The sequence below is a fragment of the Microbispora sitophila genome, from assembly GCF_014892245.1.
Lineage (GTDB): Bacteria > Actinomycetota > Actinomycetes > Streptosporangiales > Streptosporangiaceae > Microbispora > Microbispora siamensis.
The window spans coordinates 40,591-97,959 of record NZ_JADBGC010000008.1 but is presented as its reverse complement, the minus strand read 5'-3'; the positions used below and the strand labels follow the sequence as shown (position 1 = coordinate 97,959).

At 72.4% G+C, this 57,369-nt stretch carries 46 protein-coding genes and 2 pseudogenes; 21 read left to right on the top strand and 27 right to left on the bottom strand.

From position 1 onward, the window contains the following. Window positions 1-108: 108 nt before the first annotated feature. Both IL992_RS16340 and IL992_RS16335 read right to left on the bottom strand, forming a co-directional pair. Window positions 109-756 carry a response regulator transcription factor gene (locus IL992_RS16340; RefSeq protein ID WP_193204208.1) on the bottom strand — a complete coding sequence of 216 codons (648 nt, stop codon included), beginning with the start codon at window positions 754-756 and terminating at the stop codon, window positions 109-111. Continuing rightward, window positions 741-2,000, bottom strand: a complete 1,260-nt coding sequence (locus IL992_RS16335) for a sensor histidine kinase (RefSeq protein ID WP_193204437.1) — start codon at window positions 1,998-2,000, stop codon at window positions 741-743. The genes IL992_RS16340 and IL992_RS16335 overlap by 16 nt, the downstream gene beginning before the upstream one ends. Window positions 2,001-2,225: 225 nt before the next feature. Between IL992_RS16335 and IL992_RS16330 the strand changes: the two genes are divergently transcribed. Genes IL992_RS16330 through IL992_RS16320 form a run of 3 tightly spaced genes read left to right on the top strand, consistent with a single transcriptional unit; the run spans window position 2,226 to window position 3,697 of the window. Next, complete coding sequence (locus tag IL992_RS16330) at window positions 2,226-2,636, top strand: hypothetical protein (RefSeq protein ID WP_193204207.1); 411 nt, start codon at window positions 2,226-2,228, stop codon at window positions 2,634-2,636. Window positions 2,637-2,694: 58 nt separating this feature from the next. Next, the gene (locus IL992_RS16325; RefSeq protein ID WP_193204206.1) at window positions 2,695-3,084 is read left to right on the top strand and encodes a hypothetical protein; all 390 of its coding nucleotides are present in this window, start codon (window positions 2,695-2,697) and stop codon (window positions 3,082-3,084) included. 1 nt (window position 3,085) lies between these two features. Further along, window positions 3,086-3,697: a TetR/AcrR family transcriptional regulator gene (locus tag IL992_RS16320; RefSeq protein ID WP_193204205.1), complete on the top strand. Its 612-nt coding sequence runs from the start codon at window positions 3,086-3,088 to the stop codon at window positions 3,695-3,697. A gap of 34 nt (window positions 3,698-3,731) precedes the next feature. On the opposite strand, the gene IL992_RS16315 is transcribed toward IL992_RS16320, so the two are convergent. Both IL992_RS16315 and IL992_RS16310 read right to left on the bottom strand, forming a co-directional pair. Beyond that, entirely contained in the window at window positions 3,732-5,069 is a 1,338-nt protein-coding gene (locus tag IL992_RS16315) for a sensor histidine kinase (protein ID WP_226873120.1), read from the bottom strand. A gap of 1 nt (window position 5,070) precedes the next feature. Next, complete coding sequence (locus IL992_RS16310; protein WP_319018592.1) at window positions 5,071-5,784, bottom strand: response regulator transcription factor; 714 nt, start codon at window positions 5,782-5,784, stop codon at window positions 5,071-5,073. Window positions 5,785-5,896: 112 nt separating this feature from the next. On the opposite strand from IL992_RS16310, the gene IL992_RS16305 reads away from it, so the two are divergent. Next, complete coding sequence (locus tag IL992_RS16305; protein ID WP_193204204.1) at window positions 5,897-6,499, top strand: hypothetical protein; 603 nt, start codon at window positions 5,897-5,899, stop codon at window positions 6,497-6,499. Between the two features lie 129 nt (window positions 6,500-6,628). Here the strand turns inward: IL992_RS16305 and IL992_RS49255 are convergent. The 5 genes and pseudogenes from IL992_RS49255 to IL992_RS16280 form a co-directional block, all read right to left on the bottom strand. Further along, a pseudogene (locus IL992_RS49255) lies at window positions 6,629-6,769 on the bottom strand (IS701 family transposase); the annotation flags it as partial. A gap of 37 nt (window positions 6,770-6,806) precedes the next feature. Further along, a complete protein-coding gene (gene nrfD / locus IL992_RS16295; protein WP_226873118.1) occupies window positions 6,807-7,742 on the bottom strand; it encodes an NrfD/PsrC family molybdoenzyme membrane anchor subunit in 936 nt (311 codons plus the stop codon). A gap of 22 nt (window positions 7,743-7,764) precedes the next feature. Then, window positions 7,765-8,514, bottom strand: a complete 750-nt coding sequence (locus IL992_RS16290; RefSeq protein WP_193204203.1) for a 4Fe-4S dicluster domain-containing protein — start codon at window positions 8,512-8,514, stop codon at window positions 7,765-7,767. After that, window positions 8,507-11,674 (bottom strand): formate dehydrogenase, encoded by a 3,168-nt coding sequence (gene fdh, locus IL992_RS16285; protein ID WP_193204202.1) that lies wholly within the window; start codon window positions 11,672-11,674, stop codon window positions 8,507-8,509. The genes IL992_RS16290 and fdh overlap by 8 nt, the downstream gene beginning before the upstream one ends. A gap of 29 nt (window positions 11,675-11,703) precedes the next feature. After that, on the bottom strand, window positions 11,704-14,628 hold the full coding sequence (locus tag IL992_RS16280) for an AfsR/SARP family transcriptional regulator (RefSeq protein ID WP_193204201.1): 2,925 nt from the start codon (window positions 14,626-14,628) through the stop codon (window positions 11,704-11,706). Between the two features lie 105 nt (window positions 14,629-14,733). On the opposite strand from IL992_RS16280, the gene IL992_RS16275 reads away from it, so the two are divergent. From IL992_RS16275 to IL992_RS16240, 8 genes are all read left to right on the top strand, one after another. After that, window positions 14,734-15,636, top strand: coding sequence for a M23 family metallopeptidase (locus tag IL992_RS16275; protein ID WP_193204200.1), 903 nt, complete (start codon window positions 14,734-14,736; stop codon window positions 15,634-15,636). Between the two features lie 5 nt (window positions 15,637-15,641). Continuing rightward, a complete protein-coding gene (locus IL992_RS16270; RefSeq protein WP_193204199.1) occupies window positions 15,642-17,120 on the top strand; it encodes an N-acetylmuramoyl-L-alanine amidase in 1,479 nt (492 codons plus the stop codon). 202 nt (window positions 17,121-17,322) lie between these two features. After that, window positions 17,323-17,613, top strand: coding sequence for a hypothetical protein (locus IL992_RS16265; protein WP_193204198.1), 291 nt, complete (start codon window positions 17,323-17,325; stop codon window positions 17,611-17,613). Between the two features lie 176 nt (window positions 17,614-17,789). Then, a complete protein-coding gene (locus tag IL992_RS16260) occupies window positions 17,790-18,428 on the top strand; it encodes a DedA family protein (protein WP_193204197.1) in 639 nt (212 codons plus the stop codon). A 64-nt stretch (window positions 18,429-18,492) separates the two neighbouring features. Continuing rightward, window positions 18,493-19,635, top strand: a complete 1,143-nt coding sequence (locus tag IL992_RS16255; protein WP_193204196.1) for a sensor histidine kinase — start codon at window positions 18,493-18,495, stop codon at window positions 19,633-19,635. Between the two features lie 215 nt (window positions 19,636-19,850). Then, window positions 19,851-20,489 carry a hypothetical protein gene (locus tag IL992_RS16250; protein WP_193204195.1) on the top strand — a complete coding sequence of 213 codons (639 nt, stop codon included), beginning with the start codon at window positions 19,851-19,853 and terminating at the stop codon, window positions 20,487-20,489. A 51-nt stretch (window positions 20,490-20,540) separates the two neighbouring features. Then, the gene (locus tag IL992_RS16245) at window positions 20,541-21,212 is read left to right on the top strand and encodes a response regulator transcription factor (protein ID WP_193204194.1); all 672 of its coding nucleotides are present in this window, start codon (window positions 20,541-20,543) and stop codon (window positions 21,210-21,212) included. Next, window positions 21,209-22,558 carry a sensor histidine kinase gene (locus tag IL992_RS16240; protein WP_193204193.1) on the top strand — a complete coding sequence of 450 codons (1,350 nt, stop codon included), beginning with the start codon at window positions 21,209-21,211 and terminating at the stop codon, window positions 22,556-22,558. The genes IL992_RS16245 and IL992_RS16240 overlap by 4 nt, the downstream gene beginning before the upstream one ends. Before the next feature lie 55 nt (window positions 22,559-22,613). On the opposite strand, the gene IL992_RS16235 is transcribed toward IL992_RS16240, so the two are convergent. Together IL992_RS16235 and IL992_RS16230 are read right to left on the bottom strand one after the other, a co-directional pair. Continuing rightward, the gene (locus tag IL992_RS16235) at window positions 22,614-23,354 is read right to left on the bottom strand and encodes a dienelactone hydrolase family protein (protein WP_193204192.1); all 741 of its coding nucleotides are present in this window, start codon (window positions 23,352-23,354) and stop codon (window positions 22,614-22,616) included. Window positions 23,355-23,566: 212 nt separating this feature from the next. Beyond that, window positions 23,567-24,265 (bottom strand): DUF998 domain-containing protein, encoded by a 699-nt coding sequence (locus tag IL992_RS16230; protein ID WP_193204191.1) that lies wholly within the window; start codon window positions 24,263-24,265, stop codon window positions 23,567-23,569. Window positions 24,266-24,585: 320 nt separating this feature from the next. Here IL992_RS16230 and IL992_RS16225 point away from each other — a divergent pair, with 320 nt between their 5' ends. The 5 genes and pseudogenes from IL992_RS16225 (at window position 24,586) to IL992_RS16210 (ending at window position 29,528) form a co-directional block, all read left to right on the top strand. Beyond that, the gene (locus IL992_RS16225) at window positions 24,586-24,936 is read left to right on the top strand and encodes a YciI family protein (RefSeq protein ID WP_193204190.1); all 351 of its coding nucleotides are present in this window, start codon (window positions 24,586-24,588) and stop codon (window positions 24,934-24,936) included. 93 nt (window positions 24,937-25,029) lie between these two features. Further along, window positions 25,030-26,298: pseudogene (locus IL992_RS48940) on the top strand (RNA polymerase sigma factor); the annotation flags it as partial. A gap of 66 nt (window positions 26,299-26,364) precedes the next feature. Beyond that, a complete protein-coding gene (locus IL992_RS48935) occupies window positions 26,365-27,207 on the top strand; it encodes a tyrosine-type recombinase/integrase (protein ID WP_404804761.1) in 843 nt (280 codons plus the stop codon). After that, window positions 27,208-28,821: a sensor histidine kinase gene (locus IL992_RS16215; protein ID WP_193204188.1), complete on the top strand. Its 1,614-nt coding sequence runs from the start codon at window positions 27,208-27,210 to the stop codon at window positions 28,819-28,821. A 41-nt stretch (window positions 28,822-28,862) separates the two neighbouring features. Next, window positions 28,863-29,528 carry a response regulator transcription factor gene (locus IL992_RS16210; RefSeq protein WP_319018591.1) on the top strand — a complete coding sequence of 222 codons (666 nt, stop codon included), beginning with the start codon at window positions 28,863-28,865 and terminating at the stop codon, window positions 29,526-29,528. Here IL992_RS16210 and IL992_RS16205 read toward each other — a convergent pair. The 4 genes from IL992_RS16205 to leuA all read right to left on the bottom strand — a co-directional run bounded on the left by IL992_RS16205 (window position 29,488) and on the right by leuA (window position 36,245). After that, window positions 29,488-30,129 (bottom strand): phosphatase PAP2 family protein, encoded by a 642-nt coding sequence (locus tag IL992_RS16205; RefSeq protein WP_319018590.1) that lies wholly within the window; start codon window positions 30,127-30,129, stop codon window positions 29,488-29,490. The genes IL992_RS16210 and IL992_RS16205 overlap by 41 nt on opposite strands. 108 nt (window positions 30,130-30,237) lie before the next feature. Beyond that, entirely contained in the window at window positions 30,238-31,551 is a 1,314-nt protein-coding gene (locus IL992_RS16200) for an APC family permease (RefSeq protein ID WP_193204187.1), read from the bottom strand. A gap of 70 nt (window positions 31,552-31,621) precedes the next feature. Beyond that, window positions 31,622-34,420 (bottom strand): helix-turn-helix transcriptional regulator, encoded by a 2,799-nt coding sequence (locus IL992_RS16195; RefSeq protein WP_193204186.1) that lies wholly within the window; start codon window positions 34,418-34,420, stop codon window positions 31,622-31,624. Window positions 34,421-34,511: 91 nt separating this feature from the next. Then, on the bottom strand, window positions 34,512-36,245 hold the full coding sequence (leuA, locus tag IL992_RS16190; protein ID WP_193204185.1) for a 2-isopropylmalate synthase: 1,734 nt from the start codon (window positions 36,243-36,245) through the stop codon (window positions 34,512-34,514). Window positions 36,246-36,608: 363 nt separating this feature from the next. On the opposite strand from leuA, the gene IL992_RS16185 reads away from it, so the two are divergent. The 3 genes from IL992_RS16185 to IL992_RS16175 are packed head-to-tail and all read left to right on the top strand — an operon-like array spanning window position 36,609 to window position 39,331. Continuing rightward, window positions 36,609-37,490: a UbiA family prenyltransferase gene (locus tag IL992_RS16185; RefSeq protein WP_193204184.1), complete on the top strand. Its 882-nt coding sequence runs from the start codon at window positions 36,609-36,611 to the stop codon at window positions 37,488-37,490. A gap of 42 nt (window positions 37,491-37,532) precedes the next feature. Then, on the top strand, window positions 37,533-38,621 hold the full coding sequence (locus IL992_RS16180; protein ID WP_193204183.1) for a sensor histidine kinase: 1,089 nt from the start codon (window positions 37,533-37,535) through the stop codon (window positions 38,619-38,621). Then, a complete protein-coding gene (locus IL992_RS16175; RefSeq protein ID WP_193204182.1) occupies window positions 38,618-39,331 on the top strand; it encodes a response regulator transcription factor in 714 nt (237 codons plus the stop codon). The genes IL992_RS16180 and IL992_RS16175 overlap by 4 nt, the downstream gene beginning before the upstream one ends. 3 nt (window positions 39,332-39,334) lie before the next feature. Here the strand turns inward: IL992_RS16175 and IL992_RS16170 are convergent, their stop codons facing one another. From IL992_RS16170 to IL992_RS16115, 12 genes are all read right to left on the bottom strand, one after another. Next, on the bottom strand, window positions 39,335-40,297 hold the full coding sequence (locus IL992_RS16170) for an aldo/keto reductase (RefSeq protein WP_193204181.1): 963 nt from the start codon (window positions 40,295-40,297) through the stop codon (window positions 39,335-39,337). 182 nt (window positions 40,298-40,479) lie between these two features. Further along, window positions 40,480-41,241, bottom strand: coding sequence for a cupin domain-containing protein (locus tag IL992_RS16165; protein ID WP_193204180.1), 762 nt, complete (start codon window positions 41,239-41,241; stop codon window positions 40,480-40,482). 14 nt (window positions 41,242-41,255) lie between these two features. After that, entirely contained in the window at window positions 41,256-42,533 is a 1,278-nt protein-coding gene (locus tag IL992_RS16160) for an MFS transporter (RefSeq protein WP_193204179.1), read from the bottom strand. Further along, window positions 42,530-43,756, bottom strand: coding sequence for an ATP-grasp domain-containing protein (locus IL992_RS16155; protein WP_193204178.1), 1,227 nt, complete (start codon window positions 43,754-43,756; stop codon window positions 42,530-42,532). The genes IL992_RS16160 and IL992_RS16155 overlap by 4 nt, the downstream gene beginning before the upstream one ends. 313 nt (window positions 43,757-44,069) lie before the next feature. Next, on the bottom strand, window positions 44,070-45,563 hold the full coding sequence (locus IL992_RS16150) for an MFS transporter (RefSeq protein WP_193204177.1): 1,494 nt from the start codon (window positions 45,561-45,563) through the stop codon (window positions 44,070-44,072). Between the two features lie 27 nt (window positions 45,564-45,590). Beyond that, window positions 45,591-47,072, bottom strand: coding sequence for an FAD-dependent oxidoreductase (locus tag IL992_RS16145; protein WP_193204176.1), 1,482 nt, complete (start codon window positions 47,070-47,072; stop codon window positions 45,591-45,593). After that, entirely contained in the window at window positions 47,069-49,195 is a 2,127-nt protein-coding gene (locus IL992_RS16140) for a molybdopterin oxidoreductase family protein (RefSeq protein WP_193204175.1), read from the bottom strand. The genes IL992_RS16145 and IL992_RS16140 overlap by 4 nt, the downstream gene beginning before the upstream one ends. A gap of 43 nt (window positions 49,196-49,238) precedes the next feature. Next, window positions 49,239-50,321 carry a 3-deoxy-7-phosphoheptulonate synthase gene (gene aroF / locus IL992_RS16135; protein ID WP_193204174.1) on the bottom strand — a complete coding sequence of 361 codons (1,083 nt, stop codon included), beginning with the start codon at window positions 50,319-50,321 and terminating at the stop codon, window positions 49,239-49,241. 165 nt (window positions 50,322-50,486) lie between these two features. Beyond that, window positions 50,487-52,178, bottom strand: coding sequence for a class I adenylate-forming enzyme family protein (locus IL992_RS16130; protein ID WP_193204173.1), 1,692 nt, complete (start codon window positions 52,176-52,178; stop codon window positions 50,487-50,489). Between the two features lie 5 nt (window positions 52,179-52,183). After that, window positions 52,184-53,170 (bottom strand): prephenate dehydrogenase/arogenate dehydrogenase family protein, encoded by a 987-nt coding sequence (locus IL992_RS16125; RefSeq protein WP_193204172.1) that lies wholly within the window; start codon window positions 53,168-53,170, stop codon window positions 52,184-52,186. Between the two features lie 2 nt (window positions 53,171-53,172). After that, on the bottom strand, window positions 53,173-55,248 hold the full coding sequence (gene pabB / locus IL992_RS16120; protein ID WP_193204171.1) for an aminodeoxychorismate synthase component I: 2,076 nt from the start codon (window positions 55,246-55,248) through the stop codon (window positions 53,173-53,175). Between the two features lie 55 nt (window positions 55,249-55,303). Next, window positions 55,304-55,612, bottom strand: a complete 309-nt coding sequence (locus IL992_RS16115; protein ID WP_193204170.1) for a chorismate mutase family protein — start codon at window positions 55,610-55,612, stop codon at window positions 55,304-55,306. A gap of 351 nt (window positions 55,613-55,963) precedes the next feature. Here IL992_RS16115 and IL992_RS16110 point away from each other — a divergent pair, with 351 nt between their 5' ends. Further along, window positions 55,964-57,244, top strand: a complete 1,281-nt coding sequence (locus IL992_RS16110) for an ATP-grasp domain-containing protein (protein WP_319018589.1) — start codon at window positions 55,964-55,966, stop codon at window positions 57,242-57,244. Window positions 57,245-57,369: the final 125 nt, after the last annotated feature.

Sequence of the window (57,369 nt, the reverse complement as noted above, 5' to 3'; positions counted from 1 at the left end):
GGACGTGACCAAACGCCCTTGCCGGCGGTGGTCGGCAAGCCGGGGCGTTCGGCGGGCATCGTCGTCACGCCTCCGCAACGCCCGCCCCGGCCGGTCTAGGGAGGCACGTCAGGGCTTGTTCAGGTAGGTGAGGACGGCGAGGACCCGGCGGTTGTTGTTGCCGTCGTCGGTGATGCCCAGCTTGCCGAAGATGGAGGTCGTGTACTTGCTGATGGCGCTCTCACTGAGGAAGAGCCGCTGTCCGATGGCCTGATTGGACAACCCTTCCGCCATGAGGCCGAGCACGTCGTGTTCGCGTTCCGTGAGCCGTTCGAGTCGCCGGTTCGAGGTCCCGCTGGACAGCAGTTTGGCGATGACGGCCGGGTCCATGGCGGTCCCGCCACCGGCCACCCGCTCCAGGGCGTCGATGAACTGGTCGGCGTCGAACACGCTCTCCTTGAGGAAATAGCCGATGCCGCCGGCGCCGTCGGCCAGGAGTTCGCGGGCGTACAGCTGTTCGACGTGCTGGGAAAGGATCAGGATCGGCAGTCCGGGCAGCCGGCGGCGGGCGTCGAGAGCCGCCCGCAGGCCCTCGTCCGACTGGGTCGGCGGCATGCGGACGTCGACGACCGCGACGTCCGGCCGCTGTGTCAGCAGCACGTCGAGCGTCTCGGGCCCGGTGGTCGCCGTCGCCACCACCTGGTGTCCGTACGCCTCCAGGAGGCGGACCATCCCGTCGCGCAGGAGGTAGAGGTCTTCGGCTACAACGATTCGCATGGCACAACCATTCTCACGCGGGTCGAGCCGCCCGCCGGGCTGGTGATCTCCAGGGTGCCGTCGAAGACCGCGAGGCGGCGGCGTAGCCCGTCGAGTCCGCCGCCTGCCCGCACCCCGGCCCCGCCCACGCCGTCGTCCTCGACGTCGACGACGATGCCGGTGCCGTCGCCGGCGATGGAGATCCGGGCGCGGCTCGCACGGGCGTGCTTGGCCGCGTTGGTGAGCAGTTCGGCGATTCCGAAATACAGGGCGGACTCGATCGGCGGGTCCAGGCGCAGCCCGAGGTCGGCGCTGACAGCGGCTTCGAGGGGGCTGTCCAGGGCGAGAGCGCGAACGGCGTCGACCAGCCCGCGCTCGGTCAGCACCGGCGGGCTGATGCCCCTGACCAGGTCGCGGAGCTCGGTCAGGGACGTGGCGGCCCCGGCTCGCGCCTCCCGCAGCAGCGCCTTTGCCCGGTCGGGGTCGGCTTCCATCAGCCTCTCGACGGTCGCCAAGGACATCCCGAGCGCGACCAGCCGCGCCTGCGCTCCGTCGTGCAGGTCCCGTTCGATGCGGCGGATCTCGGCGGCCTGCGCGACCGTCGTGTCCGCGCGCTGGGCCGTCAGCTCGTCGACCCGGTCCGCCAGCGCCATCGCGGGCGACGGCCGCAGGAAGCGGACGGCCACCGGCCCGACCGGCCGCCAGGCGTACGGGGCGGTGCCGATCGCCACGGCCACGCCGAACACCCCGAGGAGACGCGTGGAGAGCGCCGGGTGGCTGAACCCGGCGACCGCCGCCACGACTCCGGCCGGCGGGACGGCCGCGATCACCCCCATGGTGAACGGTGCGATCACCGCGAACCGCAGGTCGCGCCAGGTGGCGGGATCGCTCCACCAGAGCCGCATCCTCTGGTCCCGGCGAGCGTCCCGGCTGGTGCGCTCGTAGGAGTATCCGTTCCACCAGTACCCGGTCGACATGCGCACCACCGGCGCGGCCTGCCGATAACCGGCGGGAATGACGGTGCCCGTCCACTTCGCCACGATGGAGCGGGTCATTCGGCACACCGGGCGGGCCAGGGCGAGCGTGCCGATGCACGCCCACAGGAGCGGCGCTATCCCCGGCCAGGGGTTGCCGTCCCACCACCAGACCCACAGCCCCACGGCGGCGGCCCACACGACCGGGACCGGCATGCTGACGACCAGCACGACGCACGCTCGCACGAACCCCACGGCGGCACTCGCCACCCACGACACCAGTCGTCGCATCATTCTTCCTTCGCGCTTCATGACCCCGGTTCCCCGAGATGTCTCGCAATGCGCCGATCCGGCCGGTACGGCTGGTGTAACCACTGTGCACCGCGCCGGGCCCCGTCCCCACCGGATCGGCCCCGGAGTAGGTCTGGCCCCACCCCCCCCGTACGTCCAGACGGATATCGCACCGCCCATCCGCTCCGTAGCGTCGAGACCACGACGAGAAGGAGGAAGAAGGACATGACCACCATCGACGACGCCCGCACCCACGAGGCCTTCGACATGGCGAAGAAATGCGTCACCCTCTACGGCGTGATCTGCGCCATCACACTCGCGACGGTTGCCGCGCTGTCGATCATCGATCACACGGTGACCACGTTCATGTGGGTCCGGGCGGTCATACTGCTCGCCATCGCCCCGGCGCTCCACCGGCAGATCGTCGGTGCTTCACAGGGAGCGCGGCGCTGCTACGAGCGCATGCGCACCGTCACCGTCGTCATGCCGATCGCGATCATCGGCGTCGACCTGATCCCCGGCATCTGCCCGACGTGGTACGCCGTGATGCAGGCCATAGGCGCCCTGCCCCTGGTCGCGGTCGCTTTCCTCCTCAACGGGTCCGGATCACGCGCCGCCTTCCCCGCATCACGCTGACCTGCCCGGTCCTCCAGGAGGGTTGCACATTCTTATCCGGGCGGATAATTTTATCCGCATGGATAAGAAGTCGGTCTGGACTCCCGTGCGGGCGCTCTTCATCGCCGTCCTCGTCATCTCGATCGCCGCACTCGGCGTGGCCGCCGTCGTCGGCGGCACCTGGGTGGTGTGGGTGCGCGGGGCCGCGGTGGCCGCGGCATCCGCCTGGCTCGTCGCCCTGACCGGGCAGGCCGCGCGCGGCAGGCGATCCGCCTACGTGCGCATCCGCTTCGTCAGCATCGCCGCCCCCATCGGCATCGTGCTCATCCTGCTCGCGCCCGACAGCGGATACCCGGTGTGGATGAAGGCGGAGCAGGGCGTGGTCGGCGTCCTGGTCGCCGCCGTCGCGCTGATCGTCAACCGTCGTGCCGTGCGTGCGGCGTACCCCAAGGGTGGCAAGCTGAGGTGACATGAGAAGCCCTGGGACCCGCCGGACGGCCACCGAGGCACGCAAGGCTCAGATCGCCTCGGCCGCGATCGCCGTGCTCGCCGAGCGCGGCTACGCGGAGACCACCTTCGAGGCCATCTGCGAACACGCCGGGCTCAGCAGCAAGAGATTGATCACCTACCACTTCTCCGGCAAGGACCAGCTCTTCGAGGCCGTCGTCCACCAGGTCGTCGCCGACGCCGCGGCCTTCATGCGTCCGGCGCTGCAGGCCGCGACCGGAGCCCGCGCCCAACTGGAGGCGTTCATCAGGTCGAACATCGCCTTCGTCGCCCGTCACCCCGCACACGTGCGCGCGGTGCAGCAGATCGCCTTCAACAAGGCTCCCGTCGGCGGCCGGGAGCGGGACGCCGCGATAGCCAGGCTGGTGGACCTGTTCGCGGACGGGCAGCGTACGGGGGTTTTCCGGACGTTCGACTGCACCGTGATGGCGGCGGCTCTGCGCGCGTCCATCGACACGATGGCCGAGCGGGTCGTCGACGGCCTCGATCCCGGCGTCTGCGCGGACGAGCTGTTCGAGCTGTTCGACCGCGCGACCCGCGCCGAGCCGTCACCGGCGCGGGGTGACCGGCACTAGCCAGTGCTGTGCCCGGCATCGGGTCGGGTAGTCGTCAGGCGCGTTCGCGACGTTGCGCGCGCACCGCAAGATCACCCAGCGGGTACGCAGCAGACCGCCCGGACAACGGGAAGACCGCACGTAGCCTCGCGCCCGGGCTGTGCGGGACCACCTGGAGGGTCCCTCCGTGAGCCCGCGCGATATCCCGGGCGATCGGCAGCCCCAACCCTGAGCCTCCCGTGTCCCGGGTGCGGGCGTGGTCCAGGCGGGTGAATCGGTCGAAGACGATGGTGTGGTGTTCCGGGGGGATACCGGGGCCGTCGTCCACGACGTCGAGGACGGCGTGGTCGCCCGGAGACGTGAGGGTGACGTGGACTGACGTGGAGGCGTGGCGGACCGCGTTGTCGACGAGGTTCGCGACAAGGCGGCGGAGTTGGTCGGCGGAGCCGTCGAGGAGCAGGTCGGGGGTGAGGTCGAGGTACACGTGGACGTCCGGACGAGGGCGTTTGCGGACGGCCTCCTCGGCGACGACCTGGGCCAGGTCCAGTTCCTCGGCCCGCGACAGGGGTTCGCCGGCGTCGAGCCGGGCCAGCAGGAGGAGGTCGGCGGAAAGGGACTGGAGGCGTGCGACATCGTCCAGTGCCGCAGTCGCCAGCGGCTTCTCGTCGGGAAGGGCCAGCTCCAGCCGGGTTCGCAGGATCGCCAGTGGGCTGCGGAGTTCGTGTGCGGCGTCGGCGACGAACTGTCGCTGCGCGTCGACGGAGGTCTGCAGCCGGTCGAGGGTGGCGTTGACGGTGCGGGCCAGTGCGGCGATCTCGTCTCGGGTGTCCGGCTCCGGCACGCGTTCGTGCAGGCCGTGCGCGGTGATGTCGGCGACCTTCGCCCTGATCGCGGAGACCGGGCGTAGCACTCGGCCGACCGCCAGCCAGGTGAACAGTGCGACCACCGCGAGGAGCGCCGGAACCCCCGGGATCAGCAGGTTCCTCAGCGTGGTCATCGCCGCCAGGGCGGGTGCCTTGGAAGCTTTTCCGGTGACGGTGACCGGGCCGTCCTCGGTCTCGAACGTCCGCCTGACCACGAACACGGCCTCGTCGGGTAACGGAGGGCCGTCGTCTTCGCCGGTGGCAGTCGAGCCCGGCATCGGTCCCTTCCCGCCCGGCGGCACCGCTCCCTTTCCGAGCAGCGGCACCATTCCCTTTCCGTCCCCCGCGTCACCCCGCCCCGACTCCGCCTTCAGATGTCGCATCTGTTCCTTGGCGTCGTTCGCCGCCAACTCCTTGGTGGAGGCCGTCAGGCTCGAGTCCAGCGCGGTGAACAGCGTGATCGAGGCCAGGCAGAGCGCCGCCGCCACCGCGGCGGTGGCCGTCAGCGTCGTGCGTAGACGGACTCCCATGTCAGCCCTCCAGCCGGTAGCCCACGCCCCGCACGGTCTTCAGCGTCGTCCGTCCGAACGGTTTGTCGATCTTGCGGCGCAGCGCGCTGATGTAGACCTCGACGACGTTAGAATCGCCGTCGTACGCGAAGTCCCACGCCTGGGCGAGCAGCTCGGCCTTGGTCACCACCTCGCCCGCGTGCCGCGTCAGGCAGTGCAGGATCGCGAACTCCTTGGGCGTCAACGCGATCTGTACGTCCCCGCGACTGCACTTCAGCCCCGCCGGATCGACCCGGAGATCCCCGGCGGTCAGCACCGTCGGCCGCTCCCGCACCTTGCGCCGGGCCAGTGCCCTGAGTCGCGCCAGCAGTACGACGTACGAAAACGGCTTGGTCAGATAATCGTCCGCGCCGGTGTCCAGCGCCTCCGCCTCGTCGTACTCTCCGTCCTTCGCGGTCAGCATGAGGATCGGCGTCCAGTTTCCGGCCTCCCGCAGCTTCGCGCAGACCCCATAGCCGTGCAGCAACGGCAGCATCACATCCAGCACGATCACGTCGTATGAATGCTCGGTCGCCATCCACAGGCCCTCGCGCCCGTCGTAGGCGAGATCGACCGCGAAGCCCTCTTTGGTCAGGCCGTCTTTGAGCAGCTCGGTCAGCCTGCGTTCGTCTTCCACCAGAAGTAAGCGCACGTCGACAGGGTGAAGGTACGCACCTAAGGCAAACATGAAGATCATCGCTTACCTCTTCAGGATCGCTTCAGGTGTAGGGGCCCAAACTGCTGAGCGTTCCGTCAACCGATCACGCGCAGCCCCCCCACGGGCAGCCGATCTAGGGAGTGACCAGAGAATGAAGAAGAGGAGCATGATCCTCGCGGGGGTCGTCATGACGGTGGGCCTCGGCATCGGCGGCGCCACGGCCGCGTCCGCGACCTCCACCGGCGCCCCGAAGCCGGGGGTCGCCTGCGCCGTGAAGGGTGGGCCAGCGGCCACGGGGAAGGGAAAGACCACCGTCAGGGTCGATCAGGACGGCAAGGTCTTCGTGGACGGCAAGGAGGTCCCGAAGAGCAAGCTGCGCACCCTCTGCAAGCAGCCCCCGCTGCCCGGTAAGGGCGTCACCTGCATCATGAAAGCCAAGGCCGGCAGGGCCGACAAGGGCGGCGAGTTCACTGGGGACAAGTTCAGGGGCGGCAAGGTCTTCCTGGACGGCAAGGAGGCCCCGAAGAGCAAGCTGCGCACCCTCTGCAAGCAGCCTCCGCTGCCCGGCAAGGGGGTCGTCTGCATCGTGCACGTCAAGGGCGACGAACGCGGCGAGTTCGGCACGCGCGACGAGAAGATCTACGTCGACGGCAAGCCGGCGCACGCCAAGTGCCCCGTGCCCAAGAAGCTCGGTGAGGGCATGGATGACGTGCACGCCGGGGACGACGCCCCGGTGACCGTCACGCCGAACTGACACACGACTCGCCGCAGGCGCTGACCACCCCATGCGAACGTCCCGCCGGCCAACTCGCCGGCGGGACGTCTCCGCCGGTCAGCCGCGTGCGAGCATTCGGCTTGGACCAGGCGGGCAGATCGTTTCCGGTCACAGCACGAGTAGGATTTTGGTGACCAGGGTGACATGGCGGTGCCAGCCGGTGTAGGAACGGCCTTCGAAGTGGGTCAGGCCCAGACCTGTCTTCAGTTCGCGGCAGTCGTGCTCGATCCGCCAGCGGATCCCACAGAGATCATCTCAGACAAGATCTCCAACTAACAAAGTCCTACTAGCGGCCGGGGACGGAGGCGGGGGCGCCGGCGTCGAGGCGGGCGCGCTGCGGCACGACGGTGTACTTCGGGTCCTTGGCCGAGGCCCGGCCCGCCTCCAGCACGCCGAAACGGGTGCACAGGGCTCCGGCCGTGATCGCGAGCCCGGACAGCGCGGTGAGGGCCCGGCTGCGTCCGGCGACCGTGGCGAGCAGGCCGCCGCCGAGGGTGAGCACGCGGGAGGCCCGCATGAGCCTGCCCGCCCTGCCCTTCCGGTACGGCTCGCCGACGAGACCGAGGCGCCGCTCCATCAGCCCGCCGGCGACCACCTCGGCCATGGCGCCCGCCGCCGCCGCGGCGCGGGCGGGCCCGGCCTGCGCCCGGGGCGTGGTCAGCATGACCGCCGCGCCCGCCGAGGCGAGGGCGCTCCCGGAGAACAGGAACGGCAGCTCGCGCATGCCCTCGTGCCAGGCGGGGACGGCGGTGTCGGCCAGCAGGACGGCCGTGTAGGTGGCCATCGCCACGCCGCTCAGGCCGCTCGCGACCGACGCGGCGTCGCCCGCGAGGGGTAGCAGGCCGGTCACCGCGGAGCCCGCCGCGACGCCGGTCAGCCCGCTGTGGGCGGCCAGCGTCCAGGAGCCGACGCTCATCGGCGAGGTGAGCTTGAACACCCGCAGCATGTTGAGGAAGCGCATGGGACGGCCGAGCTCGGCCACGAGGAAGGCCGCACCGGCGCTCGCCCCGGCGAAGGCCGTCATCCGGGCGGCCAGTTCCAGCCGGTCCCGCCCGGTGAGGCGGGCGGCCGCCGCCATGGCGCCCGCCGCGCCGGACAGCCCGCCCAGATAGAGGTACGTCGGCATGTGGGGTTCGTGCCAGATGGGCTGCTTGATGACCGGCTGGCCGTAGTAGGACCGGAACTCGGCGTCCGGCACCATCTCGTCCCGGCGCCTCGGCATCAGATCCTCCTCACAGAAACGATCACGGCCTTTTCCCCAAGAAGCAGGCCGCCACGCCGGCGGCGAGGGCGAGCGCCGCGCCGCCCGCCCAGCGCCACATCGCGGGCAGGTCGCGGGTGGTCACCACGGGATCCGGTGGCAGGCCGTACGTCTCCGGCTCGTCCAGCAGGAGGAAGAACGCGCCCGTGCCGCCCACCCCGTTGTCCGGGTTCGCGCCGTACAGCCGGGCCTCGGTCGTGCCCTCGGCGTGCAGCCGCTCGACCCGTTCGGCGGCCCGCTGCCGCAGTTCGTCCAGCGGCCCGAACTGGATGGACTTCGTCGGGCACGCCTTGGCGCAGGCGGGCTCCATGCCGCCGCGCAGCCGGTCGTAACAGAGCGTGCACTTCCACGCCCGGCCGTCGTCCTCCCTGCGGTCGATCACGCCGTACGGGCAGGCGGGGACGCAGTAGCCGCAGCCGTTGCAGACGTCGGACTGCACGACGACGGTGTCGAACTCGGTGCGGAACAGCGCTCCGGTGGGGCAGACGTCGAGGCAGGCGGCGTGGGTGCAGTGCTTGCAGACGTCCGACGACATCAGCCACCGGCCGTCCTGCTCGATGAACGCGACGTGCCGCCAGGTGCTCGCGCCCAGCGCGCCGGTGTTGTCGTAGGAGGTGGCCCGGAACACGAACCCGTCGTCGGGCACCTGGTTCCACTCCTTGCAGGCCACCTCGCACGCCTTGCAGCCGATGCAAACGGTCGTGTCGGTGAAGAACCCCATCCGCTCAGCCATGGCGATACCTCTCGATCAGGTCGAGCAGCGCCTTGCCGCGCGGGCGCCGCCCCGGCAGGACGTCGCAGGTGCCGGCCTTGCTCTCCTGGATGTAGACGTTCGGGTCGAGCACGATCGACGGCAGGTCGTTGACGACGTCCCCCGTGATCACTCCGCCGCTGCTGTATCCCCAGTGGTACGGCATGATCACCTGGTGGACGGTCCGGCCGTTCAGCCGCAGGGGCCGTACGCGGCCGGTCACGAGCACGCGCAGCTCGATCGCGGTCCGCGCGGTGACGATCGTCGCCCAGTCGCCGTTCTCCAGCCCGAGCTCCTCCGCCATGTCCGGGGACACCTCGCAGAACGCCTCCGGCTGGAGCTCCGCGAGGTAGGGCAGGGGCCTGCTCATGGCGCCCGTCGTGTGGTGCTCGGTGAGCCTGCTCGTCGTGTAGACGTACGGGAACCGGGGCGACAACGCCGGGTTGTACGGGTTCTCCGGGCGGTCGATGGTCCGGCGGGCCGGGTTGGCCTGCTGACCGTACAGCGCGTTGCGCACCGGCGACTCGTGCGGCTCGTAGTGGGTGGGCAGCGGCCCGTCGGACAGTCCGGACGGGACGTACAGCCAGCCCCTGCCGTCCGACTGCATGATGAACGGATCGGTTCCGGCCAGCGCGTCCTGGGCCTTGGCGCCCTCGGGCGGCACGTAGTCGGGAGCCTTGTCCTCCTCGAAATCCGGCACATCAGGCCCGGTCCATTTGGTTCCATCCCAGTAGACGTACTTCTTCCGCTCGCTCCAGGGGCGGCCCTGTGGGTCGGCAGAGGCGCGGTTGTAGAGGATGCGCCGGTTCGCCGGCCAGGCCCAGCCCCATTCGAGCGCGACAGGACCCTGCTCGGTGTGCGGCGTGCGCCGGGCCGCCATGTTGACCCCGTCGGCGTACACCCCGCAGTAGATCCAGCAGCCACAGCTCGTCGAGCCGTCGGGCTTGAGCTCGCGCAGCGAGGCCAGCAGACGGCCGCCCGGGCCGGTGCCGTTGATCTCCCGCAGCACGGCCTCCGCGTCGGGATCGCGCTGCTCGCCGATCTCCGGGTAGTCCCAGGTCAGCTCCTTCACCGGCCGGTCGATCTCGTCGTCGCCGAGGCGCCGCCTGATCCGCTTGCCGAGGTGGTAGAAGAACCACAGGTCGCTGCGGCAGTCGCCCGGCGGGTCGAGGGCCTTCTCCCGCCACTGCAGCAGCCGCTGGGTGTTGGTGAAGGTGCCCTCCTTCTCCACGTGGCTCGCGGCCGGCATGAAGAAGACTTCGGTGCCGATGTCCTCGGTCCGCAGCTCGCCCGTCTCGATCTCGGGCGCGTCCTTCCAGAACGTCGCGGTCTCGACCGGTATGAGGTCGCGGACCACCAGCCAGTCGAGGTTCGCCAGGCCCAGCCGCTGCGCCTTGCCGTTGGCCGAGCCGACCGCCGGGTTCTCGCCCACGACGAAGTAGCCCTTGACCGTCCCGTCGATCTGGCCCATCACGGTCGCGTAGTGGCCGTGGTCGCCGGTCAGGCGCGGCAGGTAGTCGAAGCAGTAGTCGTTGGCCTCCGTCGCCGCGTCGCCCCACCACGCCTTGAGGAGGCTGACGACGTACGCCCGCCGGTTGCCCCACCAGCCGGTGTCGGCGCCCTCCCGCTCCAGATAGTGGTCGAGGCCGTCGTGCCGGTGGGCGTGCGGCATCGCGATGTATCCCGGCAGCAGGTTGAACAGCGTCGGGATGTCCGTGGAGCCCTGGATGCTCGCGTGCCCGCGCAGCGCCATGATGCCGCCGCCCGGGCGGCCCATGTTGCCCAGCAGGAGCTGCAGGATCGCGGCGGCCCTGATGTACTGCACGCCGACCGAGTGCTGCGTCCAGCCGACCGAGTAGACCCACGCCGTGGTCCGCTCCCGGCCCGAGTTGGCCGTGATCGCCTCGGCCAGCTCGTGGAACCGCTCCGGCGGGATGCCGCACAGCTCCTCGACCATCTCGGGCGTGTAGCGCGAGTAGTGCCGCTTGAGTATCTGGTAGACGCACCGCGGGTCGGACAGCGTCGGGTCGGCCGGCGGCGTCGCGCTGGCGCCCGCGCCGCGCGCGCCGTAGGAGTCGGACCCCGCCGCCTCGGCGTGGCGCTTGCCGCCCTCGGTCAGCTCCTCCTCCTCGGGCACGTCGCCCTCGTACGCCCAGCTCGACGGGTCATACCTGCCGGTCTCCTCGTCGTAGCCGGAGAACAGGCCGTCGAGATCCTCGGTGTCGCGGAAGTCCTTGTTCACCAGGGTCGCGGCGTTCGTGTACGCGAGGACGTACTCGCGGAAGTCGAGCCCGTTCGACAGCACGTAGTTGATCAGCGCGCCGAGCAGCACGATGTCGGTGCCGGCGCGGATCGCCAGATACCTGTCCACGGTCGCACTCGTGCGGCTGAAGCGCGGGTCGATGTGGAAGACCTTCGCGCCGCGCGCACGCGCCTCCATCACCCACTGGTACCCCACCGGATGGCACTCGGCCATGTTGGAGCCCTGGATGACGATGCAGTCAGCGTTGGCCAGATCCTGCTGATACTGGGTCGCACCGCCACGCCCGAAGCTGGTCCCCAGACCGGGGACGGTGGAGGAGTGTCATATGCGCGCCTGGTTCTCGACCTGGATCGCGCCGAGGGCGGTGTAGAGCTTCTTCATCAGGTAGTTCTCTTCGTTGTCGAGCGTCGCCCCGCCCAGGCCGGCGATGCCCAGAGTCCTCCTGACCTCCTGCCCCTCGTGCGTCTGCTGCCAGGTCTCGCGCCGGGTCCGCACGACCCGGTCGGCGATCATGTCCATCGCGGTCGCGAGGTCGAGCGGCTCCCACTCGGTGCCGTACGGCCTGCGGTAGAGGACCTTCGTCTGGCGGCCGGGGTGGGTGACGAGCTGCTTGCTGGCCGAGCCTTTCGGGCACAGCCGCCCACGGGAGATCGGCGAGTCGGGGTCGCCCTCGATCTGGGTGACCTTGCCGTCCTTGACGTAGACGAGCTGGCCACAGCCGACGGCGCAGTAAGGGCAGACGGAACGCGCGACCGTCTCGGCCCCCTCGACCCGGGGCCGCAAGGCGTCCGTACATGCCGAGCGCGCCGCCTGCCCTCTGCCGTCCTCTCCCTTGAGCTGCCGGATCACCGGCCAGCGGGAGAGCCATCCACCACCCACGACGCCTCTGATGCCCCGGTCGCCGCGTCCTAATCATGAGAATTCGCCGTGTCTTCCCCCACCTGCCGGGAGGTGACCGCGTGGAGGTAGCCGCGGGCGAGCGCGCGACGGCCGGCCGAGCGGTGCAGCTCGCCGAGCAGCCGCCGGGTGGCCGCCTCCCCGCTCCGGTCGCCGAGCTGCCGGAAGATCGCCAGTGAGCTCTCCAGCCGGGCCGAGCCGTGCCGCCAGTCGCCCCTGGCCGCCTGGAGCCCGCCCAGGCCCTGCATGGCGTACGCCGCGCAGTGCCGGTCGCCGAAGCCCTCGAATATCGTCAGCGCGCGGCCCTGGGCGCGCATCGCCCGCCCGGTCTCCCCCGCGAGGTCGTGCAGGCGGCCGATCTGGAGCGACACGCAGCCCTCCCGGTGGGCGTCGCCGAGCTCCCGCGCCATGCGCAGCGCGCCGCCGAGCCAGTCGGCGGCGCCGTTCAGGTCGCCCGCGCTCAGGCAGGTGCGCCCGAGTGCCTGCCGCGCGTACGCCTCGCCCGACCGGTCGTCCAGCGACACGAACATCCCGAGGGCCCTGCGGAAGTGCCGGGACGCGGCGGCCTGGTCGCCCCGGAACTGGCCCACCGCGCCCAGCCCGCAGACCGACACCGCCTCGCCCCTGACATCCCCGAGCGTACGGAAGATCACCCGGGAGCGGCGGAACATGCCGGCGGCCTGGACGTACCTGTCCCGATAGAGGGCCACCTGGCCGAGCCCCCGCAGCATCGCGGCCTCGCCCGCCCGGTCTCCGGCGGCGCGGGCCGCCTCCAAGGCGACGCGGTGGGTCTCCTCCCAGGCGTCGAGGTGACAGCGCAGGTCGAAATACGGCACGAGCGCCGCCGCCAGGCCCCAGGCGGCGCCGGCCAGCCCCGCGTCCGCGGCCAGCCGTACGGCCTCGACCAGGGTCTCGTGCTCGGCGCCGAACCAGGACACCGGGTCGGCGGCGACCCGGCGCAGGGCGTCCTCGGGCAGCCGCCAGCGCCGGGCGGCGGGCGAGGTCAGGCGGAAGACCGTGGTGGGCAGCCGGGCCGTGGCGTGTTCCGCGGCGGCGGTCCAGCCCGCGACCACGCGCGCCAGCGCCGGCATGTCCACCTCGCCCGCCTTGTCCCTGGCGTCGACGCGCAGCAGGTCGGGCAGCCGGTAGCGGGGCTGGCCGAGAGGGTCGGTCCCCACCGGGCGCAGCAGGTTCGCGTCGACCAGCGCGTCGGTCACGTCGTCGCTGCGGTGCCGGTCGAGCACGGCGTCGACCACCCAACCGGGTAGCGGCCGGGTGCCGAGCAGGCCGAGCGCGCGGAACGTGCGCGCGGCGTCGTCCGGCAGCAGGCGGTAGCTGCGGTCAAAGGACTCCCGCACCTCCAGGTCGCCGGCGCGCAGCTCGGCGAGCCTGGCCGTCTCGTCGTCGAGCCGCCGCCGCAGCACGGCCGGGGACCAGCCGGGGCGGGCGGCCAGCCGGGCCCCCGCCACCCGGACCGCGAGCGGCAGCCGGCCGCAGGCCCGCACGATGGCGGCGGCCTCCTCCGGCTCCCGTTCCAGCCGCTCCGCGCCGACGATCGCCGTCAGCAGTCCCAGCGCCTCGGCCTGCGGCAGGACGTCGAGGTCGATCCGCGCGGCGCCGGGAAGCTCGGTGATGCGGCGTCTGCCGGTCACGACGACGGCGCTGCGGCCGCCCGGCAGCAGCGGCCGCACCTGCGCGGCGCCCGCCGCGTCGTCGAGCACGACCAGCATCGGCCGTTCGGCGAGCAGCGTGCGGTAGAGCGCGGCCCGCTCGTGGACCGTGGGCGGCAGCGGCTCCGCCGCGCCGAGCGCGCGCAGCGCCTCGGCCAGCAGCTCCCCCGGCTCGACCGGCGCCCCGGCGGCGCCGTACGGGGTGTCGCCGGGCTGCGCGGTGTCATCGGGTTCCGCCGTGTCCTTGGGTTGCGCCGTGCGATTGGGCTGGGCCGTGTCAGTGTCACTGGGCTGCGCGGTGCCGCCCAGCGACAGGAAGAGCTGGCCGTGGGGGTACGCCTCGCGGACGGCGTGCGCGCAGCGCACCGCGAGCGCGGTCTTGCCGACGCCCGGCGGCCCGGTGACGACGGCGACCCCGCCGGGGGCGAGCGCCCGGGTCAGCGCCGCCACCTCGGCGGCCCGTCCGGTGAAGTCGACCAGGTCGGGCGGCAGCTGACGCGGCACGACCCGCGGGGGCGGCTCCCCGGCGAGCACGGCCTCGTGCGCCTGACGCAGCTCGGGGCCGGGCTCGATGCCGAGTTCGGTCACGAGGTGCTCGCGGATCGTGGCGAAGGCCTGCAGCGCCTCGCCCTGCCGCCCCGACCGGTGCAGGGCCAGCATGAGCCTGCGCCACAGGTCCTCGCGGAAGGGATGGTCGGCGAGCAGGGCCCGCAGCTCCCCGACCGCCTCGCCGTACTCTCCGGCCGCCATGAGCAGCTCGACCAGGTCCTCGGCGGCGCGTAACCGCGCCTGGGCGAGCCGTTCGAGCCGGCGGTCCCACAGCGGGCTGCCGGGCAGGTCGGACAGCGGGACGCCCTGCCACAGCGCAAGCGCCCGTGCCAGCAGGTCGGCCGCCTCGTCCGGCCTGCCCCGCGCCCGGCACTCTCGCGCGGCGGCCACCCGCTCCTCGAACAGCAGCAGGTCGAGCTCGTGCGGAGGCAAATCGATCGCATACCCCGTTCGGAGGGCCCGGATGCGGGCCGGGGCCTGCCCGAGCTCCGCGCGCAGGGCGCTCGCGTACGTGCGGAGGTTGGCCGCTATCGAGCGCGGCCGGTGGTCCGGCCACAGCACCTCGGCGAGCTCGTCGCCGCCGACCGTGTGGTTGGCGTGGAGGAGGAGGGTGGCCAGGAGCATGCGGGGTTTCGGGCCGCCGAGCCGTGGCGCCGTGCCCGGCAGGCGGACCTCCAGCGGACCGAGCACGCTGAACGTGGGCTTATCGACTGTCATGACCGCGTTGCTCCCCCTGTCGAAGGACCGGTTCGCCATGACTCGCCCACCCTTTGTACCGAGTCTTGATGTTTTTTGTGCAGTAGATTCCGACTCTTTTTGGTCATGAGACTCAAATCGCTTGTCACGGCGGGCCTCGCGGTGGTCCTCGGCCTCGCGTTCGGCGCCGCCACCGCCCCGGCGGCCTCCGCGGCGGGTCCGCGCCCGGACTTCCAGATGCCGTTCCCCTGCGGCCAGGTGTGGACCGGCAACTCAAGCGCCAGCAGCGCCCACCAGTCGTACGAGATCGACTTCAACCGCGGCAGCACGGCCGACGCGGACCTCGGCGACACGGTCGTGGCGGCGGCGGCCGGCACGGTCGTCATCGCCGCCAACCAGGGGTCGACCAACGGCTTCGGCAACCTCGTCAAGATCGACCACGGGGGCGGCTGGTTCACCTACTACGCCCACCTCCGGGTCATGTCGGTGAGCCAGGGCGCGCAGGTCAGCCAGGGCCAGAAGATCGGTGAGGTCGGCAACACCAGCAAGCCGGGCAACAACATCTCCCCGCACCTGCACTACGAGGTGCGCACCAGCGACACGTCCTACCCCGCCAACATTCAGAAGGCCGTGTTCGACGGGGTCACCTTCGGCTACCCCGTGCAGACCGTGACCTCGCACAACTGCGGCGGCGGCGGTTCGTCCAACCCGTACACCCCCCAGGAGGTCTGCGGCAGCGGCTACTCGGTGATCGACTCGGCCGCCCTCGGCACGGCGGGCACCGTCTACCTGCTCTACAACTCCGGCAACGGCAACAACTGCGTGGTCACGATGAAGAAGACGTCGCTGGGCACGGCCACCGCGACCAGCGCTTACCTGGAGGTCCAGGGCAAGACCCGGGTGACCGACTCCGGCAACTACGGCTACTACGCCGGACCGGTGCGCGCCTCTGCCGCCGACACCTGCGTCAAGTGGGGTGGCAAGGCGGGCTCGTCCACCTACGACAGCCCCTTCGAGCACTGCGGCTGACCCCCATGACCGAACCCCTGATCGTCGGCGTGCCTCGACGCACGGCCCTGACCGCCGTCGGCGTCGTGACGCTCCTGCTGTGCCTGGCCGGGCTCGTCCCGGCCGGGCGGGCCTCGGCCGCCGAGGGCCCGCTCGCCACCGCCTTCACGCGGGCGGCGGCGGCCCACGGCGTCCCCCGCGACCTGCTCGTCGCGCTCGCCTACGCCGAGACCCACCTCGACGGCCACGACGGCAAGCCGAGCGCGAGCGGCGGGTATGGCGTGGCGCACCTGGTCAGCAACCCCACGGTGCACACCCTGGAGGAGGCGGCGCGGCTCACCGGGGCGCCGGTCGCCTCGCTCAAGGCCGACGACGCGGCCAACGTGGCGGGCGCGGCCGCCGTCCTGCGCGCCAGGGCCGACGCCCTGGGCCTGGACGCCGCCGCCCGCGCCGACGCCGGTCGCTGGTACACCGCCGTCGCGCGGTACGGCGGGGCGAGCGCGCCCGAGGTCGCCCGGCTGTACGCGGACGCCGTCTACGACCTGCTGTCGGCAGGGTTCACCGCGGGGACGCCGGCGGGCGAGACGATCACCGTGGCCGCCCGCCCGGTGAGTCCGGACCGGGGAGCCCTCGCGAACGCCCGCGACCTCGACCAGCCGGAGAACCGCACGCTCGCCGCGGCGGCCGTCGACTACCCCGGCGCGACGTGGGTGGCGGCCAGCACCGCCAACTACGCGGTGTCCGACCGGCCGGCGAGTGACGCGATCGACCGCATCGTCATCCACGTCACCCAGGGCTCGTACGCCGGGACGATCTCCTGGTTCCAGAACCCCGCCGCCCAGGTCTCCGCGCACTACGTCGTACGGTCGTCCGACGGCGCGATCACCCAGATGGTGCGGGAGAAGGACCGGGCCTGGCACGCGGGCAACTCCGACTACAACCACCACTCCATCGGCATCGAGCACGAGGGATACGTGGACGACGCGTCCTGGTTCACCGACGCGATGTACCGCTCCTCGGCCGCCCTCGTCCGCTCCATCGCCGCGCGGTACGGCATTCCCAAGGACCGGTCCCACATCGTGGGGCACTATCAGGTCCCCGGGTCCGACCACACCGATCCCGGGCCGTACTGGGACTGGAACAGGTACATGCAGTACGTCACGGGCGGCAGCGGCACCGGCAACCCGTACACGCCGGAGCAGGTGTGCGGCACCGGCTACTCGGTGATCGACTCGGCCGCCCTCGGCACGGCGGGCACCGTCTACCTGCTCTACAACTCCGGCAACGGCGACAACTGCGTCGTGACGCTGAAGAAGACGTCGCTGGGCACGGCCACCGCGACCAGCGCCTACCTGGAGGTGCAGGGCAAGACCCGGGTGACCGACTCCGGCAACTACGGCTACTACGCCGGGCCGGTACAGGCGGCCGCGGCGGACAAATGCGTGAAGTGGGGCGGCAAGGCGGGCTCGTCCAGTTACGACAGCCCGTTCGAGCACTGCGGCTGACCCCTTCCGGCTGTGCTCCGAAGCATGATCCGGGGCTCCCGCGCGCCGCACCGCGCGGGGGCCCTCGCACTGTCTCTGGGAGATTGGTGAGAGCTTGGGTCCCGCGAAGTGTAGAGCGCGCAGGGAGGGCAATAAGGGCCTGATCCGGCACTCCTCGTGGGCGACTCATGCCCGCGGAACCACCCTCACGCAGAGGACATCGATGAGCGACCAGCCGCCCGAGTGGGCGAGAAATCTTGAGAAGGCGGCGATCGAGGCGGCCAGGGCCGTCGAACGCGCCGGCCGGGCACTCGGCAAGGCGGTGGAGCAGGCAGGGCGCACCGCCAAGGCCCAGGCGGCGATGGCGGCCGCCTACCAGGCGGACCTGGAGGGACTGGAGAAGGTGCTGCGGGCCCTTCCCGCGGAGCAGGTCAGGGACATCTCCGCGGCCGCGGCGGTGGTGACGGCGACCGCCGACCAGGTGCTGGCCCAGACGCCGAAGGACGACCTCTGATCCGGTGGCGGCGGATGGGCCCGGGTCCTTCCCCGAAGCGGCGGAGCAGATATCCACAGCCTGTGGACAGTCATGCGGACCTGTGGTTTTCCGCACCCCTGGGCTGGGGTGCACCGGAGGGAACCCGGCGGTGCTCCTCATGGTGACCGCGCCGCCCGGCTTCTAGCGTCACCTGCATGGAAACCGCGGAAATCGGAGGGATCGCCGGGTGGGCGATGGAGCTCACCGAACGCCTGGGCGCGCCGGGCGCCGGCGTCGCGATCGCCCTGGAGAACCTGTTCCCGCCACTGCCCAGCGAGGTCATCCTGCCGCTCGCCGGGTTCACCGCCGCGCGCGGGGACATGAGCCTGGTCGCCGCGCTCCTGTGGACGACCGCGGGCTCCGTCGTGGGGGCGCTCGCGCTGTACTGTGTGGGCGCACTGCTCGGCCGGGAGCGTACGGTGGCCATCGCGGCGCGTCTGCCGCTGGTCAAGATCTCCGATATCGAGAAGGCGGAGGCGTGGTTCGCCCGGCATGGTGTGAAGACGGTGTTCTTCGGGCGCATGATCCCGATTTTTCGCAGCCTGATCTCGGTCCCCGCCGGGGTGGAACGCATGCCGCTCGGCACGTTCCTCCTGTTCACCACGCTCGGCAGCCTGATCTGGAACACCGTGTTCGTGCTGGCGGGTTACCTGCTCGGCGAGAACTGGCACCTCGTCGAGGAGTACATGGGGATCGTGTCCAAGGTGGTCGCGGCGGCCGTCGTGCTCGTCGTCGTCCGGTTCGTGGCCGTACGGCTGCGGGAACGGCGCGGCCAGGGACGCCATGCCCGTTGACCAGCCGCTCCCCGGGCAGGTCCGCCTGTCGTCCCGCGCGGCGCGAACCGCCGCGAAGGAGCCGATGAACGTCGCACGCGCCCTCAGGATCCTCACGGCGCTCGTCATCGGCACGCTGACGGCGGTCGTCGAGCTGGCCTGCCTGCTGGTGGCCGCGCCGCTCGCCCTGCTCTGCCTGCCGCACCCCGTCGCGCGCCGCGCCGGGGAGCGGCTGCTGCGCGCCGTGGCCGTGCCGCTGGCCCGGGTCGAGATCCGCAGACTCGGCCTGCTCGGCGGCCTCGACCTCACCATCGGGACCGGCCGGGTCGCCGCGTATCTCGCGGCCCGATGGCCGGTCGGCCTGCTCGGCGGCCTCGTGCTCTTCCTGCTGGTGCTGGGCGTGAGCACAGGCGTGCATCTGGTGTGGAGCTGGGCACACGGGGAGAACCCCGACGGCATCCCGCCGACTCCCGGCATCCTCGCCTACATCGGGGTGGCCGGGATCGTGCTGCTCTTCCTCGACATCATGGGCATCCAGGGCGTCGCCGCCCTGGAACTGCGGGTCGCCCGGCGCTTCCTCGGCCCCAGTCCCACCGAGCTGCTGGAACGCCGCATCGACGAGCTGGCCAGGACCCGCGCCGGCATCGTGAGCGCGGTGGACCAGGAGCGGCGCAGGATCGAGCGCGACCTGCACGACGGGGTGCAGCAGCGGCTGGTGGCCCTCGCCGTGCTGATCGGGCGGGCCCGGCGGGGGCGCACCCCGCAACTGCGCGACGACCTGCTCCAGCAGGCCCACGAGGAGGCCCAGGAGGCCCTGCGCGAGCTGCGCGAGGTCGCCTGGCGGGTCTACCCGGCCGAGCTCGACACGCTCGGGCTGCGCGAGTCCCTGGCCGCCGTCGCCGAGCGGGCCGGGGTGCCCGTCACGGTCGCGTACGGCCTGACCGCGCGCCCGCCCAGCGAGGTGGAGACGGCGGTCTACTTCGTCGTACGGGAGGCCGTGACGAACGCCGCCAAGCACGCGGCGGCGGGGCAGGTGCGGGTGGAGATCCTGGAGGACAAGGACACGATCGTCGTACGGGTCCGCGACGACGGATGCGGCGGCGCCGACCCCGTCGGGGGCGGCCTGTCCGGGCTGGCCCGCAGGGTCGCCGCGCTGGACGGCCGGTTCCGGGTGGACAGCCCGCCCGGCGGCCCGACCACGGTGAGCGCGGAGCTGCCCCGCGGGTGACCCCGCCCGAAGGCCGGCGGCTCGTGCAGACCGGTGACTGCTCGCCGTGCGGCGCTATCGTCAGCGACATGACGGATCAATCGCGCGATTAGAGAACGTGGCCGTTCTAAGGAACCTTTAAAGGTGGCTGAAACCACACCAGAGGCCGCGATGTTTGTGTTGCCCCCAAGACGCCGGTTCTCGTCCGGCGAGCTCAGTGGACGAAAGGCATCACGATGACGAAACGCACACGGCTGGTCGTGGCCACGGTCACGCTCGCCACACTGGCCGCGACCGGTACGGCCGCGGCGGCCGATCCGGCCCCGGCACCCGGCGCCGCCAAATGCGATTCCGCGACGGTCAAGGCAGACGGGAGGTCCAGGGCGGGTGCCGATGCCGATCCGGCCGCGATCGCGGCGAAGCTCGGAGTGACGGCCGAGCGGCTCAACGCCGCGCTGGCCGCGGCCAAGACGTCGCTGGCCGACTCGGCCGGCGTCACGCCGGAGGCCTTCGTCGCGGCGGTCGCGGCCAACCTGGAACTGCCGGTCTCGCAGGTTCAGGATGCTCTGAGGCCGATGGTCGCCGAGCCCGCGCCGGGTGGCAAAGACCAGGGCAAGCTGGACGGCATGGACAAGAAGGCCCTGGACGGCCCGCAGGACTCGCCGTTCTCCACCGACGCCGCGGCGGCGTCCGTGGCCGCGGCGCTCGGTGTCGATCAAGCCAAGGCCAAGGCCGCTCTGGCCGCTGTGGTGGCGATGGGCAGAGTCGATCCGACGTCCAAGGCCTTCGGTGACATCGCCGCCTCGCTCGGGGTCAGCTCCGACCAGCTCGATGCCGCGTTGAGCGATCTGAAGCGGTCACTGAGCAAGGGCTGACAGCCACCGCGTCTCACGCAGCTTCAGGATCGACGGTGAGGATGGGCGACCATGCGGATACTTGTGGTGGACGACGACCCGGCTGTGCGGCGGTCCTTGGAGCATGCGTTGCGCCGGGACGGCTACGACGTGTCGTCCGCCGCTGATGGGGCGTCCGCCCTCGCCGAGCACGGCGTGTTCCGCCCGGACGCGGTGGTTCTCGACGTCCTCATGCCCGAACCGAACGGGCTGGAGGTGTGCCGGACGCTACGTTCGGGCGGGCACGACACGCCGATCCTGATGCTCACGGCCCGGGACCTGGTCACCGACCGGGTCGCCGGGCTCGACGCGGGGGCCGACGACTATCTGGCCAAGCCCTTCGCCTTGGATGAGCTGCGGGCCCGGCTCAGAGCCCTGCTCCGGCGCAGCGGTGCCAGGGCCGAGGTGCTGCGCTTCGCCGACGTCGACCTGGACTTGAGCGGCTGCAGGGCCGAGCGTGCCGGCCGGCGCCTGGATCTGACCAAGACGGAGCTGTCCCTGCTGGAGATGTTCCTGCGCAATCCCGGCCGGGTGTTGAGCCGAACCCAGATCTTCGAGTCCGTCTGGGGCTACGACTTCGGCCCGGAGTCGAACGCACTGTGGGTATACATCAGCTACCTGCGAAGCAAGCTCGAAGCGGACGGCGGCAGCAGGTTGATCCAGACGGTGCGCGGCCTGGGGTATGTCCTGCGCGAGGAACCGTGAACCTGCGCACCCGGCTGGCCATCGCCGGCGGTTCCGTGGTCGCGGGCGCCCTGGTGCTCGTGTCGGTGGTCCTGTATCCGGCGGTGAACGCGAACCTCCGCGGCCAGATCGACAGCACGCTGGTCGCGGCCGCCGACCAGGCACCGAGCGTGGCCGCGGCCATCAAGGCCAAGTTCAGGGACGTCAACGGGGAGCCGGGCTTCCCGACTGTTCCGCTGGGGATCGGAAGCACCCAGCTGCAGATCGTTCCGGGCCCGGTCCGGGTCGGGCCGTCGACGGAGTTCGTCGACCTCACCGCCCGCGACGTCGCCGTCGCGGACGGCACTGCCGGCGCCTACTTCCGTGACGCGGTCTACAACGGCGTCGCCTACCGCGTCTACACAGCCCAACTGCCCGAAGCACCGGGGACGCTCGTACGCACTGCCATCCCGGAATCCGATCCCGCACCCACGCTACGCGAACTCGCCTGGTTGCTCGCCGGCTCGACGGTGGCCGCCGGACTTCTCGCAGCACTGATCTCACGCCTGGCAGCACGCCGCGTCCTGCGCCCGGTGCACCAGCTCACCGAGTCCGTCGAACTGATCCGCACGACCGGCGACCTGACCATCCCGATCCCTGCCGACAGCCGGGACGAGATCGGCCGGCTCGGCTCGGCGTTCGCAGCGATGACCGCCGCCCTGGACGAATCGGTCGGCGCCCAGCGCCGTCTGGTGGCCGACGCCTCGCACGAACTGCGCACACCGCTGACGAGCCTGACGGTGAACCTCGAGCTGCTGTCGGAAAACCCGGCCGACGCGCAGGCCCCGCTCCTCGCCGCCGAAGCGCTCGGCCAGGCCGGCGAACTCACGACATTGGTCAACGACCTGATCGACCTGGCCCGCTACGGCCAGGCCCCGTTCCACACGGAAGACGTCCGCCTCGACCTCGTCGCCGAGCGCGTCGCGGCCCGCGCGTCGCGTCGGGCGCCGCAGATCGAGTTCGAGCTGACCTGCGCGCCCACTCTCGTCCACGGAGACCCCGACGCCCTGGAACGCGCCGTCGCGAACCTCGTCGACAACGCCGTGAAATGGAGCCCGTCCGACGGCCGGGTCAGGATCAGCGTCAAGGCGGGCACCCTCGAGGTCGCAGACTCCGGCCCGGGGATCCCCGATAGCGACCTCGAATTCGTCTTCGACCGCTTCTACCGATCACCCGCGGCCCGCGCGCACCCCGGCTCCGGACTGGGCCTGGCCATCGTCCGGCAGGTCGCCGAGGCTCATGGCGGGACGGCCGAAGCCGTGCCGTGTCAAAGCGGCGCGTTACTGCGGCTGATACTCCCGACGTGTGTCGAACACGCGGAGCCCTAGGCACCCCCCCGGTGAGAGGTGCCTCGGGTTCCGTGTGTCGACTTGTCAGAACGCCCTACAGGCCCTGGCCGAGGTGCCGTGCGAAGAACCGCAGCGAGCTGTCGATCTCGAACTCGGGGATCTCCCCGTGGTTGCCGGGATTGGCGTGCAGCGTCTTGTCGGCCGACCCCAGAGCGTCGAACAGCGCCAGGCCCTGGGCCCGCGGCACCAAGTCGTCGTCCCACTGGAGCAGGAACCGCACCGGGGCGGTGACCCGGTCGGCGGTCTCGGCCAGTCCGTCCACGCCGAGCAGGCCCAGCACCGCCGCGCGGACCCGGGGTTCCGCGGCGACGAAGGGGACGCCGAGCGCGCAACCCATCGACATGCCCCAGTAGCCCGCAGGGCCGGCGCCGACGACGTCGAGTTCCCGCACCGCGGTCAGGACCGCCTGCCATTCCGGTACGGCGTGGCCGGCCAGGAACGCATGCATGGTGGCGAGGTGCGGGGCGAGGTTCTCACCCGCGGCCATGCCGGCCCGCAACCCGGCCGCGACCCGGGCGAACTCCTCGGATTTCGGCCGATCGCCGTGGTTGGGCGCATCCACCGCGACCACCGCGAAACCGCCCTCGGTGACGAAGCGGCGCGCGCGGGCCACAACGCCGGGGGCCTTCTTGTGCTGCCCGCCGCCGTGACCGATCAGGATCAGGGGACGAGCCCCGGCGGCGCCTTCCGGCGTCCACAGCACACCAGGGACCTCGCCGAGGGTGAACAGCTGTTCGGTGACGCCGTCCGACGACGTCCGGGAGATGAAGCGCAAAGCGTTTCACGCCTTTCGGGATGCCTTCTGCGGGCGCTCCCTAGGCCATGCAACGGAGGGAGCCCCGACCTGTCACAGCGTTGATCGGTCTCACCTCCTCCGGTCGCGGCGACGCACGGCGACGCCGAACGTATCATCACACCGCGCAGAGCTCCCAGTGATTTACCCGGCACCAGGAGCTCTGCAGGGCTTCCCCGTCCAGCGGGTCGGCGTCACCCGACATCCGCGCGCTTGACCGCGGCGACCACCGAGACCCACGCCATGGCGACCAGCACCCCGACGCACAGGGTGAGGGAACCGGCCCGCCCTCCGGACATCGCCCATCCGTTGCCCAGCAGGAGGGCCAGACCGCCGAGTCGGGAGGCCATCGCGTGCCCGGCCCGCCCCGCGCGGGCGAAGTGCCGGCTGAGGACGAAGCAGGCCGCGATGAGCGCGGTGAAGGCCACCGAGCCGGCCGCCATGTGCAGCATCGCGTGCCAGCTCATCCCGGCCGGGGCCCCCAGCGGGGTGCCCGCGGGGAAGCCGTCCCCCGGGTCCATGCTGAAGACTCCGGCCGCCGCGAGTCCGGCGCCCTCGACGAGCAGCAGTCTCGGCGCCCACGTCCCTCCGGGGGTGCCGCGCATGACCCTGCGCAATCCGATCGCCCCGGCGACCGTCAGGACGGCGGTGATCCAGAAGTTGCCGATCTGCAGCCAGCCGAGGTCGCCGGTGCTGAGCATGCTGAGCGGGTGACGGAGCAGGTCGAACCCCTCCCGGGTGAACGCCTGCGTCAGCGAGACGATCCCGAAGACGGGCGTGGTGAGCACGGCGCAGGTGAGCAGCGCACGCGTCGAGCCCCGCGTGGGGCGCGGCGCGACCGGCCGCACGGTGATCCGGGTGCTGAGCTGGGTCGTGTCCTGCGTGGCGGTCATGGCCGTTCCCTTCTTCGGTGGTCCCGGCCGGTGCGGTGTCCGGCCTCACTGACGCGTCGAACGGCGACCGCGGGATTCGACCATCCGTGCCCACCCGTGCCGTCCGCCTGCCGCCCTGCCCCGCCCATCTGCGACGTAAGGCACGAGTGCGCATTCCCTGTCACATGCGCATTCCCTGTCACATCCCGGCAGAAGGCCTGGTCAGGACGTGTCAGGATCGGAGCCTGTCTATTCCGGCTCGTCCCGTACGACGTGTAGGTGACGGCGGGACCGGCGACCGGCCCGGCCGGCCACAGGATCAGAAAAGAAGGAGAACGACGATGCGGTTCCTGATGACCACCAAGGGCGGTTCCCGGACGCCGGACGCGGCGATGATGGCCGAGATGGGCGCCTTCATCGAGGAGATGACCAGGGCGGGCGTGCTGCTGGCCACCGGCGGGCTGGAGCCGGGCGGCCTGCGGATGGTCTCCTCCGGCGGTGAGATCACCGTCACCGACGGCCCCTTCACGGAGGCGAAGGAGGCGATCGTCAGCTTCGCACTGATCGAGGCGCGGTCCCGCGAGGAGGCGGTGGAGCTGGCCCGCCGCTTCTGGAAGATCGCCGGCGACGGTGAGAGCGCGATCCAGCAGGTGTTCGGCCCCGAAGACGGCGCCGGCGCCGGCTCCCGCTGACGGCGTGATCAGGCAGGTGCCCGACCGCAGGCGCCCCCCGCTGACGTACGCGCCGGGTTGCGCGGCGGACGGGCCGGTGCTGTCATCGGTCGGATGACGTCCCTGGACGCCCATCGCGTCGTGGACGCGGTCTGGAAGATGGAGTCCGCCAGGATCGTCGCCGGCCTCGTGCGGATGGTCGGCGACGTCGGCCTGGCGGAGGAACTCGCGCAGGACGCCGTCCTCGCCGCGCTGGAGCAGTGGCCCGAGGCGGGCGTCCCGGACAATCCGGGCGCCTGGCTCATGACCATCGCCAAGCGCCGGGCCGTCGACCACCTGCGCCGGGAGGAGCGGCGGGACCGCGGGCAGGAGTTGCTCGCCCACGATCTCGTCTCCCGCCCGGACGACGGCGAGCGTGACGTGGACGACGTGGTGGACGCGCTCGACGGGGAGGTCGGCGACGACGTCCTCCGGCTGATGTTCGTCTCCTGTCACCCGGTGCTGTCCACCGAGGCCCGGGTCGCGCTCACGCTGCGGCTCATCGGCGGCCTGCGGACCGACGAGATCGCGCGGGCCTTCCTCGTCTCCGAGAGCGCCGTCGCGCAGCGGATCGTTCGAGCCAAGCGGGCGCTCGCCGACGCGCAGGTCCCCTTCGAGGTCCCGTCGGGGCCGGAACGGGTGGCCCGGCTGTCGTCGGTCCTCGAAGTGATCTATCTCGTGTTCAACGAGGGATACGCGGCGACGGCGGGCGACGACCTGATGCGCCCGTCCCTCTGCCTGGAGGCGCTGCGCCTGGGCCGCGTCCTGGCCGAACTGACCCCGGACGAGGCCGAGGTGCACGGCCTGGTCGCGCTGATGGAACTCCAGCAGTCGCGATCGGCCGCGCGCACCGGCCCGTCGGGGGAGCCCGTCGTGCTGCACGAGCAGAACCGGGGACGCTGGGACCCGCTGCTGATCCGGCGCGGCTTCGCGGCGCTGCTGCGGGCGCGGCAGGCCGGCGGCCCCCTGGGCCCGTACGTGCTGCAGGCGGCCATCGCGGCCTGCCACGCGCGGGCCGCCACGCCGGAGGAGACCGACTGGCCGCAGATCGCGGCGCTCTACGAGGCCCTCGTCAGGGTGCTGCCCACGCCGGTCGTCCAGCTCAACCGCGCGGTCGCGCTCGCCATGGCCCACGGGCCGCGCGCCGGTCTCACGCTGGTGGACACGCTGACCGGCGAACCGGCGCTCAAGGGCTACCACCTGCTGCCCGCCGTACGCGGGGACCTGCTGGCCCGGCTCGGCCGGCACGGCGAGGCCCGGGCGGAGTTCGAACGCGCGGCCTCCCTCACCCGCAACACGCCGGAACGGGCGGTGCTGCTGCGTCGCGCAGCGACCTGCGCCGAGAAGGAGGCCCGACCGGAGGCCACGGAGGCCAGACCGGCGGATGCGGCCGTCACGCTCGGCAGGGCCATGGGGCTCTTCCTCGCCCGGCCCGATCTGAGTGCCGACACCGTCCGTTCCTACAACCAGACCCTGTCGCGGCTGTGCCGGCACCTGGGCGAGGACGTCCCACTGGGGGACGTGACCTCTCACCGGGTCGCCGAGATCTTCGCCACGGCGTGGGGCACGGCGGCGGGCGCGACCTGGAACCGGCACCGCGCGGCGCTGCGGTCGTTCGCCACGTGGACGGCCGAGCGCGGCTGGGCCGCCGCCGACCTCGCCGCCCCGCTCGACCGGCGGCCCGAACCCCGCGCCCGCACCCGCCCGATCGACCGGTCGCGGCTGGAGAGCCTGTGGGAGCGGCCGGACATCCCGCTGCGCGAGCGCACGCTGTGGCTGCTGCTGTACGAGAGCGCGGCCCCGGCCGAATGGGCGCTCTCGCTCGACGTGGAGGACCTCGACCTGCCCGGCATGCGCGGCGAGGTGAAGGCCAGGCGGCACTGGCTGCGCTGGCAGTCCGGCACGGCCGCGCTCCTGCCCCTCCTCGTCGGGGACCGCCGCCGGGGCCCGCTGTTTCTCGCCGACCGCAGACCGGGGCCGGGCCGGATGCCTGCGGCGGCCGACCTGTGCCCGCACACGGGCCGGGGCCGCCTGTCGTACGAGCGGGCGGAGTACCTGTTCAAACGGGCCACCAGGGACCTCGACCCGGAGGGCGGCGGCTACACGCTGCACCGCCTGCGCCACTCGCGCCTGGCTCACCTCGGCGAGGACGGCTGGTCCGCGCCGATGCTGATGTCCCTGTCCGGCCACGCCAGCGCCCGGACCCTGCACGGATTCGTCAGGGTCCCGCGACCCGCGGATACCGTTGCCTGAGTGGGGAGGAAAGCGGCATACCTCAAGGACGTCCTGCTCTGGGCCGTCCTCGGCCTGCCTGCGCTGTGGGCGTGCCTCACGCACATCCTGGCCGACAGGTACACCTGGCCCGAGGTGATCGGCGGACTGGCGACGATCGGCGTCGCCGTCGCGCTCGCCCGGCCCCGGCCGCTGGGGGCGATGCTCGTGACGGCCGCGCTGTGGGCGGGCTCGGTGGCCGTCCGGGGCGACCCCACCGTCTTCTTCCCGGCCCTGGCGGTGATGAGCTACCTGGCCGGGGTGCGCATGGCCCGGGCCCGGCCCGCCCTGCTCGGCCTGTCGGCCGCCGCGGTCGTCGCCGCCGCCGTCGTCCCGTTCGTACGGTGGCCTCTCGGGGCGCAGTGGGATCTGGGCGCGTGGTTCTTCGCCGTCACGGGCATCGCACTGTTCGGACTCGTCCCGTGGCTCGCGGGCCACGCGAGGCACCAGAGCCTGGCCCTGACCAGGGCGGGCTGGGAACGCGCCGGGCATCTGGAGCGGCAGCGGCGCATGCTCGCCGAGCAGGCGAGGCTGCGGGAGCGGGCGGCCATCGCGAGGGAGATGCACGACCTGCTCGGTCACGACCTGAGCCTGGTCGCGCTGCGGATCGGCGCCCTGGAGGTCGCCGCCGACCTCCCCGAGAGCCGGCGCCGGGCGGCCGGCGAGGCCCGCGAGGCGGTCACGGCCGCGGCGGAGCGCCTGCGCGACATCGTCGCCGTGCTCAGGGACGGCGACGACCCCGGCACGTCGCACCGGGACCCGGCGTACGCGGATCCGCCCGAGGAGAGCGTGGGCGAACTGGTCCGGCGCGCCGCGGCCGCAGGAATGGCGGTCACCCTGCACGGCGCGCAGGAGGAGGCGCGGATCCCCGCATCGGCGCTCGCCACCGTGCGGCGGGCCGTCCGGGAGGGGCTGACCAACGCCGCCAAGCACGCGCCCGGCGCCCCGGTCACCGTACGGCTCGCGCACGCACCGGGCGAGACCGTGGTCACCGTCGCCAACGCCGCGCCGCACCAGCCAGGCCGCGGCGTGACGGGTGGACACGGACTGCGGGCGCTGGCGGAGCGGGTCCGCCTGCTGGGCGGCTCCCTGCGGAGCGGCCCCGCCGACGGCGGGTTCACCCTGACCGCACGGCTCCCGCACACCGCCGCCGGGCCCACCGGTGCCGGGCCGGCCGAGTTCCCCGTCTCGGAGGACGACGGCCCTGGAGTGGCGCCGCGGCCGGTGGAGCTGGATCTGGCGCTGGCCCGGCGGCGGGTGCGCCGTACGCGGACGGCCGCGGCGCTGGTCTCCCTGGCCGCGGCGGCCGGCGTCGGCGCGTTCGTGCTGGGGTTCACGGTCTACGAGGCGGCCACCTCTGTCCTGCCGCCGGCCGAGTTCGCGAAGCTGCGGATCGGGCAGGCCGAGCGGGAGGTCGCGGCGGTGCTGCCGGCCAGGACCAGGGTCGACGATCCGTCGTGGCCCGAGCCGCCGATCCCGCCGGGGGCCCGGTGCCGCTACTACAGCACCAGCCCCGAGCCGTTCGGCGAGTTGAAGCTCTACCGGCTGTGCTTCGCCGGGGGCCGGCTGGTCGGCAAGGCTTTCCTGCCCTCCTGAGCAGCGCCCGGACGATCCCGGCGGTTCCGTACCATCAAGGCGTGCACGCGATCCGGGTGGTCCTGGCCGACGACGAACCGGTGATCCGGGCCGGGGTGCGGGCGATCCTGGCGGCGGACCCGGGCATCGACGTGGTCGCCGAGGCCGCCGACGGGCGTGCACTGGTGGACGCCGTCCTGGCGCACCGGCCCGACGTCGCGCTCGTCGACATCCGGATGCCCGGCCTGGACGGGCTGGCCGCCGCGGCCGAGGTGCGCAGGACCGTCCCCGGCACCGCCGTACTGATCATGACGTCCTTCGGCGAGGACGCCTACGTCGCGCGGGCGCTGGGCGACGGCGCGGCGGGGTTCCTGCTGAAGACCGGGGATCCGCGCGAGTTCCCCCTCGGGGTGCGGGCGGCGGCCGAGGGCGGAGCGTACCTGTCGCCGCCGGTGGCCGCACGGGTCATCCGGGGGCTCGCCGGCGACCGGCTGTCGCGCTCGGCCGCGGCCCGCGAGCAGGTCGCGGCGCTGACCAACCGGGAGCGCGAGGTGCTCGCCCTGGTCGGCGAGGGCATGTCGAACGCGGGCATCGCCGCCCGCCTGCACCTCGCCGAGGGCAGCGTCAAGACCTACGTGAGCACGATCATGGGCAAGCTCGGCGTGCCCAACCGGGTGCGGGCGGCGGTCATCGCCCACGAGGCGGGACTGGCGGGCGGGCGGTGGTGAGCACCGCCGCCAGCGCCGGGCGCCGCCGCATCGCGGCGACCAGGGCGGTCGCGGGATTCCGCAGGGCCAGCAGGACCAGCGGCGCGATCAGCGCGCCGAACAGCAGCCCCGCCGCCACGTCGTGGGGGTAGTGGACGCCGACGAAGACCCGGGAGAACGCCTCCAGCAGCGCGAGCACCGGCGCCACCACCGCCATGCCGCGCCACAGGGCGACCAGCGCGACGGCCCCCGCCGCGGCGAAGGTCGCGTGGTTGCTCGGCAGCGACCAGTCGCCGTACGGCGGGCAGTGGGCCACCGTGACCACGTCGGCCATCTCCCAGCAGGGGCGGCGCAGCCGCAGGACGCTCTTGACGCCCTCACTCGCGAGGTAGGCCGTCACCACCGCGACCGGTGCGAGCAGGGCGAGCGCCATCCTGCGGTCGTCCTCCCGCCGCGCCCGCCACCAGCCGAAGACGAGGAACGCGAAGAGGATCGCGGGGACGGCGTCCGTCGCGATCTCCGCCGCGTCGCGCACCCATGCGGGGGTGTGCAGGGCTAACGCGGTGACCTCCCGGTACCACTCGGCGCTGATGTCCGGGACGTCCTCGATCTCGTTGGCCACCGGTTCCCCTCCGTGCCGCGTCCTGCCGGTCCGTCCGGCCCCTCGACCCTAGGAACCGGACGGCACGGCGGGCACTCGCGGAAAGTCGCCGGTGACCATTCACTTTGGTCAATGTTCCGCCGGGATGGCCTGCCTCCGGCGGGTGAACCGCGCGTACGCCAGGGCGGCGCCGCCGACCAGCAGCGGCCAGACGAGGTAGACGCCCGACGCGGCGACCAGCAGGGCGACCGCCACGAGCGCGAGCAGGGCGGCGGCCCTGGCCCGGCCGCGCGGCAGCAGCCGGATGGCGGCCGCCACGCCGATCGCGTAGACCACCACGAACGACCCGTTGGTCATCAGCACCAACGGACGGATGCCCGTACCCGCCGCGTACACGACGGCGAGCGCCAGGAAGGACAGCACGGCGACGACCGTGAGACTGCGGCGGGGCACCTCACCGGCGACGCTGCCGCGGGAGAGCCAGCCGGGCAGGGCGCCGTCGCGGCCGAGGGCCGCGCCGAGCTTGGCCGCCCCGGCCCAGTACGCGTTCATCGCGCCGAGCGTCAGCAGCAGCGCGGCGACGGCGGCGAGCAGCCGGGCGTTGCCGCCGAGACCGAGGGCCAGCAGGTCGCCGAGGGGCGCCCGCGCGCTTCCGGCGGCCGGGCCGAGGACGGCGACGGTGGCGAAGGCGACCGACAGGTACAGCACGCCGACCAGCACGACGGCGGCCGCGGCGGCCCTGGGCAGGTCCCTGGCGGGCCTGCGGAAGTCGGCGGCGAGGTGCGTGATCGCCTCCCAGCCGGCGAAACTCCACACCAGCAGGGCCGCCGCCGGGGCGACGGCCGTCCAGCCGTGCGGGGCGAACGGCCGCAGGTTGGCCACGTCGGCGTGCGGGAGCGACAGCGCGACGGCGACCACGAGCAGCGCGACGAGCAGCCCGGCCAGCCCGAGCTGGACCCGGCCGGTCACCCGCAGACCGGAGGCGTTCGACACGGTCACGATCGCCATCAGCCCCGCCGCCGTCAGCGTCGCGGTGCCGGTCCCGCCGCCCACCGCCGCGGCGACGTACTCGCCGCCGAACAGCGCCGCGGCGGCGGCGCTGGGTGGGATCGCGAAGTAGAAGCACCAGCCGACGACGACCGCGGCCCGGTCCCCGAAGGCGAGGCGGGCGTAGGTCGACACGCCGCCGGAGTCCGGGTGGCGCGCGCCGAGCGCGGCGAAGGCAGCGGCCAGCGGGGCGGACAGCACGACCAGGCCGAGCCAGGCCAGCAGCGACGCCGGTCCGGCCGCCTGGGCCGCGAGCGCGGGCAGGGCGATGACGCCCGTGCCGAGCACCGCGCCGACGTACATGGCGGTGCCCTGGGCCGCCGTGAGGCGGCCCGCCGGTGTGGTGGCAGGTGTGGCGGCGGATGTGACGGCAGGGGTGACGCTCGTCTGAGCCATGCGCGTTCACCTTCCAGTCAGGGGAGTGACCGGCCGGGGATTCCCGGCCGGCCCAGGTAGGGGAGCTGTCTCAGGCGGAGGTGCTGAACTCGAGGCTGGCGGGCAGGTCGGAACGGCGGGTGACGTTGAGCTTGCGGTAGATCCGGGTCAGGTGCTGCTCGACCGTGCTGACCGTGATGTACAGCTTGTCGGCGATCTCGCGGTTGGTGTATCCGACCGCGGCGAGCGAGGCCACCCGGCGCTCGGCTTCGCTCAGCGTCCCCGGGCCGCTGTCCGTGCGGGGCGGCTCGGCCGGCTGCGCGGGCCCGCCCTGGGTGAGCGCGTTGACCAGCGGGACGGCCTCGCACTCCTCCGCGATCCGCTGGGCCTGCCTGGCGACCGTACGGGCGCGGCGCAGCTCTCCCACCGCCTGGTAGGCGTCGGCCAGGTCGACCAGGGCCCGGGCCAGCTCGTACTGGTCGCCGCTCGCCTGGAGCATGTCCGCGGCCCGGCGCAGCATCGGGGGACGCTGCCGGGGCTCGCTCGCGGCGGCCGTCAGCCGCAGACCGGTCCCGCGGGCGCGCACCGGGCCGGGGGCGCACCGTGCCACGTGCTCGTCCAGCAGCGGCCGGGCCCGCTCGGGGCGGCCCATGCCGATCAGCGCCTCGGCCGCGCCCGTCCGCCAGGAGATCAGTCCGGGCGAGTCGAGGCTCCAGGAGCCCATCAGCTCGCCGCAGGTCTGGAAGTCGCGCAGCGCCATGCCGAGGTCGCCCGTCGCCAGGTGGTAGCGGCCCCGCGCGTTCAGGTAGTGCAGGCCGTAACGGGTCTGGAGCATGGCCTCGGGCACCGGCTGGTTCACCAGTTGCACGGCCTCGTCCAAGCGGCCCATCGCGGTCACCGCCGTCAGCAGCACCGACAGCGGGCCGCCGACCGCGACCCCCCAGCTCGTCGGCGGGATGAGCCGTACGGCCATCTGGGCGAGGCCCTCGGCGCCCTCCAGGTCGCCCTGCCGCAGGCTGATCTCGGCGCGCAGCGCCGCGAGGCGCGCCTGCCTGCTGGGGGCCCGGCGGCTGGCGGCCTCCTCGAAGAACAGGTCGCACCAGGGCGCCGCCAGGTCGGGCCGCTCGCCGTAGATCAGCGCGAGCAGGGCGCACTCCACGGCGTCCATCGACATGTCGTCGAGGCGGGAGCCGCGCAGGATGCGCTCCACGTCGGCCAGGGTCTGGGGGTGCGGGCCCTTGGTCAGCACCGCCGCGAGCGCGGTGGCCGCCTCCAGCCGGCCGATGACCGGCGCGGACGGCGGCGCCTGCGTGCTCATGTCGGTGACCCTCGGGATGTGCGCCAGGAACGGCGTGTAGGAGCAGCGCAGCCACGGCCGGGCGGCGCGGATCTCGGCCACGGTCTCCGCGTCCATGATCGAGCCGATCCTGCCCAGGTGGTCGAGCACGTCGCGGGCGTCGTCGAAGCGGCCGTGCCACAGCAGCGCCTTGGCGAGCACGACCGCGTCGGAGCCGCGCAGGTGGCCGCGGTGCATGGCGTCGGTGAGCTCGTCGAGGTGGGCCGCGGGGGCGCTCGGGTTGAGCCGCCACTCCGCCCGCACCAGCGTCGTCTTGATGGTGGCCCGGCGCTGGTCGTCGGTGCACGCGCCGTCGGCCAGCCGCAGGTAGTCGACGGCGGGCTCGACGCGTCCCTCGCTGAGCGCCTGCCGGGCCGCCTCCTCGAGGATCGGCACGGCCCAGGGCCCCCCGTTGTGCGAGGCGGCCAGCAGGTGCTCGGCGATCACGGCGGCCGGGGCGCCCTGGCCGTACGCCAGCTCGGCGGCCCTGCGGTGCAGGTCCGTCCGCTCGTGCCGGTCGAAGTCGGCGAGCACGGCGGCGCGCGCCTGGGGGTGGCGCAGGTGCAGGTCGGCGCCGACCAGCCCGGCGTTGTGCAGCGAATTGAGCGCCTGGACGACGACGCCGGCGTCGAGGTCGAGCAGCCGGTCGAGGTGGCCGGGGTCGCCGGCGACCGCCAGGCCGCGCGCGACGCGGGCCGCGAGCGGGTGCCCGCGGCGCAGGCACGACTGCACCGCCTGGCGGTAGGCGTCGCCCGCGGCGATCTCGTCCGGCTCCGCCGCCGCTTCGCTCTCGGCCGGGGCGCCTCCGGCGTCCGCCGCGGCGAGGTGGTCCTCGATGAGCGCCCCCACGAGCAACGGGTTGCCGCCGCTGACCGCGTGCCAGTCCGCCGCGAACCGCCGGGCGACGTCGTCGCCCACGATGTCGGCGGCCATGATCTCGACGCCCTCGCGGGACAGCGCCGACAGCGGGAGGCGGCGGCAGTGCGGCTGGCGCAGCAGTTCGGTCTGGAACAGCGTCGGGGCGTTCCACGACTCCTCCGACTGACTGAAGATCGCCAGGATGTGGGCGAAGCGCAGCCTGCGGGCGAGGTAGGCCAGGCAGAGCTGCGAGGCGCGGTCGGCGTGCTGGATGTCGTCCACCACGATCATGAGGGGGTGCCGCTCGGCGAGTTCGAGCAGCACCATGCACAGGGCGTGCACGATGTGGGCGTCCACCTGGTCGACGTAGTCGGCCAGCGGGTCGGCCGACATGGCGCAGCGGGCGCCCTCGTGCAGCAGGTTGCGGGTGCGCTCCTCCTCGTCGGGGGTGAGCGGCGCGTTGTGCAGGATCTGCGACAGCACGGCCAGCGCCAGTCCCGACTCCGCCTGCGAGCAGGTCGCGGTCAGCGGCAGGGCGCCGTGCTCCAGCGCGTCCTCGACCAGAGTGTTGAGCAGTGCGGTCTTCCCCGTCGCGACGGGCCCGCCGACGATCGCGATCTTTCCTCTGCCGGTGACGGCGTCGGCCAGCATGTCCTCAAGGGAGGCCAACACCTCTTCCCGCTCCACCAGGGCCATAATGAGCCTCCCGAATTCCGTTCGATTCTCGGCCGCGCGGCCGATTTCACAATTGCCGTGACTTTTGTAAAGCTTGTGTGTTGAGTCGCGTTCAGCCGACCAGCGTCATTCGCGCGGAAACGCGCTCGCCGGCCCGCTCCCCCGCGCCTTCCCCATCCGTTTCACCCGCGCGGGCCAGCGCCGAGCGGACGGCCGCGAAGGACGCGGCGACCACGTCGTGGTCGAGGCCCACCCCCCAGACCTGCCGGCCGTCGATCACGCACTCGGCGTAGACCGCGACCTCCCGGTCCTCCGCGCTCCCGGCCGCGGCCTCCACCCCGGTGCGGTGGACCATCTGCACGTCCACGTTCCAGACCGCCAGCCGGGCGCCCAGGGTGCGGATGGCGTCGGCCCGCGGCCCGGCGACGTCGAAGCGCGCGCCGTCGACGTACAACGTGGTCTGCAGCGGCCGGCCGCCGAGCCCGAGCGGGACGGTGATCTCGGTCCGCGACAGGTACTCCTCGTCGAACAGATCGCGGACGACGGCCGGGGTGATCTCCCCGCCCGAGCCGTCCGCGTGGGCCTGCACGACGCGGGCGAACTCCGCCTGCAGGTTCTTGGGCAGGTTCAGCCCGTGCCAGGCGCTCAGGATGTAGGCCACGCCGCCCTTGCCCGACTGGCTGTTGATGCGCACCACGGCCTCGTACGTGCGGCCGACGTCCTTGGGGTCGATCGGCAGGTACGGCATCCGCCACGGCATGTCGTCCACGCCCACGCCGGCCTCGCCGGCCTCCACGGCCAGCGCGTCGAAGCCCTTCTTGATGGCGTCCTGGTGGGAGCCGGAGAAGGCCGTGTAGACGAGGTCGCCGCCGTACGGGTGGCGGGGGCTGACCTGCATCTCGTTGCAGTACTCGACGGTGCGGCGGATCTCGGTGATGTCGGAGAAGTCGATGCCGGGGTCGACGCCGTGGGTGTACATGTTCAGGCCGAGCGTGACCAGGCAGACGTTGCCGGCCCGCTCGCCGTTGCCGAACAGGCAGCCCTCGATTCGCTGGGCGCCGGCCAGCAGCGCCAGCTCGGAGGCGGCCACGCCGGTGCCCCGGTCGTTGTGCGGGTGGATCGACAGGCAGACGTGCTCGCGGCGCGACAGGTTGCGGTCGAGCCACTCGATCTGGTCGGCGAAGACGTGCGGGAGCGACCGCTCCACCGTCGTCGGGAAGTTGAGGATGATCTCCCGGCCCTCCTCCGGCTGCCACACGTCCATGACCGCCTCGCAGACCTCGAGGGCGAACTCGGGCTCGGTCTCGTTGAACAGCTCGGGCGAATACTGGAACCCCAGGTCACAGTCACCGAGGGTCGCCTCGGCGTACTTCATCATCAGGCGGGTGCCCTCGACGGCGAGGTCCCTGCACTCGTCGCGGGTCATGCCGAAGACCACCCGGCGGAAGAGCGGGGCGGTCGCGTTGTAGAGGTGGATGTTGGCCCTGGGCGCGCCGGCCAGGCTCTCCACGGTCCGCCGGATCAGCTCGTCCCGCGCCTGCACCAGAACCGAGATCCGCACGTCGTCGGGGATCCGGTCCTGCTCGATGAGCATGCGCACGAAGTCGTGGTCGTCCTGGCTCGCCACCGGGAACCCGACCTCGATCTCCTTGTAGCCCATCCGTACGAGGAGGTCGAACATCGCCAGCTTGCGCTCCGGGCTCATCGGGTTGACCAGCGACTGGTTGCCGTCGCGCAGGTCGGTGGACAGCCATCGCGGGGCGGCCTCGATCGTCCGGTCCGGCCAGCGCCGGTCCGCCAGGCGGACGGGGGTGAAGGCCGAGTAACGGGAAGGAGAGCTGCTCATGAGGAATTCCTTTCTCATCGGCGACCACGTCACCGAATTCGCGACCGACCGTTTTCCCAAAAGCTGTCCGCGAATCCCGCCGACTTCCTTCCGGAAGGCCGTCCGAATTTCCGGTGATTCGCTGACCGGCACGTTGCCGAAGCTACAACCGCCCTGGTCAAGGGGCAAGGGAGAAGCAACTAGAGTGCGCCCGGCATCACCCGGACGATCGGTAGGGGTATCGAAAGTTGTAGGCCCGGTACAACCTCCCGGGCAGCCCTCTTAACGACCCCCTGAATCGGACACATACTCCGGGTCATGTCGATGAGCAGAGCAGCATTCCCGGCCATTTCGATTCCGCCTTTCCGAATCTTCGGAATGTGCATGACCGAGGCGCGCCCGTCCGTTCTGGCCATCTTCTTCCTGCGGTTCGCCGCCGGCGCGGCCGTGGACGCCGGACTCGCCCCCGCCGACCCGTTCCGCCTGCTGGCGGGCGCTCTGGTATGGCAGTGCGCGATCTTCTTCGTCTACCTGTTCAACGGCGTGACGGACGTGCGGGAGGACCGCGTGAACGGCTCGCGCCGGCCGATCGCCCGCGGCGACCTCGACCCCGAGCTGGCGTGGATCGTCGCCTGGACCGCCGCCGCGGCCGCCCTGCTCGGCGCGCTGCTGCTCGGCGGCGCGATGATCTGGCTGGTCACGGCGGTGCTCGTGCTCGGCTACCTCTACTCGGCGCCGCCCTTCCAGCTTAAGAAGTGGTCCAGCGCCACGGTCGTGGTCGGCGGCGTGTCCGGCCTGCTCTCCTACTGCGCGGGATACACCTCGTACGGGACCGGCCCCGCCGGGCGCGAGATGATCGCGCTGCCCGCGTTCGCCGTCGCGGCCTCGCTGTGGATGGGCCTGGTCGGCACGCCGGCGAAGGACCTGCCCGACATCGCGGGCGACCGCTCCGCCGGGCGCACGACGTTCGCGGTGAGCCGCGGAGAATGGCCGGTCAGGCTGCTGCTGTCGGCGGTCGCCGCCTCCGTCGCGCTCGCTTTCTGCGCGGTCGCGCTGCTATTGCGGGTGCCGCTCGGCATGGCGCCGGTCACGATGCTCACCGGCGCCGCGCTGCTCACCGTCGTCACTCTTAGTCCGCTTTCCCGGGGGTCCCGGGTGCGCCGCCGCCTGCCCTACCGGGCGTTCATGACGACGCAATACGCTGTGCATTTGGCTGTTCTTCTCCCGCTGGTGTCACAATTCTTATTGTCTGGGCGTGCGGCTTAGTCCAGGATGGAGGCACTCGTCCGCTTCCTCTCGGAGGGTCCATTGGCGGGAGATGGAGAACTGGGGCCGGCGGTCCCGGACTTCGAGGCTTTCCTCGAAGCGCATCGCTCCGAGATTCTGGAAGCGTACGCACGGAACCTGGCGGCACTGGACAGCCCGATCAGCCGCGACCCGATCGCCCTGCGGCAGGCAATGGCGAACGCGGAGCAGATCCTCGACGACGTCGCGGAGACGCTGCGGGCCGGCACCATCAGGGTGGGCGACTCCCACAAGATGATCGCGTGGGAGGTGGGGGCGACCAGGGCGGCGAGCGGGGTCCACCCGGACGAGTCGCTCCGCGCGGCGTCGGTCTGGTTCCAGGCGGTCGTGACCTGCCTGCTGGAGCGCATGCCCGGCGACGCCGAGTCGATGCGGCTGCTCACACTGGTCGTGCTGGGGCTGGAGCGCAGCATCACGACACGGATCAGGGAGGCGTCGGCCAGCTACTCCAGCTTCCTGCTCGACAAGGTCCACGAGGCCCAGGTCGAGGAGCGCCGCCGGATCGCCCGGGAACTGCACGACCGGCTCGGGCACGGCCTCAGCGTCGCCCACCGGCAACTGGAGTTGTACGATCTGCACCGGGCGAGCAAGCCGGCGACGGCGACAGCGAAAGTGGAGACCGCCCAGCAGGCCATCCTGGAGACCATGCAGAACCTGCGCGCGGTCACCAGCGACTTGCACCCGCAGGAGCCGCTCAACAGCCTGGAGAAGGCCCTGCTGTACTACCTCGAGACCGTGGACATGGACGAGGTGGACATCCGGCTGCGGGTCAGCGGGGACGAGACGTGGGCCTCCCCCACCGTGCGCGACGAGTCCTTCCTCATCCTGCGTGAGGCGACCAGGAACGCACTCAAGCACGGCAACCCCGCCAAGGTGCTGATCCGGGTCGACTTCGCCCCCCACGAGCTGCGGGCGTCGGTGGAGGACGACGGCCTGGGCTTCGCCGAAGGAAGCGGCCGGTCGGACGGGGTGGGCCTGCTGTCGATGCAGGAACGGGCCGCGATCATCGGAGGGACGACCACCATCACGAGCAGGCCAGGCCACGGCACGCACGTCGAACTGTACGTGCCCTTCTCAGGGCTCACCGCATGACCGGATCGGACAACATGATCAGTATCGCCGTCATCGACGACCACGCGCTGTTCCGGGAGGGCCTGCGCGAGATCCTGGAGGCCCAGGAGGACTTCGAGGTCGTCGGCGAGGCCGGCGACTCCGACGGGGCGGTGGCCCTGGTCGAGCGGGAGCGGCCCGACGTGGTCCTCCTCGACGTCGAGATCCCCGGCGACGACGCCACGCAGACCGTGACCCGCATGCGCGAGATCTCGCCCGAGTCCCAGATCATCATCCTCAGCATGTACGACGGCCCGCAGTTGCTGAGCCGCCTGCTGGCGGCGGGCATCCGCGGCTACCTGCTCAAGAGCGTGCACCGCCAGGAGCTGATCTCGGCCGTCAGGAGCGTCAGGAACGAGCCCGACCGGCTCGTGCTCGCCGTCTCGCGCGACTCCTTCGCGCAGGTGCAGGGGGGCGGGTCGAAGGTGGTGCTGACCGACAGGGAGCGGGAGATCCTCGAACTCGCCGCCCAGGCGCTGAGCAACTACCAGATCGCCACCCGGCTCACGCTCACCGAGGCGACGATCAAGCGGCACCTGCACAACATCTTCACCAAGCTCGGCGCGGTCTCCCGGATCGACGCGGTCAACAAGGCACTGGCCGCCTCGCTCATCTCGCCGCGCCGCGACCAGCCGGCGCCCCGCCCCCGCCCGAACACTCCCGGCCTGCGGGGGCAGCGCTCGTTCCCCTGAGCCTCAGCCCTCCTCCAGCGGGAACGTCCTGGCGAGGTGGGCCTTGACCGGCTCGGGCAGCAGGATGCCGGCCGCGGTGAGGTTCATCTCCAGGTGGACCAGGTCGCGCGTGCTCGGCACCGGCACGATGTCGTCGCCCCGCGCCAGCAGCCATGCGATGGCCAGCCGCCCCATACCGACGTCCATCTCGGCCGCCACCCGCTGCGCGTCGCGCAGCCGCAGCAGCTCGGCTTCCAGGTTCTCCGGCGAGAAACGCGGGTCGAGGCAGCGCGCATCCCCCGGGCCGAGCTGGACCGGCGAGGTGATCCGGCCGGTCAGGAAGCCCCGGCCGAGCGGCCTGCCGGCGATGACGCCCATCCCCAGCTCGCGCGCCACCGGCAGCAACTCCCGCTCCGCCCGGCGCTGCCACAGGGAGTACTCCACCGCGACGGCGGCGACGGGCCGCGCCGCGTGCGCGCGCCGCAACCGGTCCCCGTCCAGCGCGCGGACGCCGATGTGCGCGATCTTCCCGGCGTCCTGGAGCCGGCCGGCCACGCCCATCGTCTCCTCGATGGGCGCGCCGGTGGCGCCGGGGTCCACCACGAACAGGTCGATCCGCTCGACCCCCAGGCGGGCCAGCGACGCGTCGCAGGCGCGGCCGAGGTTCTCCGGACGGGACAGGCAGTCTCGCGCCTCCCGTCGGGCCGAACCAGCCCACCGAACCGCACCGTCCCCTCGAACCGAACCAGGGGCGGCCGCGATCAGGGCCTCGTCGCGCCGGTGGGCGACGGCCTTGCCGACCAGGCGCTCGGTCTCGCCGTCGGCGTCGATCAGGTCGATCAGCGACACGCCGCCGTCGAGCGCGCGCCGCACGACCCGCATCGCCTCATCGGGGTCGGCCGGACCGTACGCGCCGGTCAGCGCGGTGCAGCCGAGCCCGAGGCTCGCGGAGACGAGGCCCTGCCCGCCGAGGCTCACGCGCCGCATGACGCCGCCCGCGACCGGCGTGGCCGTGACCGATTGAAGGGTTTCGATATCGCTTGGTCATTCACGTGGACACCGCTGGAAGTAAAGGAGGTACAAGAAACGCGAGGATGCACCCGATACCACTCAGATTGCGCGAGGCGGATTTCCACCCCTATTTTTCCCTACCGCTACGACCGTTCGTGCTACAAATCTGACAAATCATCGGGCAGGTATGAGGGAATTCCCGCCATGGAACCGCCGAACACGACGAAGCGGCTGGCGAGGTGGCCCGCGTGGGGGTTGCGGGCGCCGCGCCGGACGCCCGGCGGCACGAAGACGCCGTCGCCCGGCCCCAGGTCCACCCAGCGGTCGTGCAGGTAGAACTGCCCCTCGCCCTCGAAGACGAAGTACACCGCCTCGCTCTCCTCGTGCGGGCGGACACCGAGCGTCTCCCCCGGCAGCATGATCCCGCAGCGCAGGCAGAGCCCCGCGTAGCCCGCGCCCGGCCGGAACAGGACGTTCGCGGCAGGCGGGGTCAGCCAGGTCTCGCCGCTCCACAGCGAGCGGAACCGGGCCGGGCCTGTGCGAGGCGGGATGCCGCGCGCCGTGCCGCCCTCGGACGGCACGGCGCTCCAGACGTAGACCGTCATCTCCCGGTCGCCGGCCGACAGAGAGTACGTACTGCCCATGGGCGAGTACAGCGCGGAGGCGGCGCGCATCCGGCTGATCTCGTAGCCGACGGTGCCGACGCCCGCGCCGGCCAGCACGACCGCGACCTGCTCGGCCGCCGCCGCGCCGGGAGGCGACCACTGACGGCCCGCGGGGATGCGGACCGCGTCGACGGCGGCGTGCCGCGCGCCGATGTGCGGGCCGGCCACCGGGCTCACCCAGCAGTCGCCATGCCGCCGATACTCCAGGTCTGCGCCCCGCAGCAGCGTGCCGACCTCTTGCGTGGTCAGGTTCATGAGGGTCTCCCTGGTCACGCCCGCGCGAGTTCCGCACGGGCGGCGGAGGGGGTGAGGATCGCGTGGTACTGCCAGATGATCACCAGGCCGAAGACGCCGTACAGCGCGGCCATGCCCCACGGTGGGAGGACCGAGCCGATCGTGATGCACAGCGACGCGACGACCAGGGCCACCCGGATGTTGAGGTTGTAGACCGCCATGTAGCGGGTGCGGGACGCGGCCGGGACCATGTCGGCGAGCAGAGCCTGCCGCACCGGCACGTCCATGAGCTCACCCACGGTGAGCACCAGCGCGGCCACGAGCAGGACCCAGCCGGTGTCGCTGACGGCCAGCACCATGTATCCGGCGGTGAACAGCCCCGCCCCGGCGTACAGCCTGACCCGGTCGGGCACGCGGCGCAGCACCAGGTGGGCGACGAGCGCGAGCGCCACGACCAGCACGGTGTTCTCCGCGCGGAGGATGCCGAGCATCTCCACGCCGTCCACCCGGACCGACCACGAGCCGATCGACAGCAGGTCCTGCGCCGGCAGGTCCCTGGCCAGCCGTACGCCGATGTAGTTGATCAGCTGCAGCTCGATGCACATGAACAGCGTGGCGGCCACCAGCAGCCGGCCGAAGGCGCGGTCCTGGAGCACCAGCCGGTAGCCGTTCGCGAAGTCCCGCAGGATCGATCCGCGCGACTCGGCCGCCGCGCCGGTCTCCGCCTGCTCGGTCTCCTCCGGCCTGGTCTCCGCGATGAGGAAGTACGTGGCCGCGGCGATCGCGACGGTGCCCGTGGCGGCCAGGGCCAGCAGCAGCGTGAAGTGGCCGTTGTAGAGGAAGCCGCCGAGCAGCGCGCCGATGGCCAGCGCGAGGTTGATCGACCAGTAGTTGATCGTGTAGACGAGCTTGCGGCTCTCGGGGGTCGTGACGTCGAGGATCATCGCGTCGTTCGCCGGCATCGCGAAGCTCGCGGCGAACTTGTTGACGAGGTAGCCGCAGTAGACGATCGCCGGGCTGTGCCAGGCGGACGAGTCGGCGACCGCCATGAGCGCGAACGTCAGGCAGACGCCGGTCTCGCCGAGCAGCAGCGTGCGCCGCCGCCCGCGGGCGTCGGACATGTGCCCGCCCGCCAGCGTGCCCACGACGCCGAGCACCATCACGGTCACGACCAGCACGCCCGCGACCGCCACGCCGTACTCGAAGGCGAGGTAGATGGCCATGAACGACATGACCATCGAGTCGAGCAGGCGCTGCAGGAAGCCGACCGCGATGCGGACCCGCAGGTTCGGATGTAACGCGGCCAGGTTCATGACGTCACGCCCGCCCCGGCCGCGACGGGCTCGCCCACCTCGGCCCGTACGAGCGAGTGGACGTGCCGCGCCCGCGCGACGGCCTGCTCCTCGGTCTCCCCGGTCACGACGACGAAGCCGTGCCGGGTGCGCCAGTCCACCGTCTCCGGGATCCGGTCGCCCGGCCGGAACGGGAACTCCAGCATGTCGACGAAGTCGAGCGCCCTGGCCTCCTCCACACCGGAGACGGCGCGGACCTCGCCGGGGGTCAGGCTGAAGTACGAGATGTGGGCGACCGCCCGGCGCTCCACCGTGCCCGGCGGCCTGCCGCCGAGGATCCGGAAGACGGCCCGCTCGATGTCGAGCCCGGTGGCGAGCTGCACCAGGCGCGGGATCTGGTCGCCGCCGAGCCGCGCCTGCGACTCGACGATCCGGGGACCGGCGGCGGTCCAGATGATCTCGGTGTGGGCCGGGCCGGTCTGGTAGCCGGTCAGCCGCAGCATCTCGATCGTCAGCTCGGCCATCGCCGCCGTGTCGGGCCCGGCCTGCGCGGGGTGCACGTGCCCGGCCTCGACGAACAGCGGCGGCGGGCCGAGCACCTTGCGGGTGACGCCCACCACTTGGTGGCGGCCGTGGTCGCTGAGCGACTCCACGCTGTATTCGGGGCCGCGCAGATACTCCTCCACCAGGACCGGGCCGCCGTAGCCGTACGAGTCGAGCAGCGCGCCCCATTCGGCGACCTGGCCGGGCTCGCGCAGCAGGTAGACGCCCCGGCTGCCGGCCAGCTCGGTCGGCTTGACGACCACGGGCAGGTCGAAACCGCCGAGCAGGGCGGGCACGTCCTGCCAGCGCGCCGCGTGGGCGAACCGCACCGGCGACAGGTCGTGCTCGGCGAGCAGCCGCCGCAGCTGGAGCTTGTCGTTGAGCAGTTCGATCGAGCGCGCGGGGTTGACCGCCTTGCCGAGGTCCTCCGCGATGCGGTAGGTCGCGAGCATGCTCTCCTCGGCCCCGATGTGGTAGACGAGGTCGGCGCCGAAGTCGCGCACGGCCTGCCGTACGGCCCGGTCGAACGCGACCGGGTCGGCGAAGTCGGCGAGCACGAAGGCGTCGGCCAGGTCGGCGATGCCGGCCAGGTAGTCGGGCGTCTGCAGGGTGGGATCCCAGACCGCGCAGATCCGGTGCCCCTCCTCTCGGGCCTTGATGACGAACGCCCGGTAGGGCATGACCATGACGAGATCGCTCACCGGGATCCTCCCCTCTTTCTGCTGGAAGCGGCTGTGTGCTTTAGGTGGGTCAGTCAGTAGGGCAGTTCGCGGCCCGACGGCGTGCGGAGATCGGGCGAGTTCGACTGGGGCTTCCTGGTCGGCTTGCTCACGCGGATGCGACGTGCCATCGAAATCCCTCCAGATCCCGTACGAGCCGTTTCACGGGCCCTCTGACCAGCACGCTAGGCATGGGCACAGGCCCCTACAACGGCCGCGCACCCTAATGACCAGACCGGATGACGGAAGGGGCAGACGGCCTACAACTTTGGTTATGCGGGGGTGCTACGAAAATTCAGACCTGCGCGTAGGCGAAGCTCGGCGCACGGCTCGGCCCGCGCCGCAGGTAGGTCCACCAGGTGAGCCCGGCGAGCAGCACGTAGGAGCCGACGAAGATCCACAGGGCGGGCAGCGACCATCCCGCGTGCTCCTGGGCGACGCGGGCCGCGGCGGCGCCGGTCATGCCCTTCATCGCGCTCGCCGCGTCGAGGCTCGCCAGGCGGAACACCTGCTGGATCAGGAACCCGCCGAACGCGCCGATCGCCCCGGCGATGCCGATCACGGCCGCGGCCCTGCGCTTGTAGTCCGTCGCGGTCAGCGCCGGGTCGAGGCCGCGCCTGGCCGCCTCCCTGCGTCCCAGCTCGCCGAAGATCACCGGGATCATCCGGTACGTCGAGCCGTTGCCCACGCCGGAGCAGGCGAAGACGACCAGGTAGGCGCAGAAGAACAGGCCGAAGTCATGGCGGATCACTCCGGCCGCCGCCGCGACGGTCGCCGCGACCATCCCGCCGAAGACGGCCAGCGTGACCCGGGCCCCGCCGTACCGGTCGGACAGCCGTCCGCCGAGCGGCCGGGCGACCGACCCGGCCAGCGCCCCGACGAAGCCGAGCCCGGCGAGATAGTCACGCACGAACGGGTGCTGCGCGAGGAACTCGGGGAACGTCGTCCTGGTCACCAGCGGCAGTGCGAAGGAGAACCCGATGAACGAGCCGAACGTGCCGACGTAGAGCAGCGACACGATCCAGGTCTGCCCGTGCCGCAGCGCCGCGGCGTACGACCGGGGGTCGGCCTTGGCCTCGGCGAGGCTGTCCATGAACAGCCAGGCGCCGATCCCGGCCACCACGATGAACGGCATCCAGACCAGACCGGCGTACGCGAGGTGGACCCGGGTGCCCGACGCCGCCACGGGCACGCCGGCGACGACCACCAGCGGCACCAGGAGCTGGACGACCGCGACGCCGAGGTTGCCGCCGGCGGCGTTGAGGCCGAGCGCGAAGCCCTTGCGCCGCTCGGGATAGAAGAACGAGATGTTCGCCATCGACGAGGAGAAGTTGCCGCCGCCGACGCCCGCCACGGCGGCGCAGGCGAGCAGGATCCAGAACCTCGTGTCGTGGTCCTGCGCGGCCAGCCACCCACTCGGCACGACGAACGCCAGCAGCGAGGACGGGACCAGCAGCAGCGCCGCCGAGATCGTCGTCCACACCCGGCCGCCGAAGCGCGGCACCGCGAACGTGTACGGGATCCGGATCGCCGCGCCCACCAAGTTGGGCGCGGAGACGAGCCAGAACGACTCCGACACGCTCATCGGCAGCCCGGCGGCGGGCAGGCTCAGCACCACCACCGACCACAGCACCCAGATGGCGAAGCCGAGGTGCTCGGTGAAGACCGACAGGATCAGGTTGCGCCGGGCCACCCGGCGGCCCGTGGTCTCCCAGAACTCCTCGTCCTCCGGGTTCCAGTGTTCGATCCATCCGCGGCCGCGCCGGGCGGCCGCCGTCCTGCGAGTCATGAGCAACTCCTCGTCGGCGTGGGGGTCTCAGAACTGGGCACGTGCCACTCCGGCGGCTTCTTCCTTGTCCGACTGGGCGAGCCAGCGGGCGATGCCGCACACCGCGTCGGTGCAGGTGCCGCAGCCCGTGGTCGCCCGGGTGGCCGAGGCGAGGGCGGTCAGGTCGCGAGCTCCGGACCGCCACGCGGCGACCAGCTTGTCCTTGCTGACCGCGTTGCAGCGGCACACCACGCTCGTCCCGGGCAGCGCCGCCGCGTTCCCGCCGCCGGGGGCCGCGCCCTCGCCGTACGGCATGGCCCGGCCGAGCAGCAGCGCGAGCCGGTCGGGCGGCACGGGCAGGCCGCGGTCGTAGAACTGGGTGATCGCGGCGGCGGCGTCGGGCACGCCGAGCGTGATTGCGCCCGCGACCCGCTCGTCGCGGACGACGAGCTTGGCGTAGCGGCCCCGGGCCGGCTCGCTCAGCCACAGCACCTCGGCGCGCGGGTCGTCCGGCCCGGCGTGCACGTCGCCGAGCGCGGCCAGGTCCACCCCGCTCGCCTTGAGCCGGGTCACCACCTTCGTGCCGCGGTACGGCGACCGCGTGCCGGTGAGCAGCGCGGCCAGCGCGGCGGCCTGCTCCCAGGCGGGCTGCACCAGTCCGGGGACCGTACCGGGATGCCGGGCGCAGTCGCCGATCGCGTGGATCAGCGGGTCGCTCGTGCGCAGATCGTCGTCCACCAGCACGCCGCCGTCGACGTCGAGCCCGGCCGCCGACGCCTGCGCGGTCTGCGGGCGCACCCCCGCCGCCACGACGACGAGGTCGGCCGCGACCAGCCGGCCGTCGTCCAGCTTCAGCCCGTCGCCGGGCAAGTAGCGGGCCGCCCGCGAGTTCAGCAGCACTCGCACGCCGAGGCCGCGCAGGACCTGGGCGAGCACCTGGCCCGCGCCGTGGTCGAGCTGGCGCTCCATCAGGTGGCCGCGCGGGTGGACGACGGTGACCGCGTTGCCGCACGTCGCCAGGCCCCTTGCCGCCTCCAGGCCGAGCAGGCCGCCGCCGAGCACGGCCACCCGCACGCCGCCGCGCGCTCCGGCCGCGATCGCGGCGCAGTCGTCGAGCGTGCGGAACGTCGCCACGCCGGGGGCGAGATCGCCGTCGTCGCCGGTCAGCCCCTCCACGGGCGGCACCCACGCACGGGCGCCGGTGGCCAGCACGAGCACGTCGTAGCCGACCCGCGTGCCGTCGTCGAGCGCGACGCGGCGCCCGGCGCGGTCGATCGAGACGACCTCGCGGCCCCGCAGCACCTCGACGCCGTGCGCGGCGGCCCAGTCCTCCTCCTGCAGCCGCACCGACTCGGCGGACATCGCGCCCGCCAGCACGTTCGACAGCAGGACCCGGTTGTACGGCGGGTGCGGCTCGTCCCCGATCGCGACGATCGCGACGCGCTCCCCCGCCGGGTCCCGGCGGCGGATCTCCTCCGCCAGCCGGGCCCCGGCCATGCCGTAGCCGGCGATCACGACTCTGGTTGTCACTGCGCCTCCCGTTCCCCCGCCGGCGACAGCCGTACGGCGCAGACCTTGAATTCGGGCATCCGGCTGACGGGATCGAGCGCCGGATTCGTCACGAGGTTGGCGCGCTGGGCGCCCGGGAAGTGGAAGGGCAGGAAGACCACGTCGGGCCGCATCGACGGCACGCAGCGCACCGTCGCGAGGACCCGCCCGCGTCTGCCGACGACCGCCGCCGCCGCGCCGTCACGCAGCCCGGCCCGCCGCGCGGTGTCCGGGTGCACCTCGACGTACGCCTCGGGCACGGCCGCGCGCAGTTCCTCCACCCGGCGGGTCTGCGCGCCCGACTGGTAGTGCTGGAGCACCCGCCCGGTGATCGCGTACAGGGGGAACTCCTCGTCCGGCGGCTCGGCCGGCCCTCTGTGGTCGACGGCGGCGAACCTGGCCCGCCCGTCGGGATGGGCGAACCGGTCCAGGAACAGCCGCGGCGTCCCCGGATGCCCCGGCTGCCGGGGGACGGGCCACTGGAGCCGCTCCCCGGCCCGCAGCCGGTCCCAGGTCACGCCCGAATAGTCGGCGGGGCCGCCCTCCGAGGCCGCCCGCAGTTCGGTGAAGACCGTCTCGGGGTCGGTGGGGAAGCGCTCGGGCGGCTGCCCGAGCCGTACGGCCAGGTCGTGCAGGACCTCCAGGTCGGTGCGCACCCCGGGCGGCGGGGTCAGCGCGCGGCGGCGCAGCAGCACGCGCCCTTCGAGGTTGGTCAGCGTGCCGTCCTCCTCGGCCCACTGCGTGATCGGCAGCACCACGTCGGCGGCCCTGGCGGTCTCCGACAGCACGATGTCGGCGACCACGAGGAGGTCGAGCGCGGCCAGCCGGTCGGCCACCCGGGCCGACTGCGGCGCCGACACGACCGGGTTGCTGCCGAAGACCAGCAGCGCGGACGGGCCGCCGGAGGTGCCGAGCGCGTCGAGCAGTTCGAACGCCGACCGTCCAGGCCCGGGCAGCGTGGACGGCTCGACCCCCCACACCCGTGCCACGTGCGCGCGGGCCGCCGGGTCGTCGATCCGCCGGTAGCCGGGAAGCTGGTCGGCCTTCTGCCCGTGCTCGCGCCCGCCCTGCCCGTTGCCCTGGCCGGTCAGGCAGCCCCAGCCCGAGCCCAGGCGGCCGGGCAGGCCCAGCGCGAGCGCCAGGTTGATCCAGGCCCCGACCGTGTCCACGCCTGTGGCGTGCTGCTCCGCCCCCCGGGCGGTCAGCACGTACGCGCTCGCGGCCTCGGACAGGATCGCGGCGGCCCTGCGCTGGTCGGCGGCGGCGACGCCGGTCACCCGCTCGACCCGCTCGGGCCACCAGGCGGCGGCCACCCGCCAGGCCTCCTCGAAGCCCGTCGTGCGGCCGGCGACGTACGCGTGGTCGAGGCGGCCGTCGGCCACGGCGGCGTGGAGGATGCCGAGCGCCAGCGCGAGGTCGGTGCCCGGTGCCGGCGCGAGGTGCAGCGCCGCACGCTCGGCCGTGGGAGTGCGCCGGGGATCGACCACGATCAGTCCCCCGGCGTCCATGGCGCGGCGCAGGTGTGACAGGAACGGCGGCATCGTCTCGGCCGGGTTGGCACCGGCGAGCAGCACCGCGTCCGCGCCCTCCAGGTCGGCCAGGGGGAACGGCAGCCCCCGGTCGAGGCCGAAGGCGCGGTGCGCCGCGGCCGCCGCCGACGACATGCAGAACCTGCCGTTGTAGTCCACTTGCGAGGTGCCGAGCGCCACCCGGGCGAACTTGCCGATCAGGTACGCCTTCTCGTTGGTGAGCCCGCCGCCGCCGAAGACCGCGACGGCGTCCGGCCCGCGCTCCGCGGCGATCTCCTTGATCCTGCGGGCGACCAGGCCGAGGGCCTCGTCCCAGCTCGCCGGGCGCAGGGTCCCGCCGTCCCGGACGAGCGGCGTGGTGAGCCGGGCCGGCGAGCCGAGCAGGGCCGCGGCGGTCCAGCCCTTCTGGCACAGTCCGCCGGCGGACGGGTCGCGGGGCCGCACCCGCACCGATGCGCGGCCCGCCGGGCTGAGGGTCATGCCGCACTGCAACGCGCAGTACGGGCAGTGAGTGTCGACAGCGGCACCGACGCCGTTGCCGGCGTCCGCCGGGCGCGTGCTCGTCGCCGCGCGCATCGCTCCACCTCCTCGACCGGCACTCGTACGCAGCCGGGCCGGTCTAGACGACGTCGGGGGTGAGTGCGTCGTGGATCTCGGAGTAGTCGGCGGCCGGGGCCGGGGCCAGCCGGCGGCCGACGCCGAGCGCGAGCATCTCCAGGCGGTTCATGAGCCGGGCGAAGTCCTCGGGGAGCAGCGCCTGCTTGCCGTCGCACAGCGCCTGCTCGGGCTGGACGTGCACGTCGATCAGCAGGGCGTCCGCGCCCGCCGCCACGGCGGCCAGCGTGAGCGGCTCGATGAGCTCGGGGATGCCGAGTGAGTGGCTGGGGTCGACCATCACCGGCAGGTGGGTGCGCCGCTTGAGCAGCGCCACCGCCGACAGGTCGAGCGTGAAGCGGGTGGCCCCCTCGAACGTCCTGATCCCCCGCTCGCACAGCACGACCTGGTCGTTGCCCTCGGCGAGGAGGTACTCGGCGGCGGTGAGCAGCTCGTCCACCGTGCAGCCGAAGCCGCGCTTGAGCACGGCGGGCATACCGCTGCGGCCCACCTCGGTCAGCAGCTCGAAGTTCTGCATGTTGCGGGTGCCGATCTGGAAGCCGTCGATCACCTCGGCCATCCGGTCGACGTGCCGGGGATCGACCACCTCGGTCAGGATCGGCAGGCCGGTCTCCTCCCTGGCCTGCACCAGCAGGTCCAGGCCCGCCCACTTGAGGCCCTGGAAGGAGTACGGCGTGGTGCGCGGCTTGAACGCGCCGCCGCGCAGGCCGACCGCGCCGTGCCGGGCGACGGCCCTGGCCGTGGACATCATCTGCCCGGGGTTCTCGACCGCGCAGGGTCCGGCGAAGACCGCGATGTCCCCGTCCCCGATCACGGCGGAGCCGATCGTCACGGCCGTGCCCGAGGGGAACAGCTCGCGCCGGCCGAGCCGGAAGCCGCCGCTCGCCCGTGCCGTCTGCCGGGGCCTGGGCAGGTCGGCCGGGAGGGGCGGCAGGGTGCCGGGCCCCTGCGCCACCATCACGTCCGCCCCGCCCAGCCGGTACGTCGTGGCCGTGGTGCCGGTGGAGTCGAAGTGCTGGGCCCATCCGGCGATGCCGGACGGATCGATAGTCGAGTCGAACACCAGCAACAGCTCGGCGTCGGTCATGGGAATCTCCTCCACATCCGTGTGGTCGGGTCGGAGTGTCTTCTGCGTGTGCGCCGCCGGGCCGGGCCTGGGGGGGAACCTCCGGCCCGGCGGCGCGGATCGGGTGCGGATCGCCGTTGATCCGCGTGCGGATCGCGGGAATCGGGGGGCGTCGGCCGGGTGGGATCAGACGAAGACGTCGGTGAGGATCGTGCCGAGCTGCCTGCCGCTGTTCTCCCGGATGTAGGTGGACAGCGAGCTGTACTTCTCCCGCAGCCGGCGCTTGAGGACCTTGCCGGTGACGCCGACCGGGAAGTCCTCCTCGTTGCGCGCGACCTCCAGCATGGTCAGCTCGGGGTGACCGGCGGCCTTCAGCTTCTCGTTCGCCTCGTTGAGCAGCTTCTGCGCGTCCGGCCTGGCGGCGCTGGACGTCACGACCGCCACCGGGACCGTGCGGCCGCGGTGGATGCCCGCCACCACGGCGCAGTCGAGGACCTCGGGCAGGTCGTTGAGCAGCAGCTCCTCCATGAAGACCGAGTAGCCGGTGCCGGTCGGGGTCTCGATCGCGTCCACCGCCCGGTCGACCTGGAAGTAGTTGCCCGCCTCGTCGCGGTAGGCCATGTCGCCGGTCAGCCAGTAGCCCGACAGCTTGCTGCGGTAGGTGGTGTCGGAGTCGCTCCAGTATCCGGCGGTGATCGCAGGGCCCTTCGCCCCGAGCAGACCGACCTCGTTGACGTCGGCGATCGTGCCGTCCCTGCGCAGCACGGCGACCTCGGCGACGCCGACCGGCTTGCCCACGCACCGGTCGTTGCGCTCGTCGGCCAGCGTGCGGACCTTCAGCAGCACGCCCCAGCCCAGCTCGGTGGTGCCGAGGCGGTCGAAGAACGCGGCCGGGGGCAGCGACGGGTCGCGCATGGCCAGGATCGACTTGATGTGCTTCTCGTGGACCGCGTCGCCGATGGAGATCCAGACGTTGACCGAGTCGATCGTCCCGGCCGGCAGGTCCGCGCCCGCCAGCTCGGCGTACGCGTGGCCGAAGGCCATGACGGTCGTCGGGCGGTACTTCTCGACGGCCTTGGCCAGCTCGGGGCCGCTGGTGTCGAACCACGGCACGATGGGCGTGCCGCCCAGCACGGCGTACGTCGTGTAGGCGATGCAGCCGAGGTGCGACTGCGGCAGCGCGGTCATCATCACGGCGCCCGGCTGCTCGTGGTGGTCCACGAGGCGGAAGCGCGGCCCGGCCACGCACGAGCGGTGGGTCTGGATGACCGGCTTGGGCCGCCCGGTGGTGCCGGAGGAGTGCAGGATCGAGACCGGGTCCTCGCCGACGTGGCGGAAGCGGGCCTCCTGCGGCAGCACGGCGGGCGGGGGCGCGGGCAGCTCCTCGGCCACCTGCGTCCACCGCAGGCCGGGCAGCAGGTGGAACTCCTCGCCGAGGATCTCCAGGTGGGCGATGTCGGTGTACATGCCGACCGGGCTGGTCTGGCGGCACAGCTCGGTGGCGATGTACCGCGACGCCTTGCTGTTGACCAGCACCGCCACCGCGCCGATCTGGGCCAGCGCGTAGAAGTGCAGGGAGTAGGCGAAGGAGTCCTCCAGGTAGATGGCCACGCGGTCGCGGGGCCGCACGCCCTGGCGCAGGTACCACACCGACCAGCTCTGGGCCAGCTCGTCCAGCTCGAGCAGGCTGAACTCGGTCTGCTGCTCACCCTTGGTGTTGGTCAGCGGCCTGCCCAGGTGGATGAACGGCAGCTCGGGGTGCGGGTTGGCCTCGATGGCCTTCGTCAGCAGGTTGCCGCCGCCGAGGTCCGGGTCCGCGGCGAACCTGGCGCGCTGCTCCGGCGTGAGGACGGTCTCGTGGGAGATGGAGATGGTCATCGGTCTCACCTTTCAGTAGGGACGGGAGATGACGTGCTCGTGGAGGGGCCGGGCTCGTAGGGGGTCGGGCGGTGCTCGTAGGGCCGCAGTGCGCCGAACATCTCGGCGCAGGTGTCGCGGTAGAAGCCGAGATCGGGGCCGAGGAGGTCGCGCAGCCCGCCCAGGGCCGCCGCGAACTCCGCCTCCCCGTCCGCCCGGCCGTCGAGGAGGCCGGCGAGCGTGCCCACGCCTTCGGCGAGGGCCTCGCGGGCGGCGGCGGCCTGCGGGTTGGCCGACTGGACGTCCCAGTAGACCTCCGGGGTGCCCGAGGCGATCCGGGCCAGCAGCGCGAGCATCGTGGCGTGCGGCGGCGGGGCGACCGCGGCCAGTTCTGCGACGCCGACGCCGAGGCGGGCCAGCGCGAGCCCGAACGACAGCACCGCCGCGTGGGTGAGCGCCTGCGTCGCCGCGGCCAGCCGGTCGTGCTCGTGCGCGCCGAGCCGTACGGCACGGCCGCCCCAGCTTTCGACCAGCCGCAGCAGCGCCCTCGCGCGGGGACCGTCGTGGACCACGACGGCGGCGACCGGCCGTCCCGCGAAGCCGAGCGACGGGGCGAACATCGGGTTGAGACCGGCCGCCTCGACGTCCCCGGCGTGGGCCAGGATCTCGTCGGCGATCGGGCCCTTGACCGAGAGCGTGTCGGCCAGCAGCGCGCCCGGCCGCATCGCGGCGGCCACCTGCTTCACCGCCGCCAGCGCCACCTGCTCGGGCACCGCGAGCAGGACGAGGTCGGCCCGCCCGATCTCCTCGCGGAGATCGGGCCCGATGTCCGTGATGTCGCCTCGCAGGAACCTCGCCTCGCCGGCGGGGGCCACCCCGGCGCCGGGGTCGACGACGAGCACCTCGGCCCCGGACCGCAGCAGGTGCTCGGCGAACAGGCCGCCCACGGCGCCCGCGCCGCCGACGACGACGCAGCGCCGCAGCAGTTCCGTCGTGTGGTCCCCGCGAGTCATCGTCAGGCCCCCACGGTCTGGGCCGCGGTGGCCAGCACCGCGGTGATCATGGCTCGGGACTTGACGACCGTCTCCTCGAACTCCTCCTCGGGGTCCGACAGGGCCACGATCGCGCCGCCGACGCCGAAGCTGACCCGGTCCCGGGTGGCGACGAGGGTGCGGATGATGATGCTGAGGTCGGTGGCCCCGCTCAGGGAGAACCAGCCGAGCGCGCCGGAGTAGGCGCCGCGCGGGCCCTCCTCCAGGCGGTCGATGATCTCCATCGTGCGGATCTTGGGAGCGCCGGTCATCGACCCGCCAGGGAAGGCGGCCCGCACACAGCTCACCACCGACTCCTCCGGCCGCAGCGTGCCGCGGATCGTGGAGACGAGCTGGTGCACCGGCGCGTACGTCTCGACGTGGAAGAGCCGGGGCACGTGCACCGACCCGACCTCGCAGACCGTGTTCAGGTCGTTGCGGATCAAGTCGACGATCATGAGGTTCTCGGCGCGGTCCTTCTCGCGGCTGAGCAGGTCGTGGCGGAGCGCCTCGTCCTCCTCCGGGGTCGCGCCGCGCGGCCGGGTGCCCTTGATCGGCTTGGACTCGGCGACCCGGTCCGGGCCGATCGTCATGAACCGCTCGGGCGAGGCGCTGAGCACCGCGACGTCGGGGAAGTCGAGCAGCGCGCCGTACGGCACCGGGCTGATCTTCCGCAGGTGGCTGTAGGTCCGCAGCGGGTCGATCTCGGCGCGGACGGTGACGGCGTTGGTCAGGCAGATCTCGTAGGACTCGCCGTGGTAGATCTCCTCCAGGCACTCGCCGATCCGGCTGAGGTAGCCCTGCTTGTCGTGCCGCATCTCCACCGCGTCGGCGATCGCCGGGTCGGTCATGCCGACCCCCGCGAACGCGACCGGCTCGGCCGGCTCACGCCTGGGCAGGGAGAACAGCCGCGCGGCGGTCTCGTCCAGCCAGGCGAGCGCGCCGCCGTCCGCACCCTCGTCCGTGTTTCCCGTCAGCGCGAGCAGGTAGCAGACGCCCTCCACGTCGTCGAGCACAAGCATCCGGTCGGCGAACAGCAGCGCCGCGTCGGGCTCCTCGGCCTGGTGCGCGGCCTGGCCGCCCGCCTCGGCCTTGAGCTCGTAGCCCAGGTAGCCGACGTACCCGAGGTTGAAGTCGAACGGCAGGCCCTCGGGCGCCGGCACGGCGCGCTCACGCAACCGCTCGTCCAGGTATTCGAAGAACGGCTGCTCGACCCGCTGCCGCGACCCGTCGGACCGGCGTACGGTGACCGTTCCCTCCGCCACCCGGTAGGTGACGTACTCGGCGAGCGGACCGGAGCCGTCGCCCATGAACGAGAACCGGGACAGCCCCTCGATCACCGAGCTGCTGTCGAGCCAGAAGCCGTGCTCCTTGCCCGCGAACAGCTCCCGGTAGGCGCTCTCCGCGTCCGGCAGCAGCGGCAGCCTGCGCACGTGCACCTGGAAGGGCGAACGGGCGGCGGCGGCGCGCTCCTGCCTGGCCCTGCGATGGGCCAGTGCGAGATCGCGGAAGTTGGCCAGCAGCTCGCGGCCGTGCTCGCTGCTGATCGACTCGGGGTGGAACTGGACGCCCCAGATGGGCTCGGTGCGGTGCCGCACTCCCATGACCACGCCGTCGTCGGTCCAGGCCACGGCCTCCAGCTCGTCCGGCAGGTCGGTGGCGGCCAGCGAGTGGTAGCGCACGACCGAGAACGGCGAGGGAAGGCCGGCGAAGATGTCGGCGCCGGTGTGGCGCACCTGGGAGACGCGGCCGTGCATCGGCTGCGGCGCGTGGGTGACGGTCCCGCCGAACAGGTGGCAGATGCCCTGGTGGCCGAGGCAGACGCCGAGCACGGGCAGCCCGCTCTCGCGGATGGCTCGCGCGCTCACGCCGAAGTCGCGGGCCCGCTCGGGCCGGCCGGGACCCGGGGAGATCACGACGCTGTCGAACTCGTGGATCGGCACCTGGGACCAGTCGGCGTCGTTGCGCACCACGACCGGCGGCTGCCCGTTCACCTCACCCAGGAGCTGGTAGAGGTTGTAGGTGAACGAGTCGTAATTGTCGATCAGGATCGTTCTCATTCCGGGGTTCCTCCAAGCCGTGTCGGAATAGCCGGGTGAGCCGCCGGCGCCGCGTTCACCGAGCGGCGACATCGCCGATCACCAGGTCCTCGACCCTGCAGGTCTCCGCGATGACGAGTTCGTAGAGGCGGCGCAGGAACTCGGGGTCGATTCCGTGGTCCTGCGCGTATCGGGCGGCCCGCCGCTGCACGATGCCGATGCGGTGGGGCTGCATCATCGGGACGTTGTGCTCGCGCTTGAAATGCGCGATTTCCACGCAGCACTCGATGCGCCTGCGCAGTGTGTCGAGCAGTGACTCGTCGATACGGTCGAGCGAGGCCCGCAGCGTCTCCAGACCGTCTTCTCCGGCGCCGTTGCCAGCCATGTGAACAGCCCTCCAATCGGGGGTGCACCGATGTTCCGGCCCTGTCGGGCTAATTCAGGATTCGATCCGGCGCGCATTTCTCACAACCCCTAACGGCCCCACAGCACAGCCGGACAATCCGGGATGACCTCGGGCTTCTCGGTACCCCCGAGGTCACGTGGACGGAGGGCGGCCGGCGACCCCGGTTCACCCCTATCGGGAAACCGGTCATCCCGAATGATCGGGAAATTTCATTGACCGTCCGAAAATGGGGGAACTAATCTCCGATCGCGAAGTGCCTGTGAGCACGTGCGAGAAACGGCGGTGACGAAAGTGAAACCTCGAGCATTCGTACTTACCGGATCATTCCTGGTGATCTGCCGGGCCCCTCTTTATCTGCGCGAACTGTCCCGCCGGGGGCTGCGGATCCTCGTGGTCACGCCGGCCTCCTGGCGGGAGCAGGCCCTGGCCCAGATGCGCGATCCCTCGCACCCGGCCTCGGTCATCGAGGAGATCGCCTTCACCGACGGCGACGTCAACACGGACAACTCGTTCACCGCGGGCGTGATCTCGGGCGTACGGGCCTGGCGGGACCGCTACGACATCGCCGGCGTCTACGCGGTGGGCGAGACGCTGGTCGAGCCGACCGGCCTGCTCGCCGACGCCCTGGGGCTGCCCTCCCCCGGCCTGCGGGCCACCCGCGCCTGCCGCAGCAAGTACCTCCAGCGGTGGTACCTGCCGGAGTTCAGCCCGGCCTCGGTGGTCGTCCCCCCGGCCGCGCGCGCGACGTTCTCCGCCGCCGGCGTGTCGTTCCCCGCCGTGGTCAAGCCCGCAAGCCGGCACTCCAGCTCGGGCGTGGAGACCGTGCGCGACCCGGCCGAGCTGCGCGCCCAGCTCGACGCGTACCTGCCGCACGAGACGGTGCTGGTGGAGGAGAAGGTGGCGGGCCAGGAGTTCTCCGTGGAGAGCCTGGTGCAGGACGGCCGGATCGTCTTCGCCTCGGTGACCCGCAAGGAGACGACAGAGTCCGGCACCCGCACCTTCGTCGAGCTGTCCCACTCGGTCCCGAACGAGCTCGACGGCGTCAACGAAGTCATCCTCGACGCCAACCGGCGCATGCTCGAACGGCTGGCCTTCGCGGACGGCATCGCGCACGCCGAGTGGCGGGTGGACGGCGCGGGCCGGACCTACCTGATGGAGGTGGCCGCGCGCACTCCCGGCGACGGCCTGTCGATCCTCTACTCGCTCGCGACCGGCGCCCCGATGGAGCCGGAGATCATCCGCATCGCCCTCGGGGAGCCCGCCGCCTATCCCGCGCCGCGCCGGTACGCCCGGCAGGTCTACCTGGAGCACGAGCCCGGGCGGCTCGGCGACGTGACGGTGGACTGGCCGGGGATCTCACCGGCCTGGGTGGGCGAGGGCGGCCTGTGGCCCGAGATCGAACCTGGCGCCCCGGACGACCCGCCCACCCTGCGTGCCGTGCTCGTGCTCAAGGACCGGGGCGCTGAGCTCGGGCCGCTGCACAGCTCGGACGACCGCGCCGTGACGTTCCTCATCGACGCGCCCACCCCGGCCGAGCTGGACGAGCTCGAAATGCGCGTACGGCACGCCGTGCGGATCCACACGCTCGAGCCCGCCGGCGCCCGGATGTAGGGACTCCCCTCGGACGCGCGAGGCGCGGGGGGGGGGGGGGGGGGGCCCCCCCCCCCCCCCGGGGGGGGGGGGGGGGGGGGCGGGGGGGGGGGGGCCCCCCCCGGGGGGCCGGGGCGGGGGCCCAG

Bases quoted from the DNA above. Each gene is read 5' to 3' on its own strand.
- IL992_RS16340 (WP_193204208.1), bottom strand. From the start codon at position 756: ATGCGAATCGTTGTAGCCGAAGACCTCTACCTCCTGCGCGACGGGATG.
- IL992_RS16335 (WP_193204437.1), bottom strand. From the start codon at position 2,000: ATGCGACGACTGGTGTCGTGGGTGGCGAGTGCCGCCGTGGGGTTCGTG.
- IL992_RS16330 (WP_193204207.1), top strand. From the start codon at position 2,226: ATGACCACCATCGACGACGCCCGCACCCACGAGGCCTTCGACATGGCG.
- IL992_RS16325 (WP_193204206.1), top strand. From the start codon at position 2,695: ATGGATAAGAAGTCGGTCTGGACTCCCGTGCGGGCGCTCTTCATCGCC.
- IL992_RS16320 (WP_193204205.1), top strand. From the start codon at position 3,086: ATGAGAAGCCCTGGGACCCGCCGGACGGCCACCGAGGCACGCAAGGCT.
- IL992_RS16315 (WP_226873120.1), bottom strand. From the start codon at position 5,069: ATGGGAGTCCGTCTACGCACGACGCTGACGGCCACCGCCGCGGTGGCG.
- IL992_RS16310 (WP_319018592.1), bottom strand. From the start codon at position 5,784: ATGATCTTCATGTTTGCCTTAGGTGCGTACCTTCACCCTGTCGACGTG.
- IL992_RS16305 (WP_193204204.1), top strand. From the start codon at position 5,897: ATGAAGAAGAGGAGCATGATCCTCGCGGGGGTCGTCATGACGGTGGGC.
- nrfD (WP_226873118.1), bottom strand. From the start codon at position 7,742: ATGCCGAGGCGCCGGGACGAGATGGTGCCGGACGCCGAGTTCCGGTCC.
- IL992_RS16290 (WP_193204203.1), bottom strand. From the start codon at position 8,514: ATGGCTGAGCGGATGGGGTTCTTCACCGACACGACCGTTTGCATCGGC.
- IL992_RS16280 (WP_193204201.1), bottom strand. From the start codon at position 14,628: ATGACAGTCGATAAGCCCACGTTCAGCGTGCTCGGTCCGCTGGAGGTC.
- IL992_RS16275 (WP_193204200.1), top strand. From the start codon at position 14,734: ATGAGACTCAAATCGCTTGTCACGGCGGGCCTCGCGGTGGTCCTCGGC.
- IL992_RS16270 (WP_193204199.1), top strand. From the start codon at position 15,642: ATGACCGAACCCCTGATCGTCGGCGTGCCTCGACGCACGGCCCTGACC.
- IL992_RS16265 (WP_193204198.1), top strand. From the start codon at position 17,323: ATGAGCGACCAGCCGCCCGAGTGGGCGAGAAATCTTGAGAAGGCGGCG.
- IL992_RS16260 (WP_193204197.1), top strand. From the start codon at position 17,790: ATGGAAACCGCGGAAATCGGAGGGATCGCCGGGTGGGCGATGGAGCTC.
- IL992_RS16255 (WP_193204196.1), top strand. From the start codon at position 18,493: ATGAACGTCGCACGCGCCCTCAGGATCCTCACGGCGCTCGTCATCGGC.
- IL992_RS16250 (WP_193204195.1), top strand. From the start codon at position 19,851: ATGACGAAACGCACACGGCTGGTCGTGGCCACGGTCACGCTCGCCACA.
- IL992_RS16245 (WP_193204194.1), top strand. From the start codon at position 20,541: ATGCGGATACTTGTGGTGGACGACGACCCGGCTGTGCGGCGGTCCTTG.
- IL992_RS16230 (WP_193204191.1), bottom strand. From the start codon at position 24,265: ATGACCGCCACGCAGGACACGACCCAGCTCAGCACCCGGATCACCGTG.
- IL992_RS16225 (WP_193204190.1), top strand. From the start codon at position 24,586: ATGCGGTTCCTGATGACCACCAAGGGCGGTTCCCGGACGCCGGACGCG.
- IL992_RS48935 (WP_404804761.1), top strand. From the start codon at position 26,365: ATGGGGCTCTTCCTCGCCCGGCCCGATCTGAGTGCCGACACCGTCCGT.
- IL992_RS16200 (WP_193204187.1), bottom strand. From the start codon at position 31,551: ATGGCTCAGACGAGCGTCACCCCTGCCGTCACATCCGCCGCCACACCT.
- IL992_RS16195 (WP_193204186.1), bottom strand. From the start codon at position 34,420: ATGGCCCTGGTGGAGCGGGAAGAGGTGTTGGCCTCCCTTGAGGACATG.
- leuA (WP_193204185.1), bottom strand. From the start codon at position 36,245: ATGAGCAGCTCTCCTTCCCGTTACTCGGCCTTCACCCCCGTCCGCCTG.
- IL992_RS16185 (WP_193204184.1), top strand. From the start codon at position 36,609: ATGACCGAGGCGCGCCCGTCCGTTCTGGCCATCTTCTTCCTGCGGTTC.
- IL992_RS16175 (WP_193204182.1), top strand. From the start codon at position 38,618: ATGACCGGATCGGACAACATGATCAGTATCGCCGTCATCGACGACCAC.
- IL992_RS16170 (WP_193204181.1), bottom strand. From the start codon at position 40,297: ATGCGGCGCGTGAGCCTCGGCGGGCAGGGCCTCGTCTCCGCGAGCCTC.
- IL992_RS16165 (WP_193204180.1), bottom strand. From the start codon at position 41,241: ATGAACCTGACCACGCAAGAGGTCGGCACGCTGCTGCGGGGCGCAGAC.
- IL992_RS16160 (WP_193204179.1), bottom strand. From the start codon at position 42,533: ATGAACCTGGCCGCGTTACATCCGAACCTGCGGGTCCGCATCGCGGTC.
- IL992_RS16150 (WP_193204177.1), bottom strand. From the start codon at position 45,563: ATGACTCGCAGGACGGCGGCCGCCCGGCGCGGCCGCGGATGGATCGAA.
- IL992_RS16140 (WP_193204175.1), bottom strand. From the start codon at position 49,195: ATGCGCGCGGCGACGAGCACGCGCCCGGCGGACGCCGGCAACGGCGTC.
- aroF (WP_193204174.1), bottom strand. From the start codon at position 50,321: ATGACCGACGCCGAGCTGTTGCTGGTGTTCGACTCGACTATCGATCCG.
- IL992_RS16130 (WP_193204173.1), bottom strand. From the start codon at position 52,178: ATGACCATCTCCATCTCCCACGAGACCGTCCTCACGCCGGAGCAGCGC.
- IL992_RS16125 (WP_193204172.1), bottom strand. From the start codon at position 53,170: ATGACTCGCGGGGACCACACGACGGAACTGCTGCGGCGCTGCGTCGTC.
- pabB (WP_193204171.1), bottom strand. From the start codon at position 55,248: ATGAGAACGATCCTGATCGACAATTACGACTCGTTCACCTACAACCTC.
- IL992_RS16115 (WP_193204170.1), bottom strand. From the start codon at position 55,612: ATGGCTGGCAACGGCGCCGGAGAAGACGGTCTGGAGACGCTGCGGGCC.